Here is a 57,671-nt window from a genome sequence, read left to right as displayed (position 1 = left end):
TCCAGCAATATCTGGTCAAAAATTTGATTGATCTGCGCTTCTAAAAAATCTTCACGCCGCGCTAAAACCTTAAGCAATCGTGGCAAAGACTCCCCTAGTAAATCCCGCAAAATTCCCGCAACAATTTTCGCACTTTTCTCGTTTTTATCTGTTTTGATTTGTTCAATTGCTAATCGCAACAACCAAAGAATTGCTGATTGCACGCGTTCTGTTTGCAACAAACGCCGCGCCAGATTTTGCAATTCTTGCGGTGTCAAAAGTGACCCCATGATTGTCTTAGAAATATTCAAAGCCAAACGTTCCTGGTTGCGGGGAATCAATCCAGGGGTGAAGGGTACTCTTCGTCCAGCAATGTAAATTGCTCGGTAAGGACGGAACAACATTTTTATGGCTATATCATTTGTGAAATAGCCAATAATTCCACCCAGTACCGGGGGAGACACATAAAGCCAAAGATGAGACCAGTCCAAGGGAAGAATTAAAAAAGTTAAGAGGTTAGAGCTTAGAGTTAGAAGTTAACAGTAGAGATGCGATTAATCGCGTCTGTACAAGAGTTAGGAGTTAGGAATGATAAATTTCAAATGAGAATTTATCACTACTCATAATTCATAACTTTTAACTAATAACTCCTAACTTACTAAGCACTAGCACTCCCATCATACCGTTCGCAATGGGGTAGTGTGTGGCAACTGCAAAACCAACTTGATGAGCTAACTCTATTTGCTGTTTGCCGATGGGAAAGCGATCTAAGCTGGGACTGATGTAAGCATATTCTTCTTTTAAGCCTAAATAACTAGCAACTGGCACCACGAAACCGTCCAGATACAACTGCTGAAAGGCACGTAGCTGAGGATTACTCGGTCGATGAAAGTCTAAAATTGCGGCTTTAGCTCCCGGCTTCAAAACCCGGTATAACTCTTGGAGACTGCGAGAAATATCTTTAACATTTCTTAAACCATAGCCCATTGTTGCGGCATCAAATTGGTTATCGTCAAAGGGTAAATTGAGGACATCAGCTTCTACCCAGCTGATAGCAGGTTGGGGGTACTGCCAATGTGAGCGTTCTTTAGCCTTTTCTAGCAGGTTTTGGGAAAAATCTACTCCATACACCTGTCCTGTTGCTCCGATACGCCGTGCCAAACGCAAAGCTAAATCACCGCTACCGCAACACAAATCTAATGCAGTATCTCCTGGTTTAGCTGCACTCCATTTTACTGCCATTTCCTTCCAGATTCGATGCTGTCCCAGACTCAACCAATCGTTTAATTGGTCATAAACTGGAGCAATACGGTTAAAAATGGACTGAATTTCGTTAGTCATTGGTCAAGAAGTCATTTGTCATTGGTCAAGAAGTCATTTGTCATTTGCCAATGATAAAGGACAAATGACAAAGGACAAATGACAACTACACAGTGGTTTGATGGCGACTACTACTAGTAAGAGCGATCGCCACCAATTGCGCTGATAAATTAATTAGCACTAATTCATCTTCTCGCAAAGTGCAAGGTTGTTTCCACTGTAGGGATAATACACCTAAAAGTTGATTTCGATAGCTAATTGGGATCACTAAGTGTGCTTGCACACCCGTATTTTGGTAGTGAATCGCATCAACTAATTTAGTGTCTTTAAGTACATTTAAGGAAACTTGCATTTGCCCCGTGGCGATCGCTTCCCTGGTTAGTGGGTCAAGAGATAGCCAATTTTCTATTGTACCTGTATCGCTGTAAGTTCCTTGAGTTGCAACCAGAGTATTTCCATCTGTAAGTTGTAAAATACAGCCGTCTGCCCCAAAAGTTTCACTCACAGCCCTAGCAATGGGAGCGAGAGTTTCTTCTAAGCTAGAAGCGGCTTGAGTTACCTGTACCAAAACACTCAGCAGCGCCATTTGAGCATGAGCGCGGCGTAATTCTTCTGTACGTTGCTTAAGCAAGTCGTAGGTTTCGGCTGCTCTTTGCACCACTGCCTTCAGTTCCCCTGGGTCCCAAGGCTTGGTGATATATTTGTAGACTTGTCCGGCATTAATTGCTTCTACCAAGTCTTCTATATCAGTAAATCCAGTGAGAATTATTCTCACTGTATCGGGAAACTGAGGTACAGTCTTGCTGAGAAACTCAGTCCCTTTCATTTCTGGCATCCGTTGATCGGAGATAATCACCGCTACCTCCCCTTCTGCTGCCAAAACTTGTAGAGCGTTCACCCCACTATCAGCTTTCAGAACATTAAAATCGCGTCGAAATGTGCGATAAAGTAAATCGAGATTATCTGGCTCATCGTCAACTACCAGGATTTTCAGCTTTTTTGGTCGTTCGAGAGTCATAACTTGAGATTGGACTTTATCAATTTCGAGATTGGGTTTATCCATAAGATTTTCCTTTAAATATTCACTCTCTTGTTATATTCCATACCAAGTTTAGTTGAGAATAGCCGAAAATCGCCAAGGGTTTATACGGAGTTATTTTGCATATTTGAGAACGCTAATAGTGAGCGCTACAGAGGAAATTTGTCTGCCGAAATATCTGAATTAAAAAATGTTGCGCTAAAAAAAATAACTAAATCAGCGAAACTATGGCAGTTTCGATTGTGGATGAGGTGTAGGTCTGGGTATAGATTAGAATAAGACTTGCTCATGAGGTGTTAATTAACCTCTCAAGTTGAAGCTCGCACTCCGATTATGACTGATCTACCACCCAAAACTCAGAATCCCGAAGACAATGCTAACAATGATGTAGCACAAGAGTTACTCCGAAAGCTGAGGCAAAAACAAGGCAACTGGGTGGAGTGGGGAACCGCGATCGCCTCGTTGCTAAAAAGTGGTTACAACCCTCAAGAAATTTTTGAGGCGACTGGATTTGAGCCGATTCAACAAAATCAGGTGGTTGTTGGTTCTCAAGTTTACAATTCTTTAGAAAAGTTTGGAGTATCCGAAGAAACGCGATCGCACTATGCCGCACGCGGCAGCGATGTTTTATACGAGCTGCGTTTACTTACTCAAGAAGAACGCGCTGCGGCCGCCGAACTAATCTTCGTCCACAATGTTGATGCTGATGAGGCACGGGATATAGCCAAAGCACTTAAAGAGTTCTCCTATTTCCGCACTTTACCAGAAGGGTTTTCTGCTCATCCAGGAGATGCTGTTGCTCACCAAGTTTGGAAACTGGCACGCCAAAATGCAGATTTACAACAGCGATCGCGCCTAATCGCCAAAGGTTTGCGTTTTGCTCACACGCCAGGTGCAAGGCAAAAAATCGAACAACTACTGACTGATTTTACTACCGTTCCCCAGCGTCCAGCGCCAATTTTACCGTTTTACCGCCTGGAATTTGAAGAACAGTTACCTCGAATCTTGCCTGTAGTAGGAGAGTTGCCATTATCACGCCAAGACTTGCAAGCTGTGCCCATACTGACAGAAATTGAACCATTTCGCCTGGTTAAGTTTTCTGGAGAGCAAGCTTGGGTACCCTTACCAGGTTGGCAAGTACTATTGGCGGCAGAAGATCCAGTGGTGATTTTAGCGAATAGCGATCGCTTCCCCATCCAAACCCAAAGCCAAACAGGGCCAGTGGTAGTTGTCATAGATCGTGCCCAACGAGAATGGGATGCCTCCAGCTATTTTGTCGTTGAAAATGGTGGTGAATTAGATTTTCAATGGTTTGAAACTGAGCCAGAAATTCCTCTACTAGGACAAATTATTATCATTGTGCGTCCTAAGAAAATTTTGGATGAAGAATTAACTAAGGATTCATGGCAGATTGACGAATAAATTCAATTTTAGACGAGTTAACTGCGTAACACTCCCAAACCATAAGGTTTGGGAGCGTTGAAAATTAAACTAACTAAAGCAAAAACCTCAACACGGTTGAGTTAATGAAAAGAAAGGTGGAGTATTTTGTTAGTAATTTGGGATTAATAATCACCGAAAATATTCATATCTGCGGTTTGAGAATTAAATTCAATATCTATTTAAAATATATAATTTAATATGTCCGACTCTAAATTTACTGCTCCTGTGATTCAAGAATTACTCGACTCAGAATTATCTGAGCGATCGCTCATTCCTTCTTTGCAGGAGAAGATTCTCACAATCCGCAACAGTCTCCGCCCTGGACAGCAGCAAATGGCTGATTGGCAATCTGGCCCTTTGGCTATTTCAGCCGTTCCTGGTGCAGGCAAATCTACCGGAATGGCAGCGGCAGCAGCGATCGCGATCGCCCGTCAATATGAGCGTTCATCCTCCCGCCGTCAGTTGGTAGTCGTTACTTTTACTCGCTCCGCTGCTGCCAATATTAAAGCGAAGATTCGTAAATTTTTAAGAGATGATTTATCTCTACCTCAGACAGGATTTTTTGTCTATACCCTACACGGTCTAGCATTGAACATTGCCAACCGCCATTCTGATTTGTCAGGTTTGCAGTTAGAAAATGTCATATTAATTACACCAACCCAAAGTCACCGCTTTATCCGAACTGCTGTAGAACAATGGATTGTAAATAATCCAGATGTATATTTGCGGTTATTGGAAGGTCATCAATTTGATGGAGAAGAGACAGAAAGGTTGCGTCGTCAATCGGTGCTGCGGACAGAAGTATTACCAGAATTGGCTAATACGGTAATTCATGAAGCAAAAAGTTCTGGAATATCGCCAGAATTGTTGCGGGAGTGGAGTAAACAAACCACAGATGAATATGCAATTTTGAGTGTAGCAGCGGGATTGTACGAGCAATATCAAAACTTAATGCGATCGCGTGATTTTATCGATTACGACGATATGATTTTAGCCGCACTGCGCGTTTTAGAAAACGACAGTGCCCGTCACATCGAGCAAAACCAAATATTCGCCGTCTTTGAAGACGAAGCCCAAGATTCTAGCCCTCTTCAGACGCAACTATTAGAAATTTTGGCAAATAATCGGGAATATGAGGGGATGAATACAGACGCGATTCATCGCGCCTCTACGTACTCCCCACTCAATTTAGTCCGAGTTGGCGACCCTAACCAGGCGATTAACTCTACCTTTACTCCAGCCGATCCGATTTATTTTCGGCAATTTTGCGAAGAGTGCGATCGCATCGAACGATTGGCAACGATGGATCGAGCTGGTCGCAGTACTAGAATTATCATTGAAGCTGCTAACTTTGCTATCAAATGGATCAATAATCAGTGGTTAGCAACAACCAAAACTAACAACAAACAACAGATTCCTGACAACCGACAAGTACCATTTCGCTTGCAGACAATTCGCCCTGTGGAAGCTGGCGATCCGCAAGCTAACGCCAACCCCGCACCCGTAGGACAAGGATTAGAACTTTATACACCGCGTGACATTCATCACACCGTTGAATTGTTATCTCAAAGGGTAATTGAGTTATTTGGTGAAGACCCAACAAAAAATAGTGCAGCGATTTTAGTCCGAGAAAATCGTCAAGGACGATGGTTAGCAGAAGCTCTGACACCTCTGTGCAAAGAGCATAAAATTACACTTTATGATGTGGGAGAACGCGATCGCCGTTCCCATGTCCCCCAAGAGATTTTGGCATTATTGCAATTTTGCGATCGCCCCCACTCCCCCGATTACCTCAAAGCTGCCCTAGAAGCATTAGTACAGCGCCAATTAATTCCTACCCAAGACCTCAACGCCCTCGCTAGTCTGCCAGAAGAGTTTTTGTATCCTGGTCCTCTAGCAGCACCCCAGCCAGAAACAGTACAAAAAGCTGCAAAATTGTGTCGCAGCTTGCTCCGCGCTCGTTTGGAATTGCCTCTTTACCAGCTAATTTCCTTTCTCGCCTTGACTTTAAATTATGACCAAGCAGAATTGGCAACTGCTGATAAACTCGCAGAACGGGTAAACCAGCAGATAGCTGGCAATAGTTCGATGGGGGGAATGCTGTCAGCTTTAAGTGAAATCGTTAGTTCCGAACGGTTTGAACCAGTGGAAACCGAGGATTCGGAAGAACGTTATACCCGTCGCGGTCAACTGACGATTATCACTATGCATAAAGCTAAAGGGCTAGATTGGGACTATGTGTTTCTTCCCTTTCTCCACGAAAACTTGATTCCTGGAAGATTTTGGGTTCCTCCCCAAAGCCAATTTTTAGGCGATTTTACCTTATCAGAAGTAGCTCGCGCCCAAATTCGCGCTACTCTCCACGAAGAATCTATCATACCGGATGTTAGTCAGGCATGGGAGGTGGCAAAAAATTTGAAAACATCTGAAGAGTATCGTTTACTCTATGTTGCTATGACACGAGCAAAGCTTCTATTGTGGATGTCTGCGGCGCAGAAAGCCCCCTTTACTTGGAGTAAACCAGACAATTTACAAGAACAAGCGCCTTGTCCGGTGTTTCCAGCATTAAAACGCCAATTTCCTGAATGTGTGATGAATTTAGCGGCAATGAGCAAACAAGTATAAGGGATGGGATATTGGGCATTGGGCACACGATGCAGAGGGGCGGAGGGGCGGAGGGGCAGAGGGGCAGAGGAGCAGAGGGGAAAGATTTACTGCAACTTCTCCCCTGCTCCCTTGCTCCCTCACTCTTTAATAAAGAAACTGAATTGAGAGTGCAACGTCAAAGAAACTACGATCGCAATTGCGATATTATTCGTTCAATTTTTAACAATCTATTATGAAATCAATCACCCAAGCATCTGCCGTAATTAAAAGCACCTTCCAGTCACCCAGAGGAATTTTCTTGACGCTGGTGTTGACAAGCTTGCTATCTTATGGATTCGGACTTATTGAAAACACTTCTGCTGGTGCTATTCCTTACCCAGAAGGCACTCAAGTATCCCAATCCCAAGCAAACGAGTTACCGAAAGCGATCGCTAATAAAATTTTACGAGATGCGTCTAAGAATTCCGGCCTACGTAAACGGGAATTAGAGATTACCCAAGTCACATCGAAAACCTTTGGTAATCCCTGTGAGTTAAAATTTGGAGAAGTTTGTACTAGGGAATACAACCCCATTGAAGGCTGGGAAGTAGTTGTCAAAGTTCGTCAAGATTCGTGGACTTACCATGTAGATAAATCTGGAAAGCAAATAATTTTAGATCCCAAAGTCAGTACTTCACAAACATTGCCGAAGGCGATCGCAGATGCAATTTTGAGCGATGCCTCAAGCCGTTCTGGGGTGGTAATTACTGATTTAAAAATTACTCGAACTACACCAAAAACCTTTGGAAATCTCTGCCAATTCAACTTTGGCGAAGTCTGCACCCAGCAGTACGACCCGGTGGAAGGCTGGGAAGTGATTGTCAAGGTTAAAGAGCAATCTTGGACTTACCATGTGAATAAATCCACTTCGCAAATAATTCTAGATCCCAAAGCTAACGCCACTGAAAAAAGTTAAATAATCAATGGCTTTGGTTTTTTCCCATATCCTCATTCCGTGCTTTGACCATCAAAGCACGGATATAGTTATTTTTACCATTCGTATAAGCTTCGCGATCGCTCCGAAAACTTGCCGCCAAGTCGCGTTTTAGAACTTCGTAACGTCTCGCTTCTTCAGGATGCTTTCTCAAATAGTCGCAAAATAGCTTGCGCTCCCAAAATTCGCTGTCGATCTCGACTATGTGAATATGATGAGTACGTTGCTTTCCGTGTGGTGGCATTCCTTTGACAAAAAACATCCTGTCAGGACGCGGGTCTTCACGCCAATAAACGTATCCCAAAGATTCTAAAGCCAAAAAAGCAGATTTTGCATCTACCAAGGAACGCACTCCCACCATGATGTCAATAACTGGTTTGGCTGCCATTTCTGGTACTGCGGTACTACCAATATGTTCAATTTCTACAACTAAGTCATTGCCTAGTGCCTGCCAAATCCGCTCGGCTTCTTCCGCAAACAAAGTCGCCCAGCGTGGGTCATATTCAACTATATTGACCTCATCCATAAGTGAAGCTAAGTCGATCTACAGCGATCGCCGTTGGCTAAATCCTTTATTTAATTGCAGTTATAGCAATTTTAATAGTATATAATAATGGATCGTGTCGAATCAAAGCTAGACCATGCCTAAACTAAAGACTCGTAAAGCCGCGGCAAAACGATTCCGTGCCACCGGTAGCGGTAAAATCGTCCGTCGCAAAGCGTTCAAAAGCCACCTTTTAGAACACAAATCTTCTAACAAAAAGCGTGGTCTGCGTCAGAGTACGCTTGTACACGAACGCGATGAACTTAACGTTCGCTTGATGCTCCCATATTTGTAAGTATTTTAGGAAATAAGTTATGACTCGGGTAAAACGCGGTAATGTAGCTCGCAAACGCCGCAATAAAATTCTCAAACTAGCTAAAGGTTTTCGCGGTTCCCATTCAACTCTGTTTAGAACTGCCAACCAACAAGTGATGAAGGCGCTACGGAGTGCCTACCGCGATCGCAAAAAGAAGAAGCGCGATTTTCGTCGCCTCTGGATTACCCGCATCAACGCTGCTTCCAGGCAACACGGCTTGAGTTACAGCCAGTTGATCGGTAACTTGAAAAAAGCTGATATCCAACTAAATCGCAAGATGTTGGCGCAATTGGCAGTCCTCGATCCAGCTAGTTTTGGCAAAGTTGCTGAATTGGCAGTTCAAGCTAAAGGATAAAGGTGGTGAGGGATGTATAACAGATGTAACAAACGGCAAGCAATTACTCGGTTACATCTGGTATTATCCGCCACTATCTTTTGGATTTTTTGCTTTTCTCTAGTAGGGACGGGATTAACTGCATCTGCTGCCGAAATGTCAGAAATTCAGCAGCGGGGCTATTTAAATGTTGCCGTTAAAGATAACTTGCGTCCCTTGGGATTTAAGGATGACAACGGGAATTTGCAAGGCTTAGAAATTGACTTAGCCACGCGTTTGGCATTTGACTTGGTTGGTAAAGCCGAAGCTGTAAAATTTCAACCTGTAGCGAATCGCGATCGCCTCTCTGTAGTCTTAGACAAGAAAGTTGATTTTGCGATCGCTAGAGTCACAGCAACCGAGTCACGCGCCCGCATAGTTAGTTTCAGTGTTCCCTACTATTTGGATGGCACTGTATTAGTTACAAAAGATCCCTCTGTGCAGCAGTTGAGCGATCTGTCAAAACAAAAAATTGCCGTACTCAATAACTCCAGTACCATTGCTAAAGTGCGGTACTATCTACCAAACGCCGAGTTAGTAGGAGTGGATTCCTATAAAGAAGCGCGAGAGAGAATAGAAAATAATGCCGCCGTAGCCTTTGCCGCAGATGCTAGTGTTCTAAGCGGTTGGGTGCAGCAATATCCTCAATATCGGTTACTGCCAACTAAGTTATCAACTGAACCCTTATGTGTAGTAATGCCCAAGGGATTGCAGTACGATGAGTTTAGACGAAATGTGAATCAAGCGATCGCTCGTTATTTAGAAAAAGGTTGGCTCCAGCAACGCTCTCAATATTGGGGTTTACCGTAAATTGGTCATTAGTCATTGGTCATTGGTCATTAGTGAATAACAAAGGACAAAGGACAAATGACAAATGACAAATGACAAACTTTATAATATTTGTATTTGCAGTAATGGATAACAGTCTAGCCGTTGTTTATCTCTCAATTATGGTAGTTATACTCACAATTGTAGCCGTGAGTGTTTTTCGCCAGATTTTCAAAACTCGCAAGGTTGAAGGCTCTTTTGCCAGGTTGCGAAAGAAGTTAGAGAAAGAAAAGGGTACGACTCAAGAATATTATGAGTTAGCCAGTATTTATTCAGAAAAAAAAATGTATTCTCCAGCGATCGCGCTATTTCAAAAAGCTCTCAAAGCTGCCGAAGAAGAGGGAGAAGAAGATATCGCCCCCATTTACAATGGGCTGGGCTATGTTTATTTTATCCAAGAGCAATATGACTTAGCAATTCGTCAGTACAAAGAAGCTCTCAAGTCTAAACCAGACTACGTGACAGGATTGAATAATCTCGGTCACGCCTACGAGAAGAAAAAATTAACTACTCAGGCGTTACAAAGTTACGAAGAAGCACTCAAATTTGCTCCAAATAACTCTATTGCTAAACGTCGTGCTGAATCTTTACGCCGTTTGGTTTCTGCGTAAGAGAATGTCCAAGTAATTAAGCATAATACCCAACCCCACCCCGCCAAAGCTGTGCTTTAGCTCCCCTCCCCATTTGCGGGGTGGGGTTGGGGGTGGGGTTATTTTATTTATTATAATTAATTTCGCTTTAGCCTCTTAATTTATCGGTTTTCAATCTTAGGTTTGGAAATAGATAACTATAAGTCTTTTGTAAAAATGTAAAAGATGATTAAGCGGCTAAAGCGTTTTTTATGGCTAGCTATTGCCATCATTGTTGTCATTTCTTTCTCAATTGGATTAATGGAAACATTGACGGCTCAACAGCCGTCGATTTTTCATCCTCTCACTTCGCTAACTGAGGTAGAAATTAACACAGCTGTTTCGGTCATCCAAAGAGAAAAAAATTTGAGCGAAATGGCAGCTTTTTCACTTATTGCTTTACAAGAACCAGATAAAGAAGAAGTTCTAAATTTTACACCTGGTAAAATCTTTGGGCGAAAAGCTTTTTTGGTAATCTATGAACGTTCAGAAAACAAAACCTTTGAAGGAATTGTCGATCTCAAAAGCAAAACCTTAAGTTCTTGGAAAGAAATACCGTCTGTTCAACCTGCGATCGCAAATTCAGAATATGAACTAGCAACTCAGGTCGTTAAAGCCGATCCCCGATGGCAAAAAGCGATGCAAAGGCGGGGAATTACCGATTTTGATCAGGTCAAAATTAGTTGGTGGTCTTCAGGAATCCTCAGTCAGCAGGAAGAAGCAACAGGTAATCGTCTTTGTCGCGGCTTATCTTACTACAAAGGCAAAGGCTGGAACTATTACGGTAGTCCGATTGAAGGAGTCTTAGCAACAGTCAATTTGAACACAGGTAAAGTTGCCAGTTTTATTGATAGAGGAAACATCCCTTTCTCTAAAGAAAATTGGAATTATGATACCAAATCCTTGGGCAAATTACTTTCACCACTGAAAGTATTGAAGATTCTCCAACCCAATGGTAGAAGTTTCCAGATCGAAGACAATGAAATTAGCTGGCAAGGTTGGAAGTTCCGCTATTCAATGCATCCTCGTAATGGATTAATGCTCTACCAAGTGACCCACAAAGACGGGGAAAATATTCGACCAGTTTTATACCGCGCTAGCCTCTCAGAAATGGTAGTACCTTATGGCGATCCTAAGCCTACTTGGTCGTTCAGAAATGCCTTTGATGTTGGAGAATACAACTTAGGTCTACTAGCAAATACGATGGAATTAGGTAAAGAAATTCCCGAAAATGGCTTGTTGCTAAATGCTGTATTTGCTAATGAGCAGGGAGAACCTTATGAAATGCCAGGGGTTGTCGGTATCTACGAACGCGATCGCGGAATCCTGTGGAAACACTATGAGTATAATACTCAACGTAATGATGTCCGTCGCAGTCGAGAATTAGTGATGAAGATGACGGTAGCCATTGACAACTATGATTACAGCATCAATTGGATCTTTCACCAAGATGGGACTTTGGAAGTCCAAAATGAATTAACAGGTATCGTACTGGCGCAGGGAACGGCTGCTCAAAAGCAATCTGATGATGATTCTTATGGTCGGTTAATTGCTAAGAATATCTTTGGAGTAAATCATCAGCACTTTTTCAATTATCGCCTAGATTTCGATGTCGATGGTCAGGCTAATTCTGTGATGGAAATGAATGTGAAAGCTTTGCCGATGGATGAGAAAAATCCTTTAGGAAATGCGATCGCACTTGCAGAAACCCCACTAGCCAAAGAAACGGCTGCTGTGCGCGATTTGGATATGAAAAGCAGTCGGGAATGGATGATTGTTAGCGCAGACAAAAAGAATGCTCTCGGTGCTGCACCTGGATATATGCTGATGCCTGGTGGAAACTCGATCTTTTTCCCTGTGAAAGGTTCAAAAATCCGGGAAAGGGCAAAATTTGCGACTCATCATCTCTGGGTAACAAAATATAAACCTACTGAACTTTATGCTGGTGGCGATTATCCGAACCAAACTCAAGCTGGACAGGGTTTGCCAAAATATATTGCAGACGACGAAGCTTTGATGGGTAAAGATATCGTACTGTGGTACACAATGGGCGTAACTCATATTCCGCGATCGGAAGATTGGCCCGTGATGCCTGTTCACCGAGTTGGCTTTAAGCTAGTCCCTAGAGGATTCTTTAGCCGAAATCCTGCGATAAATTTGCCTGAGTAAAATATTTGTTGGCTCAAGTTTCCTGCCTTCAGGTTTTTTTCATGTCTAAAGGCGGTAACTTGAATGCTGATAAACTTATATAGTTCAAATACTGGCACTGGTTAAAATAGGATATCTAATGAACTTTCCAGAAATTAATATTCCCGGTGATGGAACACTGCACGCTCGTTTAATTACTTCCTTGGGTGAAATTGTAGTTCGTTTGGAAGAAGAGCGAACCCCCAACACCGTCAAAAATTTTGTCGGTCTAGCAACTGGAACAATCGATTGGAAAGACCCTAAAACTGGTCAATCTGGTAAGGGAACTCCAGCTTACGATGGAGTTCGCTTTCACCGGGTCATCCCTGATTTTATGATTCAGTGTGGCGATCCTCTGAGTCGTTATCTAGATACAGCCAACCGATGGGGTACTGGTGGCCCAGGATATCAATTTGAAGATGAGTTTCATCCTGAATTGAGACACACTGGTGCAGGTATCTTGTCGATGGCTAATGCCGGACGCGGTACTAATGGTTCGCAATGGTTCATTACAGAAGCACCAACACCTCACCTTGACAACAAACACAGTGTTTTTGGTGAAGTTGTCCAAGGTCTAGATATAGTCAACAAGATCGCTAATGTGCCTACAACTAGAGATCGTCCGAATCAAGAAGTGGTGTTACAAAAAGTAGAAATTTTTCGGCAGTAATTAACACCTCGGTTTGTAGTAAGCACTTTAGTGCTTAGAGGATGTTTTAAAAGTCCTTTCGTCGGTAGCAAAACGTTATCGATCCCCCCAACCCCCCTTAAAAAGGGGGGCTTTAATTCCGGTTCCCCCCTTTTTAAGGGGGGTTAGGGGGGATCTGAAAGTGTCTAAAGTCACAGTGAAATACTTTTCAAACACCTCTTAGACAATAAGGACTAAAGTCCTTACTACAAGCTTGTTTATCCATCAAGGTTTTGCAGTCCCATCGCAATCTTACTGTGTTTTTCAATTTGCCCCATCACTTGTTTTGCCCGTTGAATAACTACGGCTGGTAAACCCGCCAATCTCCCCGCTTCAATTCCATAAGACTTATCAGCACCTCCTGGTTGAACTTGGTGCAAAAAGATAATTTGGTCGGGTAATTCTTTCACCGTCACCTGATAATTAGCCACATTCGGGATAATGCTAGCCAGTTCATTTAACTCGTGGTAATGAGTGGCAAAAATTGTGCGCGAGCGAATATCCACTGCTATATATTCTGCCACCGCCCAAGCTATGGAAAGACCATCAAATGTCGCTGTACCGCGACCAATTTCATCTAATAGTACCAGTGACCTAGATGTAGCATGATTGAGAATATTTGCAGTTTCATTCATCTCCACCATGAAGGTAGATTGACCAGTTGCTAAATCATCTACTGCACCGACACGGGTAAAAATGCGATCGCATATTCCCAATCTAGCAAACCTCGCGGGAACAAAACTACCAATCTGCGCCATTAGCTGAATCAATCCCACCTGCCGCAAATAACAACTTTTGCCGCTGGCGTTTGGCCCAGTCAGAATAATTAAGTCAGGTGCGGGAAAACTCTTCTCCTTCTCCTCTGCGTCCTCTGCGCCAAGGCGGTTCGTTTCCTCACTTCCCAATTGCGTCGAATTCGGCACAAAGAACCCCGCAGGTAAAGACTGTTCCACCACTGGATGACGACCATCAACAATGTTTATCTCTCTTCCTGGCAATATTTCGGGACGACAATAACCTTGATGTACCGCCAATTCAGCCAAACCACACAACACATCCGCCGCCGCCACTGCACGAGATAAATTGCGAATTACTTCCGCCTCTTGTGCTACCTCTTCCCGCAACGCCGTAAAAATCTCATATTCCAACTGATTTAAATCATCTCGCGCCGTCAAAATTCGGGCTTCTCGTTCCTTCAAATCTGGGGTGATGTAACGTTCTTCATTGGTCAGGGTTTGCTTGCGGATATAGTTAGCGGGTACTTGGTCGGCTTTGGTGCGAGAAATACTGATGTAATAACCAAAGGTTTTGTTAAATCCTACCTTCAGCGTGGAAATTCCTGTCTTAGCTCTCTCATCAACTTCTAAGTTGGCAATCCATTGCTGGTCTGCTTCTACAGTCGCCTTTTTTTCATCCAAAAGGGGATTTACACTAGGGCGAATTAATCCGCCTTCTTTAATTAATATGGGTGGCGACTCTACAAGATGTGCGTGTAACTTTTGTGCCAATTCTTCCAACACACTTGGGACTTTCTGCAAAGCTTTGAGAAATGGAGAACGCGTCTCAACTACTAAATTGGATAATTCCGGTAAGCGTGAGAGGGAATCTGCCAAAGCTACTAAATCTCTAGCATTAGCTGTACCAGAACCCGCCCTTCCTGTGAGTCGTTCCAAATCATAAATTTGCCTTAACAAATGCCGCAAATCTTGACGCAGGGGCGTATTTTCCATCAATTCTTGGATGGTATCTTGCCGCGCCCGAATGCCTTTAATATCGAGTAGCGGTTGCAACAACCACCGCCGCAAAGCACGCCCACCCATTGCTGTACTAGTTTTATCTAACGCCCAAAGTAGGGAACCGTGAAAAGTGCCATCCCGGACGGTTTGGGTAATTTCCAGGTTACGACGGGTTTGATTGTCAACAATTAAGTAGTCGGTGACAGTGTAGCTGCGGAGTCTTTGGAGAGTGACAGGGTTTTCTTTTTGAGTATCTTCCAGGTATTCCAGAAGACCGCCAGCCGCACGGACGGCGAGGGGAAGACGATCGCAACCAAGTCCTTCGAGCGATCGCACCTTAAATTTCTGCAATAATCTAGGTCTAGCTTCACCTTGAGAAAAGGGAAGTTGCGATCGCAAACTATAGCAAAATGATGGTGGCAAACACTCAGGAAGATGTGGCGAAGTTTCTCCCGGACGCAGCAAACTACCCAAATCGGGCGCATTTGTCGGAACCAGCACCTCTGAAGGTTGCAAGCGCATTAATTCTTGGGTCAAATGTTCTAAATCGCTACCTTGAGTGGTGAGAAATTCACCTGTAGAGATGTCTGCATAGGCTAAACCCCAATGATTTGCGGCAATGACTACTGCTGCTAAGTAATTATTGCGACTGGATTTGAGCATTCCTTCTTCTAGCAAAGTACCGGGTGTAAGAATGCGCGTTACTTCTCGCCGCACTAATCTCCCAGCAGCTTCAGAAGCATCTTCCACTTGATCGCAAATTACCACTGCGTAGCCTTTTTCTACTAGCATCGTCGCGTAGCGTTCCCAAGCGTGATGCGGAACACCAGACATCGCCACCCGTCCTTGTTCCCCAGCTTGCTTACTAGTGAGAACTAATTCCAATTCTTGCGCTAGTTTTACAGCATCTTGGAAATAGCATTCAAAGAAATCTCCTACCCGATACAGCAATACCGCGTGAGGATATTTATCCTTCGTCTCGACATAATGCAAGTACATTTGACTTAGCTTACTGCGATCCACCTGTAGATGGTCAGAAATAAAAGTACTTGCATCGGGTTTGGTAGATGGAGTTTCGGAGTGAGAGGCGGTCATAGATGCTATCGAGTTATGCACAGAAATTCCACAAGATCCGATGATAACGTGATGTGAAAGTTGAATGGCGATCGCTCAAGGATATTTTACGAATGGCACGCTTGATAAGGGTAAATCCATTATCTATAAGGATGAAAGGGTGTAGGGTATCGGGTGTGGGGTGTAGGGAATGAAGAATAAGTAATCTCTGTTTCACCTCGTGAGCTTGAATGTTTATTAACACTACACCCTACCCCCTACCCCCAACAAGATAGCCCAGACGAGGTTTCACGTTATCAAGCGTGCCATTCGATATTTGACCTTTATCTGAAAAATGTTTGTTTTGATACAATGCAAAATTCCCGACTTCTTCATGAAGTCGGGAATCTGAACAACTTAACTCAAACAAAATTATTCCATATTCTAAATTAGCAACCCCAAATTAAAGATGATAAATGACCGAGGTTGCAAGTCAAAAAATATTACTCTTCTTCTTCCTCTTCTTCCTCTTCTTCTTCTCCGAACACTGCGTCTATAAGTTCTTGTGCGCGTTCGTCTGAAATATTCAAGGCTTCTTGAAGTTCAGAGATATAATCTTGCTCGCTTTCGGGTACTTCTTCGTCAATCCCTACTACTAAGATAGCTGTGATGTATGCAGCTTCGCGATAACCTCTATCGGGTAAGGATTCGATGGACTGGGCGATTAAATCTTCTGGTTCTTCTTCTTCGATCAAGCTGACAACTTTTTCGGTCAATTCTTCAAAGTCTTCTTCAGAGTAATCTTCAAATAAGTCAACCCGACCGAGAAATTCACTCAAAGCATATTCTTCTGTGGAAGAAATACCTTCACCATCAGCAGCGGCGGAAAACAACCCAAGAATTGCGATCGCAACTTCCGGTTCTATAGCAACTGAACTAACACTACGGCCTTTGGGCAACTTGCGTTTAGACATAATTATCCTCTAAAAGTTACGTGATATTTCAGGAAGTCATATTTTGCGGTTTATTATGATTCCTCGATTTATGATTCCCAAAAGAATGCAGAAATATACATTGGGATGAATCTTTTTTTCATAAAAAATACGCAGAGAATATATTGCTCTGCGTATAAAAACGGTTAAATTGCCTTAAGCGACCGAGGTTTTTATTACTTGTGTATGCTAAGTAGCTTAAAGGGATACGGTGTAAACACAAGTCTGAAATAGCTGATTAAGCAGGGTTAAGGTGGGGTAAAAAAATATTTGATACATCAATCATGGCTTTTCAAACATCCTCTAAGCTATGTGACGATAAGTATTAAACGGTAATCCAGTGCGCTGCTTGACATCAATCAATGATTTATACTCACCTCGTTGCTGCCTTTCGGCAACAATTTGCTCTGCGATCGCTCCATCTAATCCACAGGTAATCAATTCATCAGTTGAATATATATTTAATCGTTTCCAAGAACAATCAGCTTCTTTTTTGTAGTTGTAGCTAAAAGTAATCAGTGGTGTAATTCGATCTACTTGCTTTTCAGGAATTCCGGCTATTTCGATTAATTCTTCTATATGAGTGAAAACATATCCCTCATTCATCAATGATTCGATGTTATTTGCATAAACTATCGGTAGTCCTAAATAGTTAACTAGTTCATGTTTTGAGCATTCATTAATATCTACTTTCTTACGAGTATTCGCAACTAACTTAGCTAACTCTTGTTCTTCGGGAATTGGTAAATTCTTTGGATAAGTTTTGACTAAATAAGATTTCTTGAGATAGAAGGCAATGCCAATTTGAGCTATCCAGGGCGCAAATGCTAAACTATTTGCGGATAAAGCTAAAGCTAAAATAAAGATGCTAATCCCTAGAACAACCCAAGTTTTTGTCTTGGATTTATAACCTGCATAGACAATCGCAAATCCCCCAAATGTCGGAATTAATGATAACCACACCCAAGCAGGAGTTTGTTGAAACCAAGATTTAGATTGTGACATCATAAATCGACTGATAATTTTAATTTATAAAGATTTCAGAAGGTTTTGCCGCTTTTCTTCATACTCTTCTGCGGTAATTATCCCAGAATCAAAAAGAGTTTTTAAATCAGCTAGCGCACTGGTTGCATCTTTTGCAGATACTGCTCCACCTGTGCTTGCGATAACTTGATTATATTTTGTATTGAATTCGGTATCTGACATCAAAACTAGGACGAAGAACTCAACAAAGGCTATTAAAGATGGAATACAAGTCCAAAAAAACAATAAGTACAAAATACCTGCTACATTTTGTCCTAAATAAAATTTGTGAATTCCCAGCCACCCGCCAAAAAAGCAAAGTATAATTGCTGTAGATTTAGTCTTCATAGTATTTACTTCCTTAATTAACTCTAATAAATATCTATTGGCATATAATACAACCCAACTTTTTGACCTTCTTTGATTATTTCTGTGGTTTGTTAGTGAACTTTGCCGTCAAGAAATAAATAACGATTATACATACCTGAGATTCCATTAAAACTAAATATCCTTTAACTATGTAGTTTAAATCTAGGTTGGAATTGAAATAAAAAATCAGAGAACCAATTGCTAGATATGAAACTAAACGCAACTGATGAAGTTTAATTTTTAGTCTTTCGTTATTTAATTCGAACATTATTAAATAAAGTTATGTTGAGCAATAGTTGCTTATAAACAATCAAGCGGTGATTACAAATTTGTTGGGTAGAATCCACAATCTTTGGTGTTTATTACAACAACTAACTCAGCAATATTAACTAAAAATACGATATTTGTAACGAAAATCGTAGTAATAGTAACTAAATTTGTAAAGTTGTAACGAAAATTATGATATTTGTAACAAAAATCGTAGTGATGGTAACTAAACTCGTTATTTTAGGAACAATTTTGTCAGATTGTAACAAAAATTGTAGTGGTGGTAATTAAACACAGCTTCAGCCAAGCGATCGCTGTTGTGCCACTGTTAAACATCCTTAATTTCATCCTGGCATATCTTAACGAACTTAAGTGCGATCGCTAAGAGACTGAACCAGATAATCCAACTTCTCAAGAGATATCAAAGCTATAGCTTGTTAATCCCTAAAATAGCAAAAATCATTGACACGCTAAGTATATGCGCAATAAAATTATTATAGTGAACCTAATAATAGAGTTAATTAGAATACTTTTCCCAGAGAATAATAGACGAGCAATATTAAAATTAATTTGGATGAACAAATGAACGCCAAAATTATTGCTTTCTTAGGGATTACGGCAGCCTTTGTAAGCTTAGGAAGCCAAGTCTACGCTCAATCACCAGCATCAAACTCAAATCCCGCCGGACAATATCGATTAAGTGGTGATTATCTACTTGGAATCGATCGGAAAACAGCCCAAGATGACTTTAAAAGTTTTTTTGAGCAAACTAATCCCGCAACTCTTTCCAACAATAATAGAAGAGAAAATAAAACTCCAGCCCAAATTCGCTTTAACGAATCATTATCACAGCCAGACACTTCAGTTTTCTTAACACCGGCTCAGTCAGGTAGTGACAATGATGGATTGCAAGTACAGCTAGATATAGGGAGAGAATAAGCAGGCATAAAAGCTGACGTTGTAGTTTTAATTAATTATGCGTTGGCCAAAATTTTTGCTATAGTCTGTTAAGTTTAAATTAGTAAGGTCAACAAGTTCGTAGTAAGAACTTTAGTCTGGAAGTTTCTAAGCACTAAAGTGCTTACTACGAACTTTTCATTACTAGGTTAGACATTGTACTAGGCACAATTCTGAAATTATTCCACATCATTTTTACTCTGACTATTTTTACTTAAATCAAAACAGCTTTATTAGAAAATATCGTTCAGACAATCGCAGTTTTAACCGCTCGTACAGCCTCCTCTAGCAGAATAAAGTTTTGCACCTGACTCAATCCGCCTTCCTGAGTCGATAATTATGCAATCGTTTTGCAGTAAAATTAATCGTCAAGATAAGAGGAGGGCTTTGAGATGACTCGTGTCATCATTGTGCGCCACGGTCAAAGCGGTTATAACACCGAGCGGCGTATCCAAGGACGCACTGATGCGTCAACATTAACCGAAAAAGGTCGTAATGATGCAAGTCTTGTAGGCAAAGCCCTCAGCAATATCTTATTTAATACGATTTACAGCAGTCCCTTACAACGAGCGAAACACACAGCAGATATTATCCATAGTGAGTTAGCTACTCATGCTAAACAATCTGCTGTAGTTCAAGTTTCTGATTTGCTGCTAGAAATCGACCTACCTTTATGGGAAGCATTGCTGACTGCTGAAGTCAAGCAAAAATTTGCTGAAGACTACCGCACTTGGCATCAACACCCCGATGAACTGCGGATGCTGCTTAATGATGCACAAGGAACAAGAGAACATTTTCCCGTTCTTGCTTTATACGAACAAGCACGGCAGTTTTGGCAAGAAATCTTGTCCCAACATCAAGGCGAAACCATCCTCATCGTGGGACATAACGGAATCAATCGCGCTTTGATTAGCACAGCGTTAGGAATCCCTCCCAGTCGCTACCACTCAGTACAGCAATCTAACTGTGGCATCACCGTATTAAATTTTGCTGGAGGATTGGGCGAACCAGTCCAGCTAGAATCCTTAAATCAGACGCAACACACCGGAGAAACTCTACCCTCATTGCGACCAGATCATCAAGGAGTACGATTGTTACTAGTGCGTCACGGTGAAACCGACTGGAATCGCCAAACTAGGTTTCAAGGACAAATTGATGTCCCCCTCAACGACAACGGTAGACAACAGTCACAAAAAGCCAGCGAATTTCTTCAAGAAGTAGCAATTGATAATGCTTGCAGTAGCACAATGCTGCGCCCTAAAGAAACAGCAGAGATTATCTTAAAACAACATCCAAATGTAAAATTAGAATTGCAAGATGGTTTAAGAGAAATCAGTCATGGTCTCTGGGAAGGAAAATTAGAAACAGAGATAGAGCAAGAGTTTCCGGGAGAATTGCAGCGATGGCGGCTGATACCAACGCAAGTGCAAATGCCTGAAGGGGAGAATTTGCAACAGGTGTGGGAGCGCAGTGTTGCAGCTTGGCAATCAATTCTGCAAACAGCATCAAATAATCAATTCAAAACTGTATTAGTAGTAGCTCATGACGCTACTAACAAAACCTTGCTTTGTCACATTCTGGGTTTATCGCTGGAAAACTTCTGGAGTTTTCGTCAGGGTAATGGTGCAGTCAGTGTTATCGACTACCCTGCTGGCATCGATGGTTTACCAGTACTGCAAGCGATGAATATCACTTATCACTTTGGTGGAGGCGTACTAGATAAAACAGCAGCGGGAGCGTTGTGAGTGCTGAGTCAAGAGTGAGGAGTTAGAAGGAGTCAGGAGTGAGGAATAAAGTTAGAAGCGATGACTGAAGAACAAATAACTCATAAGTAGCTAGACGTAAATAAATTAAAGTTTGTAGTCAGGACTTTAGTCCTAATAATCCTTGCTTTGAGCGATGAATCGCTCACTACGAACTAGGATTTTACTTTATGTTTAATTATGCCTACCTACTTAACTCCTAACTCATAACTAAAAACTTTTATGACTGAACTGCTGCAAAAAGTACGAGTAATTGACCCTGTTTCTGAAATCGACGAACTCTTTGATGTACTGATTGCTGATGGTTATATCCGAGAAGTGGCTTCGCACATTTCTGACATCAGTTCCGATACTCAAATCAGAGATTGTCAGGGATTAGTTCTCGGCCCTGGGTTAGTGGATTTGTACAGCCACTCTGGTGAACCTGGCTTTGAAGAACGGGAAACCCTCTTGTCTTTCTTACAAGCTGCTGCTGCTGGCGGCTTTACTAAAGTAAGCATTTTACCCGATACATCCCCAGTTATTGATAACCCTGCGCTTGTGGCACAGTTGCAGCAGAAGAGGGCAGAGGGGCAGAGGGGCAGAGGAGCAGAGGGGCAGAGGAGCAGAGGGGCAGAGAAGAGTTTGTCTCCCTTGCTCCCCCGCTCCCCTGCACCTCTGCTTCATATCTGGGGTGCTATCACCGTAGATGTTGCTGGGAAGCAGATGACGGAATTGGCAGATTTAGCGTCTGCTGGAGTTGTGGGTTTTACTGATGGTAAGCCTTTAGAAAATTTGGCGCTGGTGCGGCGAGTGTTAGAGTATCTCCAACCGTTGGGTAAACCAGTAGCATTTTGGCCTAGCGATCGCCAGTTAACAGCGAATGGTGTAATGAGAGAAGGGACAAATGCTCTCCGTTTTGGTTTACCCCCAATACCCGCCAGCGCTGAAACAACTGCGATCGCAGCTATGCTTGAATTAGTTGCAACCATCGGCACACCAGTCCATATCATGCGTGTCTCTACAGCTCGCAGCGTAGAATTAATTGCTTCAGCGAAAGCGGCTGGTTTACCCATCACCGCCAGCACCACCTGGATGCACCTTTTACTTGATACTAAAGCAGTTAAGAGTTATCACACCAGCTTGCATTTAGACCCGCCTTTAGGTAATCCCAGTGATATGGCGGCATTGCGTGCAGGGGTACGTGCGGGTGTAATCGATGCGATCGCGATCGATCACACACCCTACAGCTACGAAGAAAAAGTCCAAGCCTTTGCCGAAGCGCCTCCAGGAGCAATTGGTTTAGAATTAGCACTACCTCTTTTATGGCAATATCTCGTTGAAACTGAGGAATTTACAGCTTTAGAATTATGGCGGGCATTGAGTACCAATCCAGCAGAGTGTTTGGGGCAAAAAGTAAGTGCGATCGTACCTCATCAACCAGCGGAACTTACTTTATTCGATCCCCAGCAAACTTGGAAAGTCGAACGGAAAAGTCTTTATACACTTTCACAAAATACACCTTGGTTAGGACAACAGTTGAAGGGTCATGTTGTGCAAACCTGGTGTTGAAAAAGCGTACTTAAAACTATGGAATATAACTAATCTTCTAAAAAATTAAGATAGATTCCCCTTAGAGGCTATTTATAAAGTAAATCGAAAGGTAACTAATCAAATGAAATGATAACGATAAGATACTTTTGAGACAGTGCATTTACGTAGCGTTCAATGACTCAAAAGGCTTATTCTACCGACCTGAAATTTAGCGATCGCTCTCCACTTTTCCCGATAAACTGGAATCAAAGCCTCTTGCTCAGGTGTTAGCGTGTAAATCATTTTTACTAATCAAGAATTTTTCCCTATTTGAACAATTTCTAAATGGGTAAGTCCTTTAAGTAATTATGTTTGCACACCAAACTCTTCTGGATCTACGCCCCAATTTACCCAGCTAATTGCTTCACGTGCTGAGTTGATATTTGGTGGAACTCGCAAGGCGTGAATAAACCCTGTACTGGGGCAAGTCATTTTTAATAAATAAATCGGCTCGATATCCACATTGTTATCAATTCTTAATAGTGTATATTCTTGCCAATTATCTAATTCAATAGCTTGTAGTTCTTGGCAAATTCTAGCGTAACCAATACCCTGAATTAGTACTCGCCGTAGTTCGGCATTTTTCTCTGACAAAAGCCATTCCGCTTGCCATTGTTCAGGGTGGATTTTACCATACTTTTCAGGTAAGGTTACATCGTGATAGAAGTAAAGGCTAAATCCATCGGCATACTCTATTGCGGGTTCACCTTCAGCGTGGAGGCGATTTTGATTGTCTAAGCGCAAGTGAAGGGGGCGATCGCATACTATACAAATATTTTTATAAGGTAAAACCCTACCACAATATTTGAATAAAGATTCAAGTGCTTGCCATATTTCTTGATTGTGAGAAAAGCTGAGGACAGAAAAATAAAAGTCCTTACAAATAAAGAAGCAACGAATCCATTCTATAGGTTGAATGAAGTCAGGCACTGAGTCCCACTCATCAGGATCACCGCCCATATAATCTGGGATCATGTAAAGACTGAAAGTTTCTTTTTGAAACTCGTCGAATTCCATTCCGAGTTTGCTACTCAGTTCGCGGCTGAATTGTGTATGAAAATCATGTTGATTTTCAAAGTCTTGCCGCAAATCACATATTTCGTCAATTAGTGTATAGCCTGACGGTATATCTAATTGATTCACACATTTTATTGCCCCATAAAGACTATCTACAAAAATAATTTCAGGATCTTCTTTGCCCATAGCTGCATAGACTAATTTCACCGCTTCCGCCGCTTTTTCACGATCAATCCGCTCAGTTGAAAGCGCGATCGCTCTCCACTTTTCCCGATAAACTGGAATCAAAGCCTCTTGCTCAGGCGTTAACTTTTCAATCAGCGACATAACGCCAACCTTCAGGCTCGTATTCTCGCTGAATTTTCACCATCCAGTCACCTTGGGGAATAGAAATAGCTTTATGCTCCTCATGGGCAAGCAATGCTGACTCTGAAAACACACGCAAACAGAGTGTGCTATCTTTCTCGTATAATTCGGCATTTCCCTCAGTAATGCGATGCTTATGCCCCGTAACTTCGCCTTCTGCCAAAGTTAAATGAGGTATTTTTTGTCCTTCAACCTGCTGCACAGGTAGTAAGATAACATCACCCTGACGAATTGGTTGCATGGTTTTGCTTTCCTGACATGGGTACAAATCCCACTTCGCTTTTGCTCTCAAGTTTGATTTAATTTTGGCACAAGCTCTATTAAGGTGGGGAATTGGGCATTGGGCATTGGTAAATTCAATAATTATTCTTCCCTTGTTCCCCCTACTTTCTGATCTCCCATTCCCCATACTCTATGCCCTATGTCCCATGCCCAATTCCTAAATTAAAAGATATTTTGAAAACTGTAGTCGCCAATTATGCGTTAGATAAGTTAAAGATTGAAATAGCTGGAAATTCAGACCCAGCGTATCCTCATTTATCCTCTGGGAGAGACTGGGCATTAAGTTCAGCGGATTTTCTCCCAAGCAGGCAGTTTATGTGAGGATTAAATCACCGCCCTAAGCGTGACCATTTATCTTGACAATTTGTAAAAGTTACCTCAATTTGACTGTTTAGCTTAGTAGCTCTTCTTTTTATTGAAATTTCCATGTCAACTCTCGTCATCGTCGAATCTCCAACCAAAGCTCGTACCATTCGCAACTACCTGCCAGCAGGCTATCGGGTGGAGGCGTCTATGGGTCATGTGCGTGACCTACCCCAGTCGGCTAGTGAAATTCCCGCTGCCGTCAAAGGGGAATCATGGGCACAGCTAGGGGTAAATGTGGACGCCGACTTTGAACCGGTATATGTTGTCCCGAAAGACAAAAAGAAAATTGTTACCCAGCTCAAAGATGCCCTCAAGGATGTAGATGAACTGATTCTGGCAACGGACGAAGACCGGGAAGGTGAAAGCATTAGTTGGCATTTATACCAACTACTGAAGCCAAAAGTTCCGACTAAGCGGATGGTGTTTCACGAAATTACTCAAGAGGCGATCAAAAAAGCTCTGAAAAATTGCCGTAATATTGATGAGCAGTTGGTTCGTGCCCAAGAAACCCGGCGGATTTTAGATCGATTGGTAGGCTATACCCTGTCTCCCCTGCTATGGAAAAAAATCGCCTGGGGATTATCTGCTGGGCGCGTACAATCTGTAGCTGTGCGACTTTTAGTCACTAGGGAACGCCAACGCCGCGCTTTCCATGAGGGTACATACTGGGATTTGAAAGCTAGTTTGTCAAAGGAAAAAACCCCCTTTGCTGCCCAGTTGGTAACATTGGGAGGAACCAAAATTGCTAATGGTAGTGATTTTGACGCCACAACTGGAGAAATTACCGCAGGTCGCAATGTCTTGTTGCTCAACGAAGAACAAGCTGTAGCGCTCAAGGAACGCCTAACTGGTAAAACCTGGAGTGTTACCGACATGGAAGAACGCCCAGTGACGCGCAAACCGTCGCCACCGTTCACCACCTCGACGTTGCAACAAGAATCTAACCGGAAACTGCGCCTTTCAGCCCGCGACACCATGCGGGTTGCCCAGAATTTGTACGAGCAAGGGTATATTACCTATATGCGGACAGATTCGGTGCATTTGTCAGATCAAGCGATCGCAGCTGCTCGGAGTTGTGTAGAAAAGCTTTACGGTCAACAATACCTCAGTCCCCAACCCCGGCAATACACCACCAAATCCAAAGGCGCACAAGAGGCGCACGAAGCAATTCGTCCAGCAGGTAGCAGCTTCCGCACCCCCCAAGAAACTGGTTTGGGCGGTCGAGAACTTGCCCTTTACGATTTGATTTGGAAGCGGACTGTTGCTTGTCAAATGGCTGATTCCCGGCAAACTCAAATTACCGTGCAATTGCAAGTCGAGGATGCTGGATTCCGTTCTTCAGGCAAACGGATTGAATTTCCAGGGTACTTACGTGCCTACGTCGAAGGCTCAGACGACCCAGAAGCAGCACTGGAAGACCAGGAAGTAATTTTGCCGAATCTGAAAGTGGGCGATCGTCCCAATTGTACAGAACTGGAAGCCGTTGGGCACGAAACCCAACCGCCAGCTAGATACACCGAAGCTTCTTTGGTGAAAACCTTAGAAAGCGAAGGTATCGGTCGTCCCAGTACCTACGCCAGCATCATTGGCACGATCATCGATAAGGGTTATGCTCATTTGGTGACTAACGCTCTCATTCCCACCTTCACCGCTTTTGCCGTCACCGACTTGCTGGAAAAACATTTTCCGGACATCGTCGATCCTAGTTTTACCTCGAAGATGGAGCAAACCCTCGATGATATTGCCACAGGTGAAGCAAAATGGCTGCCCTACTTGCAGAAATTCTATCTGGGAGAAAAAGGGCTAGAAACACTCGTAAAAGAACGGGAAAGTCAAATTGATGCCACCAAAGCTAGGACTGTAGAACTTGAGAATCTAGATGCCAAAGTCCGCATTGGTAAATATGGCCCTTATATTGAAGTCGAAAATGGTGAAGGAGTTGTCACCGCTTCAATTCCCAAAGACCTGACACCAGCTGACCTCAACCCCAAACAGGTAGAAGTATTGCTGCGGCAAAAAATCACAGGCCCTGACCAGGTAGGCCGCCATCCCGAAACTGGCGAACCAATTTATGTGAAAATTGGTGCTTACGGGCCTTATGTCCAATTGGGTGACAAAACCGACGAAAACCCCAAACCGAAACAAGCCTCCTTACTTAAAGGTGTCACCCCAGAAACCGTTACCCTGGAAATGGCTGTTGGTCTGTTGGCACTACCCCGGACATTAGGAGTTCATCCAGTTACTGGCGGCAAAATTCAAGCAAGTTTGGGACGCTTTGGCCCTTATGTCGTTCACGACCAGGGTAAGGAGGGGAAAGACTACCGCTCTCTGAAAGCTGCTGATAATGTATTGACAATTAGCTTAGAACGTGCATTAGAACTGTTATCCGAACCCAAAAAGGGACGCAGTTCTACCAACAGCAAGTCCAAGGCAGCCTTACGCGAATTGGGTACGCATCCAGAGGACGGGGAAACAATTAACATCTACGATGGCCCCTATGGTCCTTACATCAAGCATGGCAAAACTAATGTCAGTATCCCAGAAGGTCAAACGGTAGAAGATGTAACCCTAACGGCAGCGCTGAACTTGTTGGCAGCTAAGACATCGACCGGAAAATCGACTCGCAAAACGAGTAAATCAACGACTTCCAAATCTAAGTCAACTGCGAAATCATCAACAACCGCTGCCAAGAAAAAGGGTACAAAAGGCTAGTGGTAAGTCAGTTAATTTTGGATTTTAGATTTACGCTAGCGTAGCGTTAGCGACAAAGGAGTCTATTTTAGATTTATTTCGCCCATAACGGGCAAGGCATGAATCTCAAAATTCCCTTAATCCAAAATCTAAAATCTAAAATTCCTACTCAATAGTCTATCTAAAGTCCGATTTTTAACTCTTGACCCTTGATATCCATCCTTGATAGGATACAGTTCATTAGGTTCAAGTGTGATACTCTAAAAAGTAAGGGAAAACACAACGCTAAATTTTAGAAGTGGCTTATGTCCCAAATGCGGGATTGTGTATCAGCCCGATTGGAAGCCAGAGGTGCGAAAGTATGTTTTTTTCTGCGTACCTGTTAATCAAAAATTGAGGTAGTATCTCAGGAGCGGTCAGTTCATGGACTATATAGAAAAGGTGCTGGAAAAGCTTAAGGAATTAGCTCGTAGGCTAATTGAAAGCCTATTAGGGCCAGAGGCTGAACCGGAACCGGAACTGATTCCGATTCCTGTGAACGATCGCTCTCGGCGTCGCCACTAACCCCGCAGTGGTAAACTCGACGTTGCAATCCTTAAGTATTCTGGTACTGCACGGGCCAAACTTAAATTTGCTAGGACAACGAGAACCAGGAATTTATGGTTCGCTGACACTAGCTGAAATTAACCGCCTGTTAGAAGAAGAAGCATTCAAATTACAGGCGAAAGTTTTTTCTTTGCAGTCAAATCATGAAGGAATTTTGGTAGATACTATTCATGGCGCGTTAGGGCAACATCAGGGAATTCTAATTAATGCAGGAGCATACACCCATACAAGTGTGGCCTTGCGAGATGCGATCGCTGCTGTTAACTTGCCCACGGTGGAAGTACATCTGAGTAACATTTACCGCCGGGAAGAATTTCGCCATCATTCTTATATCGCCCCAGTTGCGATCGGGCAAATAAGTGGTTTTGGCGTTCAAAGTTACTTATTGGGCTTACAAGCTTTGATAGATCATTTAAGAGTTAGGAGTTAAGAGTTAAGAGTTATAAGTTAGGAATTAGTAATATTTCATTAACTCTTCACTCCACACTTTTGACTACAGAATTATGCGTTACTCTCCTATAAGTCGGTTTAAAGGAACTTTACTCGGAGCATTCTTGGGGGAAAGTTTAGCTTCTGGTGGTATACAGTTTGAGAGTTCCCTAGATTTAGGCAGAATGGCGGTTCTGGGTATCCAGAGTTTGATTGCCTTAGGTAGATTAGATTTAGATGATTGGATAGAGCGTCAGCAAGAAGAATCTCTTCATTTAGTAGCAACTGATGACATTTCGATAAAAATAATTATTGCCACATTACCAGTAGCCCTCTTTTTTCACGAAAATCCGATTAAACTACGACAAAACTTGCTGCGTGTGCTGAAAATCTGGGAGGACGATCCAGTAGTCAGGGATGGAACACTAGCAGTAGGATATGCGATCGCTCTTGCCCTAACTGAAAAACTTGACCCTCTAACTCTTATCCCACAGACAATTTCTTTTATCGGAGAAACACCGACATCAATACCAAAAAAATTATTAAGAGTTCAGAATTTATTAGAGCAAGGAGCCGGATTATCAACGACGGAACCTGAGTTTGCTAAGGAAGAAAAACTCAGTAACAGTATTGCTATGGCATTTTACTGCTTTTTGAGCACCTTGGAAGACTTTCGCCTGACAGTTTTACAGGCTACTCACGATCGCAATTCTCAACTGCAAGATGCTACGCTTCTAGTCTCACAGGCTACAGGTGCAATTACTGGTGCTTTGTCGGGAGCATATAACGGGACAGGTGGAATTCCCGTAAATTGGCAAGTCTTGCTCTTGCAAAGGAATTCTCCAGTATGGGGACTAACTAGCTTTTCCCAAGTGTTAGAATTGACCGATGCATTTGTGGGGGTGTGGTCAGGAGTGTATAATCTTACCTTAAACCCAAAAGAGTTAACAGAGGAGGGATGTGAGGTGGCTTTGCTTTCAGTTTACGCAGCTCCTCGTGTTATTCGGTCGCGTTAATCTTAAATTAACCAGATAAGGGGTTAAAGCTAGGCAAACTTCCGTCACAGTCGTATTAGTCTCATATACTAGAATTTTTCAGTAAACCCTTGGACTGATTCTGTAGCTAACTATTGTGGTAAATCAGCAGTAAAAAAGCCCTCGCCACCGACTTGCAGCCGCAGATCGAACTTTCCTGATGATTGTCTTTTTTGAACTATCAAAGTTGGCAATTGCAGGTAGAGATAATGAAAATGCATAAATTTTTGCAGTTCTTGAACCAGCAATTGACTCACTGGCGGCGACAGTACAAAACACTACGCCGTAAAGGAAAGTTAATGAGAAGTCCCAAAGGTAAAACCCATAGAAGGGAACTTCTAAGGACTATGCTCAAGAATGTATTCCTGTTTTTATCAAAAACCAATGAGAAAAGCGAACGCCGAAAACAAGAAAAAGCGCTAAGGTCAAAGGCAAAATCGGTCAAAATTAAGAGTAGTATTTGTACAGTCGGTTTAGATTGGGCATATAAACAGCGTTACTCGGTGATTTTGGCGATCGCTGTAGTGTCCCTCACAGGTATTATTGGTCATAAATTATACAATCAGACTCAACTCAAAATAGGACGTCCTGCGCCCCAAACGATTACAGCGCCTTACACAGCTAGCATCGAAGATCGGAAAAAAACCGAAGCCGAGCGCAAAGCCGTCAGCACAAGCTCCTTACAGGTGTTGATGCTTGATGCGCGAATCAACGAAAAAATCAACGAAAATTTGCAACAACTTCTAGATGATGGTAACGAAATTCGCGCTGTCGCTGGAGCTTTTCCTTTTTTCGATCCTGTAGTTTTATCCATCTCTACCCAACGTTACCTCCGCTCTTGTTCTAACTTGGAATGGCAAGCACTGCTATCGACTGTAGAAAATAGTAAAAATCAGCAGCAGAAGAGAATCGGACAAACCACCCCAGCTGCACCCAATCAGAAACGCCAGCCGCGCATCACATCCAAATCTGATTCCCAGAGTCTAGAAAAGACACAGCCAATAGATTTTTCTCAAAGCACTGATTTTACTCAAGCTGTAGCAGAACTAGAATCTTACCGCCTCACAACTCCTGAGAAAAGCTTATCCTTACTGATTGCCGAAATTTCCCAAACACGTCAAAGATACATCCAAGCCACTGCCAAACTTTTAAAATTAGAGACTGTTACCCCCGAAGCAGTATATGAAGAATCTCTACTTTTGGATTTATCAGATGTGGAATGGGAAAAAACCCAAATAGGAATCCATCAAAGTATAGAGCGGATTCTCACCCAAGGCATTCCACAAGGACTGCCAAAAAATATCTTGCAAGATGCGGTGAGTTTACAATTACAGACCTTTGTACCAGAATCCGCTGAAACTTTGGCAAAGAATCTGTTGTTAGCTGTACTCAAGCCGAATCTGCAAAAAGATGAAGAACAAACCAGACAAAACGCTCAAAAGGCTGCGGCTGGAGTGCCACCCGTGATGGTGAAGGTACGGCAGGGTGAGGTGATTGTCAAAAAAGGAGCGCAGATTACTGCATGGAACTTTGAGGTACTGGAGCATTATCATCTGATTCGTCGGGAGGTAAAGTGGCAGGAGTTGGTGAAGTTAGGAGGCGTGATTGCGATCGCTATTGGCATTTTTGTCTGGGTAGAACGCCATATCGATTACGAATTGCGACAACGCGATCGCCTATTAGTGTTATTGCTAACTCTGAGCGTGCCAGGAGTAATCGTCATCGGATTGCCCTATACCACCTGGAGCGCCCTTGGGTTATTGTTGGGAAGCTTTTACGGGCCGACTTTGGGGTTAACAGTTGTCGGCCTGCTGTGGCCGATATTAGGCATTAGTTTGGATATGAGCAAGGCTGCACTTTTAGCTGGTGTGGGGGGAGGAATATTAGGTAGTTACATCGCCCAACGATTGCGATCGCGTGAAGAGTTAGCATTATTAGGCGTTGCGATCGCCTTAACTCAAGGTGGCATTTACCTGTTTGTTAAAATTTTAATTGGTCAAGTATTTGGTTCAACCTGGTATATTGTCTTCCAAGAAGCGGGATTATTTGCTTTATCCGGCTTAGGCTGGAGTGTTATCGCCTTGGGTTTGAGTCCTTATCTAGAAAAAGTTTTTGATTTAGTTACCCCAATCCGCCTAGCAGAACTGGCGAACCCTAACCGCCCTTTATTAAAACGACTCGCTACTGAAACTCCGGGAACTTTTCAACATACCTTACTTGTAGCCACTCTTGCTGAAGCTGCTGCCAAAGAATTAGGATGCAATGTTGAACTAGTCAGGGCTGGGACACTATATCACGATATTGGCAAAATGCACGACCCTCTTGGCTTTATTGAAAATCAAATGGGCGGGCCGAATAAACACGATACTGAGATTAAAGATCCTTGGAAGAGTGCAGAAATTATCAAAAAGCACGTAACTGAAGGGTTGGTAATGGCGCGCAAACACCTTTTACCTACGGCGATTCAAGCTTTTATTCCAGAGCATCAGGGAACGATGCTAATTGCTTATTTCCATCACCAAGCCCAGCAAATGGCTCAAGAAGATCCAAGTTTAACTGTAGACGACGCAGATTTTCGCTACGATGGCCCAATTCCCCAATCACGGGAAACCGGAATTGTCATGTTAGCAGATTCTTGCGAAGCGGCGCTGCGATCGCTGCAAGCTTCGGCTAAATCTGTGGGAGAGAAGCAATCGCTTAAAGATGTTTCCAGCGAACAAGCTTTAGCAATGCTCAATAATATTTTGCGTGCCAAATGGCAAGAAAATCAACTCGTAGATTCAGGACTAACAAGAGAAGAAATGTCACAAATTGCCCAGATATTTGTGGATGTTTGGCAGCAATTTCATCACAAACGCATTGCTTATCCTAAGTTGAAGACTAATAGCGCTGCGCGGAATTCATAATTCTTATATAGCAAAGGTTTCGTTGATTTAGCTTGTATTTTTGATGTTCTTTTCTCTAAGTTTTGTGTTCTGAGCTAGTAGTTTGGGGTGCTGAACTCAAAATTTGATGTTCTCTTCTTGAAGTTTCGTGTTCTGAGCTAGTAGTTTGGTGTGCTGAACTCGAAGTTTCGTGTTCTCAACTCGAAGTTTGGTGTTCTCTTCTCGAAGTTTAATGTTCTCAACTCGAAGTTTGGTGTTCCTAACTCAAAGTTTGCTGTTCTGAACTCGAAGTTTAGTGTTCTGAACTCAAAGTTTGATATTCTGAGGTCGAAGTTTGATGTTCTGAGCTTGAAGTTTGATGTTCCAAGCTCGGAATTTGGTATTCTCTTCTCAAAGTTTGATGTTCTAAGCTCGAAGTTTGGTGTTCCGAGCTAGTAGTTTGGTGTTCTGAGCTTAAAATTTAGGGTTTTAAGCGAATTAAGCTTGGATGATAAAATCAAACGCCGAGAGATTTGGTGCAAAGTATAAACTAAACCAAGTATTGCTCTGTGCTTTACAGAAACTACTAAATTTTTAGGAGTCGCAACTTCACCTATTTGAGTGTTAATTTCATATCTAAAAATTAGCCAGTGGCAGATAATTTTAGTCCCAAACTTTCGGCTACCGCCGTTAGAAGAACTTTGAGCTAGCTGAAGCGCGATCGCTATCCAAAACCACGACTGAGCAAAAGTGTTACCCAGCATTATCTATTAAAAAGGCTTGTGGGGACTCACTTGCTATTTGGACACCACAAGTATTTCGGAATTTTTGCCAAACGCTGCTATTCGCGTTGCTCTTTTTTGATATAACTCCTAACTCCTCACTCCTCACTTTTAACTTTGATTGCTTGCACACCAGCCAAAATAAAATTAACAGCTGCTTGAGTATGCTGCTCAATCATTTCTGGACTTAGTAATTGCAAATCGGGTCTAGTATGCTTGATGTTTTCGTAAGCGTTGAAATATAAATTACAAACCCCAATAATATGCAGGGTAGTGAAAAATGGATCGATCTGACGGAAACAACCTTCCGCCATCCCCCGCTCTAAAATCTCGATCAGATACCTAAAATTTTCTTGCCAATTCCCCTGTTTGAAATACTTTCCCTGATTTTGGTTTGCTTCTTGGAACCAAAGCATCCCTCTGTGCGGGTGAGCAGCTTCATAAGCGATCGCTCCTTTGACTAGCACCTTCAATGCCTCCTCTGGTGGGAATTGATCCAAATTTAGCTCCTCAAACCCTTCGTGCATCTCCACCGCCGGACGTTGCAGAACAGCTTGATATAGTCCTTCCTTGCTCTGGAAGTAGTAGTAAATCATCGCTGTAGTCACACCTGCACCTCTAGCGATCGCCTCTGTTCGCGCGCCTTGAAGTCCATTTCTGGCAAACTCCGCTTCCGCCGCATCGAGAATCTGCTTTTTCGTCGCTTCTGCATCGCGCACCTGACGCGGCTTTTTAGCTGAGAATTTTGACTGCGTTGAACGACCCACGTTGCTCCACGATCATAACGAAAATATATTAACTAAAAAATTGCTTGCTAGTTGACATAGAAGATGAAATTTATTAAATTAATCTTTATTAACTAATTTTTTAGTTAATTGCATAATTCAGCAATGCAGAAGCCAAAGCCGAGCAAATGCGCGGCTGTATTGGTTCGTGCATTGCAGACAAGACTTTAATTATGCCAATTTGCATTCAAAATTAAGATGTCAAGCAGATGACACACAACTTTTAACTTTAAATATTGTGTAACGTCTTCCTAACCCATCTACTGAACTTTAAATAAACAACTTTTGAAGATTTTGGAGGAAAAATAAATGGAGCCAATTTTACCAGGTGCGCCTTGGTTAATCGCGCACAAATCTATATTGGGAGTGAATAAACCTAATAAAATCACATTAAATGGACAGGATTATGTTATTTGGCAAAACCAAAAAGGCGAAGTGTTTGCCCTTGATAACATCTGTCCGCACATGCAAGCACCTTTATCAGACGGCTGGGTTTGTCAAGAAAGAGATACTATTACTTGCCCTTTTCATGCACTAGAATTTGATGGACAAGGCAGACTACAGCAAGGAGATAAAAAAGACACTCAGCCAATTACCAAACCATTAGAGTTAATTATTAGCAATGATTGTATCTGGACTTATGCCGGATTTGAGCCAACATTGCCCATCCCAGATTTGCATCAGAAAATTGTTGATGAATATGAGTTCATCGGAGTAACCGGGGATAAAAGTATTCGGGGTGATTTTTTGACTAATCTGATGGTTAACTATGACTATAATCACCAAAATGGTACTCATAAAGAATTATTTAAAATTACATATTGTCATGTAAGCTCTTTTGAAGACAAAGGATACTATGCCACAGTCAAACAAGAACTGAAGAGAGCCAACAACACGCTAGGAGAAATTGTCAAAAATCCTATTTTGGGAATCTTACCTAAAACGCTTGCTAACACACTCGAATACGCTTTTCCTTCAACTACAGCTTTTTTTGCGAAAACGCCTATTGGTGATATTGCTCAAATTCATATTCTCTACCCTGAAACAGAAAAAATTACCAAGACATTTATTTTGATATATGCCAAAGTCGTTAATCCTTTGATGAAATTCTTGTTTCAAAACTCAGTTTTACAAGCAGCAGCCACAGTTATTGAACAGGATACAAATGCAGTTGAAAGTTTGTATCCTCGCCAAAAACCAAAAATTAGATTGCCAAATGAAGAGATTATGTTCTATGCAGAAAAACTCTACCGCGATTGGTAATTTGGGAAGTTAGAACAAGAGCGAAGTTGAGCAAACTAGTCAGTAGACCTCTTGCAAAAGTGCTTTTTGCAAGAGGGGGAAAAGGGTAAACGTTAAAGGGGAAGGGGACAATACAGAACCTTTTCCCCTTCCCCCCGCCCCTTCCACCTTTCCCTTTTCCCGACTTATGCCAAGAAGTCTAGTGGTTTACACAACTGCTAGAGAGTAGTATGCCGATATTGAAATGGAATGTCCCTTTTACCTTATATGGTCGAGGTCAAAATGCTATGGGTAAGTTAGTAGCTACAATTTTCTTAACTGAACTGTATTGGTTTATGAGCTACTAACGAATGCCATCATTATCAATGGCGCTGTAGCTGTCGCTGGGGAAAAGCCCCAACCAAGGGTCAGAACTAGGAGTTAAAAATAGTTGTCCGTATACTTGTTGATTGAGCGCTTCCACACTCCTTGTTTGCTTACCCTGCATAAACCATTGATGAATTTGGCTGTGCAGCATATATTCATTTCTGACTGTATCTAAAGCCATTGTGGCTTCAAAATTTTTCACTATTATCGGCAAATTATCTTCTTGAGTGTTGGCAGATTGAGACTTTTTAGCTTTGATTAGAGAGATGCTGTTTCGATCTAGTTTGACATCGGCGGCATAGAGTTGAGCAATTTTGTCCCAAACTTTCTGGTCAGTAATTTCAGCTAAGGCGTTTTGATTCCGTTCAGCATCAGACTGGAGAGCAGTTAGCATTGGCGTTTCAACTCTCATTTTAGAAACTGCTAAAGAGCTTGCTATTGCTGCTGTTGGTGGTTGAGTGGGATTGTTGGGAATTTCTACCATTTTAGGGGGAGCCTGGATACCCAGGCGGGATAAATCTGCAACCCATTGAGCTTGGATAGAATTTAAGCGATCGCTGTGGTATTTTCTTAAATAAGACTCGCGATCGCTTGGTGTAAGTTTACTGTAATTTTTTACTGCTAATTCAGCCTGCTGTAGCTGACGCAAAAATGCTTTGGGACTATATAATCCTGGAATAGCATCAATTGGACGACCCGATGCATCCAATACATAATGAATGCTATTGCCTGTAATCGTTCGCTCCAACTTGCGTCCGTCGCCAAAATCAATAGTTACTTTGGGTACAGGACGCACTGATTGCCAATGCAAAATGAAACGGTCTTGAAGCAGTTTAGAAATTTCAAGATTCGGATACAGCGCTACCCTAAAGAATCTACTATTAGCACAACTCAAATCTTGATCCAGCCTACCCAATAACCGCAGAGATAGAATGGGTTTACCACTGGTTCTAGCAGCAGCTTTGGCTTGTTCTATATCAGTGTACCAGTACAAACGAGAGGCGTAACAATCCCGTTGTTGACAAAGTTCGTCTAAAGCTACCCGAAGTGCAGGGGAAGGTAGAACTGCTCCTGAAGAAGCGGTATTTAATGTATTCGCATGGGATTTAAGAAATACTTGTAACCCTTTTGGGCCCTGTTTCCGAAGTACAGAAACTTCTTGAGATAGGTTAGAGGTTTCAGCTACAGGAGTTTGAGCATCAGCTATTTGCACAAAACCGAAGCTGACTAGGATGAGTGCGAAAGGATATTTGAAGGTTCTAAATTTCATATATTTTCAGATATTTTCAAGAAAAATAGCGGGTGTAAGTGGGGAGCATCCGGTTTTGGCAACAACGAACAGAAAGAATTTGGTTGACACTCTCAAAATTCTACTGTCAACCAGAAATTTTAATCCTAGCTTATCGCCTTTCTCATAGCTTATATAAAAGTGTTTTTTTATACAATATAAATATTAGTCCAAAAATATTTACGACAAATCACCCCGTCTAAATTGCACTGTTAAGCGGGGTGGTGGAGAGGCTGTAATTCTCTGTGAAATGGACTCTTTATTGGGGACTAGAGACGAAACCCAAGATTTACGTTAGTTTACTGGGTTGTGCTAAAAAGCGCGATCGCTTATTTATGAGATGCTATCGGTAGCTTAGTTTCTTAGCTCGACTTTATCCAAAATTAAGAACTCGCTTTCTTTATCCGGCAAAAACTCTAGCTTTTTGGCAAATACTTTTTCCACGTCACAGATTATCGATGAAGTTAAAAAAGTAAAAATATTGTCCTACAAAGGTTTCAGCTTAAGCGATCGCGTTGTGAAAAAAATAACTCTTTGCCCTTGTGGAATGAAACAGCCCTGTCTTAAAAAGGGGGGATTAAGGGAGTAATAATTCGATTAAAATCACAACATACCACTTTTCAAACAACCTCTTAGACTCCCCACTCCTTGACTTTTTTCCAAGGAAGCTTCACAGTAAATCGACTACCTTTACCTAACTGACTTTCGGCGTGGACAGTTCCACCATGCAACTCGACAATTTTTTGCACCATTACTAATCCTAAACCCGTGCCTGAAGAACGACGATCGGATGCAGTTTCAACTTGCACAAAAGGTTGAAATAATTTAAAAAGGTCATCGGAAAGCATCCCAATACCAGTATCTACCACGCTGATAAAGATATATTCATTGGTGGAACTTGGCTGGACTTCAATCCAGACTTCGCCTCCTTCTTTAGTAAACTTAATCGCGTTAGTTAATAAGTTGATAAATACTTGGCGAATGCGGCGTTCATCGACTTGGATGGGTTCGAGTTCTTCAGGGATTTGTGCCCTCAGCCGGATATTTTTCTGGAAGGCTAAATGTTTGACAAAACTCAAGCAGAAGTCACATATTTCCTGAATCGAAGTAGTAGCTAGTTGCAGTTCGATCTTGCTGGATTCGGTATCGGTAAAGTCAAGGATTTGGTTAATTAATTCTAGTAAGTTCTTCCCGCTAGATTCGAGCATATTTAAAGACTGACGCTGTTCTTCATTTACAGGGCCGTACACTTGCTCTTTGAGTACCTCTGTGATTCCCATAATTGAGTTTAAAGGAGTCCTCAGATCGTGGTTAATGTTTCTTAAAAAGGTGCTTCTAGCACGATTTGCGACTTCGGCGATTTCTTTAGCCTCACGTAGAGCGGATTCTGCACGTTTGCGATCGCCTACTTCTAAAGTTAGAGCGACAATTTCCGCGATCGCTCTAACGAAGTTTTGCTCGCTCTGTTCCCATTTCCGAGGAATATCAACTTGTTCGTACAATACTGTTCCCACCATTTGGCCTCCAACCCAAAGACTGGTATCAATTAGGGACACAATATTATTTGGTTCGAGCAATTTATCCGATAATTCTTGTACCCGTGGATCGGTACGAGTGTCAGAGACGACAATCGTACCAGAAGCCAATAGAGCTTTAAAGTAGATTAAATAATCTGCAAGGTTGCGTTCCAAACCTGCCGAATATTTCTGATTGCTACGTTCATAAAGACTTATGCATTGTAGCTTGGTGCGCTCGCTATTGAATAACCACACACTGACTCGTTCTACTTCTAAGGCATTGGCTGCTTTTTCTGCGATCGCTTTGAATGCTGTTTCTAAATTTCCTTCAAAAATCGCTTTGTGATTTGCCAATTCTGTAAGTACTTGATGATGCTGTCCCTGTTTTCGTTCGCTGTTAATGCGTTCTTCAACCTCGTGCTGTAATTCTTGAGTTCGCTGTTTAACTTGCAGTTCTAAATCCTCATTTTTACTAATCAGTGCAGTAAAGGTTTTGCGTAAATCCTGCGCCACTTCATTTAAAGATCCACCCAGCACCTCTAGTTCTTGAATCCCTTGTACTTTCACCACTGAGTTTTCGCTGTTGGTAAAATCAGTTAAATCTTTTGTCGCTTTGCTGAAGTGCAAAATTGGCACAGTAACCCACCTGGCGGTGACAATCCCCAATATAATAGCTAGTCCCAACGCTCCTAAACAAAGAAAAATTGTAGTTTTAATGTTGCGATTAATTTGTCCCATAAAGTCTGCTTCTGGGACAGCCACTATGATCAACCAATTGACATTTGGTTCGCCCTCGAAGGGTCTAACTTCTAAAAATTGCCGTTTGCCGTCTAAGGAAAAATCTAGTTGCTGTAAACCTGGAATTTGGTCAAAGTTACTAAATTTAGTTGCTAAGTATTTAGCGGTTGCTTGAGTCAAAGAATTGCCGCTTTGGGAAGCTGCTAATCTAATGGGTTTACCATTTTGTAAGCGGAATGGTTCTTCGTTGGTAGAACTTGCAACTAATAGCCCCGATGGCTCGATAATAAAAATTTGCCCAGACTTGCCAACTTTGATGTTTTGCAGCAAATCCCCAATTTGTGATAAGTGAGTGAGAGTGCTGTTGACTCCGAGTAGTTCGCCTTGGGAGTTATAAATGGGAAGAGAAGCACTAATTAAGAGTGTTGGTTCAGTGCGGGGTGTAAAAATCTGACTAAAGCTGAATTTTTTGGCGGTAACTGCTGTTTGATAATCAGGACGCGATCGCGCATCATAGTTTTTGATTACTTCTGGTGATTGAGTACGTTGACCTTGAGAGTCAATTATGTAGGTGTAGAGGTCGTACCCAGTTGACTTATCGGCTTTTCTGAGTAAAAATTGGCGATCGTTGAACTTCTCCAACGCTAAATATTCTTGCTCGTTGCTTGCAGTTATTGCCAATGCATCTGGAAAAATCTTTAACTGCTCGATTAAGTATGACTCCCAGTTTGCCAGATTTTCTATCTTCAGCAACCCCATGTTAATGAGATTTTGATTGCTGCCTAGTATCTGACGCGGCGTTACCAAGTAAGTTTGTAAATTCTGCTCGACTCGATTGCCAACTTCATGACGTAATTCACTAGCTACCTCATTGACTGCCTTTTGCCCGTTGTGGATTGATAAGTATGCAGTCAATCCCACAGCTAGCAAGATTTGCAGTACAAACAACGCTACCAAAATGCGACTTAGAGCTACGCCTTTAAACAGAGAAAAAACATTACCTTGCCCAGTATTTTTGTTCATCTGCCCACTCCCCCTTCCTGTCCTGTAGTACTGAGTACAACACCTCTAGTTTCCTGTCCTGTGGGCTTATGCATAGTTTGTACTCGGTCAGGTCAAGTGCCAATATACCACTTCTGCTAAAAGAACAAAACGTTACTTAACTGCACCTGTAGATTTTACCAACCAAAATAAAATATGACTAACGTCCATCACAAAGACAAAGACGCGATAAATCGCCGTCTCTACAAAGAACTGATGATTGTAGAGACGGCGATTCATCGCGTCTTCCCTTAATTGTAAATATGAAACAAATTGATGAAAACCTGAATCAATTCGTAGCTAGTTGAGATTTATGAGTTATAACTGGCATTTTTAAAGAAATCTAACTGTAGACAGATGAAATTTGAAACGCTACTGTTATCAGAAGCGTGTTTTTTAGCGTTGAGATTATCTTTTAATCTAGACGCTAAAGAAAAGGAGTTAATCACTTCAAGATTGCTCCTAATTTTACTGCATCCTGCCCACAGCAACTCCCAAGACATAGGTTTTATAACTCATGCTCAACGTATCCACTCACAATTCTCAACAAAATCAGCAATTAATTGACAATACTGACTGGAACGTTATTGAAACGGAGTTTAACCCGACGCAGTTACATCACAAAGAAACTGTTTTCACTCTTGGTAATGGGTTGTTAGGAGTGCGGGGTACATTTGAGGAAGGATATCCACAGGATTTTCCAGCCGTAATCATCCACGGTGTTTATGATGATGTGACAATTACTCATACCGAATTGGTAAACTGTCCCAACTGGCTGCCATTGGTGGTGAAAGTGGCTGGGGAACGTTTTAGTATGGACAGTGGTGAAATTCTCAACTACGAACGTCGGCTCGATTTACGCTTAGGTTTAGTTAGCCGTGATGTGCGGTGGCGTAGTCCTAATGGTCATACCTTAGATTTTCACTTCGAGCGTTTCACCAGTTTAGCAGACCAACACGTTTTGGCGATTCGCGCTCAAATTACATCGGTAGACTTTGAGGGTGAAATTACCGTTGAAGCCGGATTTGACAGCGAACCACATACCCAAGGCGTTAAACATTGGCGAACCTTAAACGAAGGTGGCATAAATCAGATTATCTGGTTAAACAGTACAACTCTTCACTCAAATATTCAACTTGGGATGGCAGCTAAGTTAGTGGTAGATGGTGATGAGACTGCATCCGTGAGCGTCGAAAATACTTCTAGTTCTCCCACTTTGACAACCACCTTAGAGTTATATCCCGGAAAAACGGTAACTGTAGAAAAAATTGTCACCCTGTTTACTTCACGAGAGACAGAAATTCCCATTGCTGCCGCCTTACAAAGACTCGCTGATGAACCGAGATATACTACCCTATTGGCAGCTCACATTGCAGCATGGGAGCAAGTGTGGCAAGACAGTGACATTATAATAGAAGGCGATCGCTTGGCTCAATTGAGCGTCCGTTACAATCTCTTCCAATTACTAGCTGTAACACCGCGTCACGATAGCCGGGTAAGCATTCCTCCCAAAACCCTCTCCGGTTTTGCCTATAGCGGACATATCTTTTGGGATACAGAAATATTCATCCTGCCTTTCCTCACCTTAACTCAACCAGCTCTAGCGCGTAACTTACTCACCTACCGCTACCACACCCTACCAGGAGCGAGACGCAAAGCTCAAGAAGCCGGTTATCAAGGAGCGATGTATGCTTGGGAAAGTGCTACTACTGGCGATGAAGTAACTCCGCGCTGGGTTCCGGCTCCCAACGGTGAATTAATCCGCATCTGGTGCGGTGACATTGAAGTGCATATCACCGCAGATATCGCTTATGCAATTTTGCACTACTGGCAGACTACCAACGATGATGACTGGATGCGGGATTATGGCGCGGAAATTATTCTTGATACGGCTGTTTTCTGGGAAAGTCGAGTGCAGTGGAACCAAGAGCGCCACAGCTATGACATCCTAGATGTAATTGGCCCAGATGAAAATCACGATCGCGTCGATAATAATGCCTTCACCAATCTCATGGTACAGTGGCATTTGCAGTCAGCTTTGGGACTGTGGGATTGGCTCAAACAAGCTTATCCTGAAACCTCAGCAGAACTAGTGCAAAAACTCAACTTAACCACAGAGCGTCTGCACCATTGGGCGGAAATTCAAGAGCGTCTATTTGTAAACGAAGATGCTCAAACTGGTTTAATTGAACAATTTGAAGGCTTTTTCCAGCTAGAAGACGTTAACCTGGCTGATTACGAACCGCGCAGCAAATCTCTGCAAGGTTTGTTGGGAATTGAAGCTACAAACCAAAAGCAGATTCTCAAACAGCCAGATGTGTTGATGCTTCTGTATTTACTGCGCGATCGCTACGACTATAACACCCTCGCCACCAACTGGGACTATTACAACCAACGCACCGACCACAGTTTTGGTTCTTCACTAGGCCCAGCCATTAACGCTATCTTAGCTTGCGACCTCAATCAACCAACCGAAGCTTACACACACTTTCTGCGATCGGCCTTGGTAGACTTAGAGGATGTGAGACTGAACGCCGCCGAAGGAATTCACGCCGCCAGTGCTGGAGGAGTATGGCAAGCAGTAGTTTTCGGGTTTGGCGGCATTCGGATGACTCAATTTGGCCCTGTTGCCTGTCCCAACCTACCACCCAACTGGACGCGTTTGAAGTTTCGTCTGCAATGGCGTAACGAGTGGTATGACTTTGACTTACAAGCCGAAACAGAAGTTAAAATTCCCGCCTTGGCAGATACACGCTCGAAAATTCTCTAATAGACTTCTTGCGTGAATCACAAGCCCTAACCCTAAATCCCTTTCCCAAACTTGGGAGAGGGACTTTGAAATTAGCTCCCCTTTTCCCAAATTGGGAGAAGGGGTTGGGGGATGAGGGCAATAAACACTGGTGTCGGAAAGTGAATTTTCTTTGATGTATAGATGTATTAACATCTTAAGTATGATTCCGTACAAAAAGTTTTTGTGCAGAAGATTTACGAGATGGGAACTCTAGCTAATAAGCTTAATTACAGTATCCCACCGAACACTGCTAATCATGTCCGATTTTGCTCATTCCACATTGGGCCAATCTTCTTCCCCTCGCTTAACTAGAAGCTTGAGTGCTGTTGAAAGTTGGGGCTTTGGTTTGACAGCTCATATTTCTTGGACAGCATTGGTTCCAGCAATTCATGCTGCTCTCGGTTCCCAAGCTATTTTTGTTTGGATACCTGCGGTGATTTTTGGAATGCTGCTCAACTATCAGGTAAAACGCTTAGGTTTGCATTTCATTAATGTAGCTGGAGGAACACCCAACTATGCTACCAAGCTACTGCAAAACTACCCAGGACTTGCTCGCTATGCAGCAATTGGATACCTCCTCAACTGGGTTTCTTACTTATCAGTGAATACAATCGTACTCAGAGATTTAATTAAAGTAAATTTAGAGACGCTGGGTATTACCTGTCCAGACATATTTCTGGATATTAGCTTTACACTGTTACCTTTTATCGTGGCGTTTAGTGGGACTCGCGCCCTGAGCATTTTACATTTGTTTTTTGTCATTCCAGCCTTTGCACTGCTAATGACCTTCTGTATCCAAGGTCTTGGCTGGTTAGCGTTTTCTCCCGTTAGTCCTGGGTTTTTTCCTAGCAGTTGGTCATCTTTGAGCTTCATGGATTGGGCAAAGTGGTTCTTTTTCGTCACTTATGCAACTTACAGTTGTGAAACGGCTTCTTCCTTTGTCGCCGATAGCCGCCATCCCACCCAGACGCTACGGTTTCTAAATGTTGGTGCCTGGATGATGCCACCCATATTTTTGGGAGGGTCTTGGGTAGTGATGCGGTTAGCAACAAATCCCAACCTTAAAGATAATGCTTTTCTGAATCTTGCGGCAGCTTCCCAGCCTTTTTGGGGAAGGTTCGCTGGTGTAAGTGTTTCTTTTTTGCTGGTAGCTGCTTGTCTTTTAGGTTCGGCAACGGTGGTTTCTAATTGCCCGCGAATTTTGTATCAACTGGCTTTAGATAAACACATTTCACCAGTATTTTCAGTTGTTTCACGTCGGGGTGTGTTTGTCCCAGCATTGACATTGACACTGATATTGTGCTTAATCTATCTGATTTGGGGAGATGTGGCGCGAATCGTCGCTGTTGGTAACATCGGTTGGTTTGTCTCCTTTATGTTACTGCATCTGGGGCTTTGGCTCCGGCGCGATCGCTCAGAAGTTTTGTTTCCTCGCATATCTTTGGCCATTCTGCTATTAGAAGTTGTAGTGCTGTTCGTGGGCGGATTTGCCTGGGGTTGGCTCAACTTGCTAATTGGGCTATTATTTCCCATTGGTGTTATGGGCATAGATGCGGTGATTCGCCGTATGAACTTCCCTGCTTTCCATCCTGATTGGTGGATGCGGCGATATCGCACGCGCCCTGTGGTAATCATTAAAGATTCAGTAATTCTTCAGGTGAGCATCCTGATTTTTTTACTGTGCAGCGCCGTGGCAGTTGGCTGGTTATTTGGCGTCAAACTTAATAAAGTGGCGACTGCGGGCGGTGAGAATATATTTGTGGTGCTACTGATGAGCGTGGCATTTGTGGGAGTAGCGATCGCTTGTTGGACAAGTTTACCGCAAGTGGTTGCGATCGCAGAAGCCCGTGAAGTTGCCGAACACTTGTTTACTGTCGCCCAGGATGGTATTTTAGTTGTAGATAATCAAGGCATTATCCAGCAAGCTAACCCAGCCACTGAATCGTTTTTTGGTGTCAACCCATCTGAATTACCAGGAAATCACCTCAACAAATGGCTACCTGCATTAGTCTACTATCCAGAGCAGTGGACAAAGCGTAGCGAACAAATTCTAATCGGTAATGGAAAAAACAGAACTCTGGAAGTTTCCATTTCAGATAGACCCCATCAGGATTTTCAGGAATATGTCGTGATTCTCCACGATATTACTCAGCGCAAACAAGCAGAGCAGATATTGCGATATTCAGAAGCACAATTGCGCCAAGAGGCAAAGCAGCTAGTATCTCAACTAGTGCATAGTGAAAAAATGTCCAGTTTGGGGCAGTTAGTAGCAGGCGTAGCGCATGAAATCAACAACCCAATCAATTTTATTTATGGCAATGTCGGCTATGCCAATCAATATATCCAAGACTTGTTGAGACTGCTGCAACTATACCAGCAAAACTATCCTAATCCAGTCACGGAAATTCAAAAACAAACAGAAGCAATCGACTTAGATTTTCTGATTGCAGACTTGCCCAACTTGCTAACTTCGATGACAGTTGGTGCGGAACGAATCACAGAAATTGTCTTATCTCTGCGAAACTTTTCCCGGTTAGATGACACAGAGATGAAAGCTGTGAATATCCATGAGGGTATAGATAATACGTTGATGATTCTGGAACATCGCCTCAAACCTAAATCTAACAATCAAACAATTGAAGTGATTAAAGAATACGGCGACCTGCCATTAGTAGAATGTTATGCTGGACAACTGAATCAAGTATTTATGAATCTTTTAGCAAATGCGATCGATGCTTTAGAAGAGGCAGTAGAAAATGGTGAGTGGGGAGTAGGGGAAAAAACGCTTCTTACTCCCCAGATAAGCATTCAGACTAAACTCACTAGTGAGAATCAGGTAGTTATTTGCATTGGCGACAATGGTATAGGCATTCCAGAAAAGGTACAAAAACAATTATTTGAACCATTTTTTACGACTAAACCAGTTAATAAAGGTACTGGGTTAGGTTTATCTATTAGTCATCAGATTATCACCCAAAAACATCAGGGAACATTGCAATGTATTTCTGCTCCTGGGAAGGGAACAGAATTTGTAATTGTAATTCCGCTAAATCAGCAAGCTATCTAAATTGTCAACGCCATCTGGCGTGGTTAAATTTTTAACCAAAATAAAATAAATAGGTACAGTTTTACGTAAAAGCGTAACGTTTTTAATACAGGATAATGCATTAACGATGCAAGCCGACACATTAACAAGGCGACCGACGCATTAACAATGCAGGGTATCGCCAAATTTAATTCGCTATGAATTAATGAAATTCTGTATTAAGCTGAATCTACTTTTGACATTAGAATAAGAGTCTGGCTATTACTCCGATTTTGGTAGTGAGAGAAAGGATTTGCTCATGGCAAGAGATAGAGCTTATTGCGAAGCAGAGCAGCGCATTGAAAAGGCACGGCAAGAGAGAGCAATAAAACTCAATCTCAGGAATATGGAACTCACTGAGATACCAAAAGCGATCGCATCCCTGACTCAGTTGCAAGTGCTTGACCTCGGCAGCCACGAACTGACTCAACTGCCAGAAGCGATCGCATCCCTGACTGGGTTGCAAAAGCTTGACCTCTCCAACAACCAACTGACCGAACTGCCAGAAGCGATCGCATCCCTGACTCGGTTGCAACAGCTTTACCTCTTCAACAACCAACTGACCAAACTGCCAGAAGCGATCGCATCCCTGACTCGGTTGCAAAATCTTTACCTCGACAATAACCAACTGACCGAACTGCCAGAAGCACTTGCATCCCTGACTCGGTTGCAACAGCTTTACCTCTTCAACAACCAACTGACCGAACTGCCAGAAGCAATCGCATCCCTGACTCGGTTGCAAAAGCTTGACCTCTCCAACAACCAATTGACCGAACTGCCAGAAGCGATCGCATCCCTGACTGGGTTGCAAGGGCTTTACCTCTCCAACAACCAACTGACCGAACTGCCAGAAGCACTTGCATCCCTGACTGGGTTGCAAGTGTTTAACCTCGACAATAACCAACTGACCGAACTGCCAGAAGCACTTGCATCCCTGACTGGGTTGCAAGTGCTTAACGTCCAGAACAACCAACTGACCGAACTGCCAGAAGCGATCGCATCCCTGACTGGGTTGCAAGTGTTTAACCTCGACAATAACCAACTGACCGAACTGCCAGAAGCACTTGCATCCCTGACTCAGTTGCACCAGCTTGATCTCTCCAACAACCAACTGACCGAACTGCCAGAAGCGATCGCATCCCTGACTGGATTGCAACAGCTTTACCTCGACAACAACCCTCTTAACCCTGACCTTGCAGCCGCTTACAAACAAGGCACAAAAGCTGTTTTGCAATACCTGCGGGCACAGGCACAAGAAAAGATAACTCTGAATGAAGCCAAACTGATTCTAGTTGGCGAGGGTGAAGTGGGCAAGAGTTGCCTGTTAGGAGCATTGCGGGGAGATGAATGGGTGGATGGTCGCCCCACAACTCACGGGATTGAAATTAAATCTGTAATCATCACCGATCCCGACAGTGGTACAGAGATATCACTCAATGGTTGGGATTTTGGCGGTCAACGGGTGTATCGACCGACGCACCAGTTGTTTTTCAGTGCGCCAGCCGTGTATCTAGTAATCTGGAAGCCACGGGAAGGTCCCCAGCAGGGCTTTGTCAAAGAGTGGATTACGCTGATCAAAAATCGAGAACCAGATGCAAAGGTGTTGGTCGTTGCAACTCACGGTGGTCCCGGACAGCGACAACCGGATATTGACAGACAAGAAATTCTCGATCAATTCGGCAAAGATACAGTAATTGATTTCTTCCATGTAGACAGCAAACCCAACCAAGATAGGACACATTGCACTGGGCTTGCAGAATTAAAAGAAGCTATTGCTCGTGTCGCTGCATCTCTTCCCGAAATGGGGCGTTCCGTTCCAGCAAAGTGGCAACGGGTGCGAAAAACCTTACAGACAAGTGACAAAGCCTATCTGCCATACGATGATGTTATTGCCATCTGCACTGAACAGGGAATCGATGAGGAGCAAGCAGAACTCTTCCTTCGCATCTCCCATATACTAGGGCATTTCATCCATTATCATAACGACTCAACACTACGCAATATCGTCATCCTCAAACCCGACTGGCTGGCAAAAGCGATCAGCTTCGTGCTAGATGATGAAACGACACGCAAACGCAACGGTTTAGTGGAATTTGAGCATCTCAGCCAGTTGTGGAGCCATCCGCCATTTGCAGGCGAAGAAGGCTACCCCTTAAAATTGCATCCAATCTTTCTGCGGCTGATGGAACGCTTTGATCTATCCTACAAAGTGGTATTCGATCCGTTAGAAACTAGCAATACCAGCCTGATTGCTCAACTTGTTCCCGACACACGCCCGGAGCCATTACCCAATTGGGGAGAGCAACCAGAAGCCGGAGATAGACAACAAGCGCAAATCTGCCGCATTGTAGACAGTCGCGGACAGTTTGCAGTAGCAGAAGGATTATTTTACCAGTTGATTGTTCGGTTGCACAAATACTCACTGGGACGGGCGAATTACGAAGACAGCATCCACTGGCAACGGGGCTTAATGCTTGACAATGACTACAACGGTCGGGCATTGCTGGAGTATGTTGGCAGTGATGTAAAAATTACAGTACGGGCAGCCTATCCCGAAAGGTTTCTGTCATATCTCACGGAAGAGATTAAATGGCTAGTCGAGAATTTCTGGGAAGGGTTGCGTTGTAATGTGATGGTTCCCTGCATTAAAACTTGCGGTATGAATGCCCCTGGAAACGGGCTGTTTGAGGTACAGAAACTAATTGAAAGCAAAAAGAAAAATCGCCATGAGTTCCCGTGTCCCATTTCCGGGTGTGGCGAATGGCAAAACATCGATCAATTGCTGAATAACGCACCAACTGCTCAACCCCCATCCCAAGAAATTGGCATTGAGCAGTTCCGATACATTGTGAAAGACGAGTTAAACGTCATCCGCCAAGATTTGGTTATGTACGATCGCCTAGATCAAGCACGCTTTCAGGTATTATCTCAGGAGCAACGCACCATTTTAAGCCAGGTCGATCAGCAGTTTGCAGAACTAATGCAGATGCTCACCGATGAAGCAAAAGATGGGCCGCGCCTGTTCAGCTTTAAGCCCATTGAACCAGGATTTTTCGATCGCCCCAAATGGATTAGTGCCAAATTTCAACTTACCCTCTGGTGCGAACACGCACGTCAGCCACTTCCAGCCTTAAATCCCAACGACAAGAAAAAGGGAGTCTATGAATTAGACTTGCCGCGTGAGTGGTTCACCAAGGCAGTCCCCTATCTCAGAATTTTGACCGGAACCCTGAGCCTAGTCTTACCTGTAGCAGGTTCGGCAACTAAATTTATACTGGATGATAGCACCTACAAAGCCATTGAAGAACAACTCGATTTGGGACAGAAAAGCATCGAGTCTACTTTGAAGGGAAGTGATATGGCTTTAACTGGAAAGTCCAAGAGCGATGCCTCGTTCTTGGAAGGCGATGCAATCCGCGCTCAAGGCTCGATTTTGCGAGAATTACACGCCTTATTGAAAGAAAAAGATCCTAGTTTTGGTGGTCTAGTGCGGGTGCAAAACAAACGCCGCGAATTTCTCTGGGTTCATCCTCAATTTGTAGATGAATATTAATTGACAACGGGTATTTGAGCTATTTCGTAATTTCTCATGATTATACAGGAAGCAGAGTAATGTTGAAGGTTTTTGCTGACCGTGGTGGTACATTCACAGATATTGTTGCTGTTACTAATAATCAAGCAATTATCGATGGAGTTTCAAAACATCCCGAACGTTTTTTAATTGTCTCTCTGCCTAATCAGCAATGGATTATAGTCTACAAACTACTTTCAGAAAACCCCGAACTATATCAAGATGCAGCTATCCAAGGTATTCGAGATATCATAGGTATTGCTAGCAACGATCGCATTCCTAATGAAGCGATAGAAGTGGTAAAAATGGGGACAACAGTAGCAACAAATGCACTGTTAGAAAGAAAAGGCGATCGCGTCGTTCTTTTCATAACCAAAGGGTTTAAAGATGCGCTACGAATTGGCTACCAAAACCGTCCTAACATCTTTGCCCGTCATATCATTTTACCAACCATGCTTTATGAGCAGGTGATTGAGATTGATGAACGTTATGATGCTCATGGCAATGAATTAATATCTGTAAATATTCAACAAGCCAAAAATGACTTACAAGCAGTTTACAATACAGGAATTCGGAGTTGTGCGATTGTTTTTATGCACAGCGATCGCTATCCTAAACACGAACAACAAATAGCCGAAATATCCCAAGGAATCGGCTTTACACAAATATCTGTATCTCATCAAGTTAGTTCGTTAATGAAATTAGTCAGTCGAGGAGATACAACAGTAGTCGATGCTTATTTAACTCCGATTCTACGCCGCTATGTCAACCAAGTAGCGAGTCAGTTACCTGGAGTAAAATTAATGTTTATGAAATCTGATGGCGGTTTAGTCGCAGCCGAACAATTTCAAGGCAAAGATAGTATTTTGAGTGGCCCGGCTGGGGGAATTGTCGGTGCAGTTCAAACTAGTAAAAGAGCAGGTTTTGAGTTAGTAATTACCTTTGATATGGGAGGGACAAGTACAGATGTCGCCCACTTTAAAGGAGAGTATGAACGACAATTAGATTCAGAAATTGCTGGGGCGCGGATGCGAGTTCCTGTATTAGCAATTAATACCATTGCTGCTGGTGGTGGTTCAGTTCTCTTTTTTGATGGTTCTAGTTATCGTGTCGGCCCTAAATCTGCTGGTTCAAATCCTGGCCCTGCTTGTTACCGACGCGGGGGGCCATTAGCGGTTACTGATGCCAATGTGATGTTAGGTAAAATCCACCCGCAATATTTTCCCTCGGTTTTTGGAATTGATGGTAATTTACCTTTAGATAAAGATACTGTTATTCAGCAATTTACACAATTAGCCCAAGACATTCAAGCCGCTACATTAAATCATTCTACTCCCGAACAAGTAGCGGCTGGATTTATTGCGATCGCAGTGGAAAATATGGCGAATGCAATAAAAAAAATTAGTCTGCAACGAGGTTATGATGTTACCCAATATGTGCTTTGTTGTTTTGGTGGTGCAGGTGGGCAAGTTGCTTGTTTAATTGCCGATATTTTGGGAATGAAAAAGATATTTCTACATCCTTACGCTGGTGTTCTCTCTGCTTATGGAATGGGATTAGCTGATGTCCGGGCGATTAGAGAAGGAGGAGTAGAACAGCCTTTAACCCAAGCATTAATTTCTAAATTAGAGCAGTTAATGAGATATTTAGAAACCCAAGCGAGAAGTGAAATAAATGAAGCACACAGTCAATTAGAAGTAATCCGAAAAGCTAACTTGAAATATGAGGGTACTAACTCTATCTTGACCGTTAATTTTGCCGATGAGGTAGTAGTGATGCGACAAGAATTTGAGACTGAGCATCAATCTCGCTATGGTTTCATTCAATTAGATAAAAATTTAATTGTTGAATCAGCCTCAGTGGAAGTAATTCAGAAAATGGATACTCCCGAAGAACCTTTAATTATTCGTACACGTTCTCTATATGAAACACCTGTATCTGTTGAGACAGTCAGGATGTTTACTGCTGATAAATGGCATAATACTCCTGTCTATCGACGGGAAGATTTACAACCAGAAAATAGTATTAATGGCCCTGCGATTATTATCGAAAAAATTAGCACGATTGTAGTTGAACCAAACTGGGAAGCAAGATTAACTGAACGTAATCATTTAATTTTGCAACGTTTTAGATAGAAATTTATGATTTAATTTAATTAACCGAAAATACTAAGTTTCAGAAAAATATTCGGAGATTTTCAATGTTAAATTTATCTTCTCTTCCTTCGGAAATTCACCAGCTTTGTCTAGATGGAAAGTTAAATACACCTAACTTAGAATAAAGATGTGCTAATATCGATCGCAGTGAAGTTGATGTCTGCGGTATAGTTTCCGCAATATCCCATGCTAATTCAAGTTTTTTATCTAGAGAGCCAAGTAGCTCTGCTGAAGGAGGATGGCTGGTGTTAATAGTTCCAGCCATGAACGGTTAGATGTTGAGGCTACGCTAACTGAAGTTAAAAGGCTCCAATTTGACCGCGCACATCGTGACGCCTCTGGATTGTTCTACATCGAAGGTGTGCGTAACTTTGTAAAGGTAATTGACAACGGTTTTGATATTTTAGCGATCGCATTTAGTGAGAAACTGCTCACAGCACCTTTAGCGCGGAAACTAGTTCGGCAATCTCGGCGTTCTGGTGTTCCTTGCATCAGGCTGACACCCGAACAGTTTCGACGTATTTCCCAAAGTGAACGTGCTTCTGGAGTTGGTGCAATTGTTCGTCAGCGATGGTTCAAGCTGCGTGATATCTCGCCAAAATCTGATTTGTGCTGGGTGGCTCTTGAAACTATTCGCTCACCAGGAAACCTTGGAACCTTGATTCGCACATCAGAAGCTGTTGGCGGTGCTGGGTTTATTTTTATCAAAGATAGCGTAGATCCCTTTGCTCCCGATGTTATTCGGGCATCTATGGGTTCGCTTTTTAACCAGAAGTTTGTACGCACAAGCTTTTCTGCGCTGCGTCACTGGGTACAGAACCACTGCTGTCCTGTTATTGGTGCTTCACCTGATGGGATGTCTGAATTTCATCAGTTTAATTATCCCAATTCTACTCTTCTTTTCCTGGGCGAGGAGCGCCAAGGTCTAACCCCAGAACAGCGAGACTTATGCCAGTATCTTGTTCGGATTCCGATGGTAGGTGCGGTTGACTCTCTCAATCTTGCTGTAGCAGGTAGCCTCTTAATGTATGAGGTTTATAGGTCGAGAACATAATGTGTGAAGTGACACCCAACATGAATCAATTTTTGTGTTGGGTTGCACTTTGTTTAACTCAACTTACATCAGCAAATGTTAAGTAACTCATTGAATTTAAACAAATACGAATTAAAAATGTACACAACATCTCAACCCGATCCTGTTCGCTTAGAAATATTTAAAAATCTCTATCAATTTATCGCCGAACAAATGGGAATTGTGTTACAAAACACAGCCACATCAGTAAATATCAAAGAAAGACTGGATTTCTCCTGCGCAATTTTTGATTCATCGGGATTATTAGTAGCGAATGCCCCTCATATCCCCGTACATTTAGGCTCAATGAGTGAAAGTGTCCGCAGTTTAATTAACGATAAAGGTAACACCCTAAAACCGGGAAACGTCTATTTATCTAATAACCCCTATAACGGCGGAACCCACCTTCCTGATGTCACTGCAATTACCCCTGTTTTTTTGGAAAGTAGTGAAAATACTCTATTCCCTACCCCCCTATTTTTCGTTGCTTCTCGCGGACATCAAGCAGATATTGGTGGAATTACTCCCGGTTCTATGCCTCCACACAGTACCACAGTAGAAGAAGAAGGAATTCTTTTTGATAATTTTCTTTTAGTTGAAGAGGGAAATTTTCGAGAAACCACAGTCAGACAGCACCTTGCAAATCATACTTATCCTGCTCGTAACCCCGATCAAAATATCGCTGATTTTAAAGCCCAACTTGCTGCAAATGAACGGGGAGTTCAAGAACTTTGTAAAATGGTTTTACAATACGGGATTGATACTGTTCAGGCTTATATGACATTTGTGCAAGCTAATGCTGAGGAGTCTGTTAGGCGTGCGATCGCAGTTCTCAAGGATGGCTCATTTACTTATAAAATGGATGATGGATCGCAAATTAAAGTTAAAGTAACAATTCACCCAAAAAATCGTAGTGCTACCATTGATTTTACTGGAACTTCTCTACAACTAAATAGTAATTTTAATGCTCCTAAAGCTGTAACTCAAGCAGCAGTCTTATATGTCTTCCGTACTTTAGTTGATGATAATATTCCTCTGAATGCTGGGTGTCTTAATCCTCTAGAAATTATTATCCCGGTTGGCTGTATGCTCAACCCAACCTATCCAGCCGCAGTAGTCGCAGGTAATGTAGAAACTTCTCAAACTATTGTGGATGCTTTATATGGTGCTTTGGGTGTTATGGCTGCTTCTCAAGGAACGATGAATAATTTTACCTTTGGTAATGAGAAATATCAATATTATGAAACTATCTGCGGCGGCTCTGGCGCAGGAATTGGTTTTGATGGTACTGATGGTGTTCATTCTCACATGACTAACTCTCGTTTGACCGATCCAGAAGTTTTAGAAACTCGTTATCCTGTACTTTTAGAAAGCTTTAGTCTTCGTCCCGATAGCGGTGGCAAAGGAAAATATTCGGGTGGTAATGGAGTTGTCCGCCGCATTCGATTTCTTGAACCGATGACAGCTAATATTCTCTCTGGTCATCGGGTTATTCCTCCCTTTGGATTAAATGATGGGGAGGCAGGAAAAGTAGGACGAAACTGGATACAACGTCAGAATGGAATTGAAGAGAATTTAGACAGCACAGCAACAGTAGAAGTGGAAACTGGGGATGTTTTTGTAATAGAAACTCCTGGCGGCGGTGGTTTTGGTAAATTCTCTTAAGAATCAAAAATTGCTATAAGCTGGCTTCAACTTCCCCAGAAAATTGAGCATGGCTGCAACCACAGCATCCGGTGACTCAATCAAGAAGCCGTGACCACCACGTTCGATGACTACAAGTTCAGCATTGGGAATACCTTGAGCAAGTTGTTGAGAAAACTTTAGCGGAGTAAGAATATCTTGTTTACCAACCATAACTAAGGTAGGACAATGAATTTCTTGGAGGCGGTCTATTGTGTCACTACTAAGGATGGCTTGGCTGTGATGATAGAGTGAATGAGTCGCAGGTGGGAAAGGATATCTGATAGCAAATTCAATCAGACCTTCGATCATGTCAGGAATTGAGTAGAAGGCATCTGTAAATATCCAGGGCAATATGACTTTTTCATAAAGTTTTAGGTCTACATTGCTAGGAAGTTCGCCCCAAGTCTCAATGATGCTGTTGAATAATGCATCACCTTTTGCCAAAGATGAAAGTAGCATCAGACTTTTTACCTTTTCAGGGCGTGCTAACACTAGCTCTTGAGCTATCTGACTACCCATTGAATGACCTGCTAAATGCACCCGATCGATGCCGATGCGATCGAGCAATGCTGCAACGTCACTAGCCATCTGCTTCAGACTATAGGGGCTTTCGGGAGCAGAACTTCTCCCCATACCTCGGTTATCCAAGCGAATGACTTGATACTGCGAAACCAGCGATGGCATAATCAGCGACCAATAGGCATGATCGCAAAGAAAGCCAGCTATTAATAGCAAAGGCTCACCCGTTCCCTTAATGTCGTAGAACAAATCAATCCCGTTAATCTGAACCTTGGGCATAGTAAATGATTCTGCTAAACCTTATTTTTAAGTAGAGATAGACAAAGCTAAACTCCTACGTTTTGAATTTCTCGTCCACCGGAATTTGATAGCCGTTGGCGAGGCGATTGGTCATATTGGCTGTGGCTGCGATCGCCATTAGTTCCCCGAACATAGTATCATTCATACCCTTGGCACGTGCTGCCGCTGTGTGCGAGGCGATGCAGTACTCACAGCCATTCGTCGCACTCACAGCAATATAAATCAGTTCGCGCATCAGTGGATCGATCTCACCAGGGCTAACCATCACTTCCTTTAATGCTTGCCACGTTCGTTGCAGGGTGGGAGGATGGTTAGCTATGGCTTTCCAAAAGTTATTGATGTAGTCATTCTGACGTGTAACGCGGATGTCGTCATACACTGCACGTACTTCGTCGCTGGCTTCTTCGTATTCAATCAGCTTAGTCATGTTTTACTTCCATATAGTTTCCCCAGCGAGTGGGAACCCCTAGATTGTAATACTGAGTTGCAATTAAAGATAGTAATATCATGTCCCCTTGGCGTCTATAGGTGAAAATTCTACATCATCTACAAACGACTTGGCATAGACTAGTATTTCTTGGACGTTCTAGTAGAACAGACTAAACAGGAAATTTACACTATCTTGTCAAAGAAATAGGTGGGGTAGTCCATGAAAAAATTCCTACAGCGTATTAAAGCATTATTCAAATGTATCCTCAAGAGGTCTGCATCCAATTCTCAGCAACCATCGCCTCTAATAAATACTCGATTAGAAACTTCTATTCCAACTGTTTCTCCCCGATGGGAATCTGCTTTGGTGCTTGTGTGTTCGCAATGTGCAAACGAGCAGTTAGGCTCAAGCGCTTCCGAAGATTTAGAGAATTGGTTGAAATCTCGTTTAAAGTTTGAAGGATTATGGGGTGATTTTCGGGTGGTTAGCACCAGTTGTTTAGGAGTTTGTCCCCGGATGGGCATTACTGTAGTGATTGTCAGTAATGGAAGTCACGGGAATAGTCCATGCTTAATTGTAAATCCTCGAAGCGATCGCGAACTTCTATATTCATACATCAAACAGAATATAGGCTGACTGCAAAACTTAGTTAAAGCTTCTAATTATTGAATATCAGACTGGATTCGATCTTGCACTATGTTTCAATCAAATGGCAAATAAAAAAGGGTGTGAATATTGGAATTCACCCCTTTTTCTAGGTTTTTAGAGACGTAAAGAATACTTATCCAACCCCTATTAATACCATTCTGGTCTCAAGAATTATTCTTTTATACGAGGTATATTTGGTCTTATAAAGGTAGCTGAGGAATTAGCGCTTCGAGCATTAGTGCTTGAAGAAGCAGTAGTTGGCGAACTGAGATTCAAGAAATCGATGAGTTTGAGAGTACGATTACGAATTTTCCAACGCCCATTTCTGTTAACGACTTGATCTTCATAAGTGCCATTAGCAACATCAATGCTAGTTTCCGAGCGTTTGTGAGTCGCATGTAGGTAAGAAGTCATCGTTGCTTGATTATTTTGAACTGAAATGTTTATTGTACCCATCAAGTGTTGAGTAGCCGTATAACCATTTCCTTGAAATACTGAATAGACAAAATCTGCCCAAGAATCTGTCCCATAATTTGTTTGAGTCGCCCCATCAGGAAAAATGGCGGTGAGGACTGAATCTTGAGTAAAACAATCCCGATAAATATTCTTTCCTTCTTGGAGATTTCCTCTACCAATAGCGTCAGTTCCTAGGGCGTAACAGGATGTTAATTTTTGAATTTCTAATTCTGCATTAGGTTGAGTTGCACTTGCTACCTCAAACTTACCTCCAACAAACAGCACAAGAGTAACTGCAAGCGCAATCAAAGTTATACGATTTAACAGGAACGAAATAGCCTTTGAAACTATTCCCCCATTTTCTCTTCTTTTTTCCACAAGATGACTCCCTTAATTATTTACGATTTTTGCATCTTGTACTTTACTACAAACTAAAGCTTGGGCTAATAATTTTAGCCCATCAAAACTATCTAATATGCTTGTAGACTTCACTAGTAATTGACTTTTATATCTGCTAGAAAATCTTTTTTCTAGTAAATGATAAAGCTAGTACATACAAGAGTTGATGTATACAATTAGTTATAACAGTTAATTAATAAGTTACAAGTGCTAATTGTGACTAACTTTGTATTGATTTGATTAAGTAATAAAGTCACTACTTACATACAGGACTTACGCAACTATCACCCTTGATAAACAGTAAATTTATCGAAAATTCACTTTACAAAAATTGTCAATGCAGATATCAAATAATTTAACTAAGGCATCATGTAAAAATAACTTGAACAATTTGCCGAATGGTTAGATGATCGGAATGTAACCGAATTAAAGGCTTATATGTCTGATAAGCAGGTAGTAGAAAGCATTCAAGACAAGTACGATTCG

45 protein-coding genes (1 of these 45 running past the window's edge) are annotated in these 57,671 nt (G+C 42.4%); 25 read left to right on the top strand and 20 right to left on the bottom strand.

Features of this window, described 5'->3' with window-relative positions:
- The 3 genes from AC1F2U_RS24375 to AC1F2U_RS24365 form a co-directional block, all read right to left on the bottom strand.
- On the bottom strand, positions 1 to 470 hold the beginning of the coding sequence (locus AC1F2U_RS24375) for a DUF445 domain-containing protein (RefSeq protein WP_480263428.1). The gene continues 766 nt to the left of window position 1, outside the view; the window shows 470 of its 1,236 coding nt (coding positions 1–470); its start codon is at positions 468 to 470; its stop codon lies beyond the left edge, outside the window.
- Between the two features lie 145 nt (positions 471 to 615).
- Entirely contained in the window at positions 616 to 1,320 is a 705-nt protein-coding gene (gene ubiE, locus AC1F2U_RS24370) for a bifunctional demethylmenaquinone methyltransferase/2-methoxy-6-polyprenyl-1,4-benzoquinol methylase UbiE (protein ID WP_480263427.1), read from the bottom strand.
- Between the two features lie 85 nt (positions 1,321 to 1,405).
- On the bottom strand, positions 1,406 to 2,362 hold the full coding sequence (locus tag AC1F2U_RS24365) for a response regulator (protein ID WP_480263426.1): 957 nt from the start codon (positions 2,360 to 2,362) through the stop codon (positions 1,406 to 1,408).
- Positions 2,363 to 2,671: 309 nt separating this feature from the next.
- Between AC1F2U_RS24365 and AC1F2U_RS24360 the strand changes: the two genes are divergently transcribed.
- From AC1F2U_RS24360 to AC1F2U_RS24350, 3 genes are all read left to right on the top strand, one after another.
- Positions 2,672 to 3,760: a RuBisCO accumulation factor 1 gene (locus AC1F2U_RS24360; protein WP_480263425.1), complete on the top strand. Its 1,089-nt coding sequence runs from the start codon at positions 2,672 to 2,674 to the stop codon at positions 3,758 to 3,760.
- A gap of 219 nt (positions 3,761 to 3,979) precedes the next feature.
- The gene (locus AC1F2U_RS24355; protein WP_480263424.1) at positions 3,980 to 6,406 is read left to right on the top strand and encodes an ATP-dependent helicase; all 2,427 of its coding nucleotides are present in this window, start codon (positions 3,980 to 3,982) and stop codon (positions 6,404 to 6,406) included.
- 214 nt (positions 6,407 to 6,620) lie between these two features.
- A complete protein-coding gene (locus AC1F2U_RS24350; RefSeq protein WP_480263423.1) occupies positions 6,621 to 7,343 on the top strand; it encodes a hypothetical protein in 723 nt (240 codons plus the stop codon).
- A gap of 4 nt (positions 7,344 to 7,347) precedes the next feature.
- On the opposite strand, the gene AC1F2U_RS24345 is transcribed toward AC1F2U_RS24350, so the two are convergent.
- A complete protein-coding gene (locus tag AC1F2U_RS24345; RefSeq protein WP_480263422.1) occupies positions 7,348 to 7,887 on the bottom strand; it encodes a GrpB family protein in 540 nt (179 codons plus the stop codon).
- A gap of 115 nt (positions 7,888 to 8,002) precedes the next feature.
- Between AC1F2U_RS24345 and rpmI the strand changes: the two genes are divergently transcribed.
- The 6 genes from rpmI to AC1F2U_RS24315 all read left to right on the top strand — a co-directional run bounded on the left by rpmI (position 8,003) and on the right by AC1F2U_RS24315 (position 12,908).
- On the top strand, positions 8,003 to 8,200 hold the full coding sequence (gene rpmI, locus AC1F2U_RS24340) for a 50S ribosomal protein L35 (RefSeq protein WP_292819649.1): 198 nt from the start codon (positions 8,003 to 8,005) through the stop codon (positions 8,198 to 8,200).
- A 19-nt stretch (positions 8,201 to 8,219) separates the two neighbouring features.
- Positions 8,220 to 8,576, top strand: a complete 357-nt coding sequence (gene rplT, locus AC1F2U_RS24335) for a 50S ribosomal protein L20 (protein ID WP_114084645.1) — start codon at positions 8,220 to 8,222, stop codon at positions 8,574 to 8,576.
- A 12-nt stretch (positions 8,577 to 8,588) separates the two neighbouring features.
- The gene (locus tag AC1F2U_RS24330) at positions 8,589 to 9,404 is read left to right on the top strand and encodes a transporter substrate-binding domain-containing protein (RefSeq protein ID WP_480263421.1); all 816 of its coding nucleotides are present in this window, start codon (positions 8,589 to 8,591) and stop codon (positions 9,402 to 9,404) included.
- Positions 9,405 to 9,508: 104 nt separating this feature from the next.
- Entirely contained in the window at positions 9,509 to 10,033 is a 525-nt protein-coding gene (locus AC1F2U_RS24325; protein WP_480263444.1) for a tetratricopeptide repeat protein, read from the top strand.
- Positions 10,034 to 10,237: 204 nt separating this feature from the next.
- Positions 10,238 to 12,220, top strand: coding sequence for a primary-amine oxidase (locus AC1F2U_RS24320; RefSeq protein ID WP_480263420.1), 1,983 nt, complete (start codon positions 10,238 to 10,240; stop codon positions 12,218 to 12,220).
- A 118-nt stretch (positions 12,221 to 12,338) separates the two neighbouring features.
- On the top strand, positions 12,339 to 12,908 hold the full coding sequence (locus tag AC1F2U_RS24315; RefSeq protein WP_292738596.1) for a peptidylprolyl isomerase: 570 nt from the start codon (positions 12,339 to 12,341) through the stop codon (positions 12,906 to 12,908).
- Positions 12,909 to 13,144: 236 nt separating this feature from the next.
- Here the strand turns inward: AC1F2U_RS24315 and mutS are convergent, their stop codons facing one another.
- The 5 genes from mutS to AC1F2U_RS24290 all read right to left on the bottom strand — a co-directional run bounded on the left by mutS (position 13,145) and on the right by AC1F2U_RS24290 (position 18,078).
- Entirely contained in the window at positions 13,145 to 15,757 is a 2,613-nt protein-coding gene (gene mutS, locus AC1F2U_RS24310; RefSeq protein WP_480263443.1) for a DNA mismatch repair protein MutS, read from the bottom strand.
- 13 nt (positions 15,758 to 15,770) lie between these two features.
- Positions 15,771 to 15,980, bottom strand: coding sequence for a hypothetical protein (locus tag AC1F2U_RS24305; protein ID WP_480263419.1), 210 nt, complete (start codon positions 15,978 to 15,980; stop codon positions 15,771 to 15,773).
- Between the two features lie 238 nt (positions 15,981 to 16,218).
- Entirely contained in the window at positions 16,219 to 16,689 is a 471-nt protein-coding gene (locus AC1F2U_RS24300) for a tellurite resistance TerB family protein (RefSeq protein ID WP_480263418.1), read from the bottom strand.
- Between the two features lie 321 nt (positions 16,690 to 17,010).
- Positions 17,011 to 17,715 carry a helix-hairpin-helix domain-containing protein gene (locus AC1F2U_RS24295; protein ID WP_480263417.1) on the bottom strand — a complete coding sequence of 235 codons (705 nt, stop codon included), beginning with the start codon at positions 17,713 to 17,715 and terminating at the stop codon, positions 17,011 to 17,013.
- A 21-nt stretch (positions 17,716 to 17,736) separates the two neighbouring features.
- Positions 17,737 to 18,078, bottom strand: coding sequence for an NINE protein (locus AC1F2U_RS24290; RefSeq protein WP_480263416.1), 342 nt, complete (start codon positions 18,076 to 18,078; stop codon positions 17,737 to 17,739).
- 870 nt (positions 18,079 to 18,948) lie between these two features.
- On the opposite strand from AC1F2U_RS24290, the gene AC1F2U_RS24285 reads away from it, so the two are divergent.
- The 3 genes from AC1F2U_RS24285 (at position 18,949) to AC1F2U_RS24275 (ending at position 22,637) form a co-directional block, all read left to right on the top strand.
- Positions 18,949 to 19,305: a hypothetical protein gene (locus AC1F2U_RS24285; RefSeq protein ID WP_480263415.1), complete on the top strand. Its 357-nt coding sequence runs from the start codon at positions 18,949 to 18,951 to the stop codon at positions 19,303 to 19,305.
- A gap of 410 nt (positions 19,306 to 19,715) precedes the next feature.
- Positions 19,716 to 21,068, top strand: coding sequence for a histidine phosphatase family protein (locus AC1F2U_RS24280; protein WP_480263414.1), 1,353 nt, complete (start codon positions 19,716 to 19,718; stop codon positions 21,066 to 21,068).
- Between the two features lie 240 nt (positions 21,069 to 21,308).
- Positions 21,309 to 22,637 carry a dihydroorotase gene (locus AC1F2U_RS24275; RefSeq protein WP_480263413.1) on the top strand — a complete coding sequence of 443 codons (1,329 nt, stop codon included), beginning with the start codon at positions 21,309 to 21,311 and terminating at the stop codon, positions 22,635 to 22,637.
- A 327-nt stretch (positions 22,638 to 22,964) separates the two neighbouring features.
- Here AC1F2U_RS24275 and AC1F2U_RS24270 read toward each other — a convergent pair whose 3' ends face one another.
- Together AC1F2U_RS24270 and AC1F2U_RS24265 are read right to left on the bottom strand one after the other, a co-directional pair.
- A complete protein-coding gene (locus AC1F2U_RS24270; RefSeq protein WP_480263412.1) occupies positions 22,965 to 24,002 on the bottom strand; it encodes a DUF6745 domain-containing protein in 1,038 nt (345 codons plus the stop codon).
- Positions 23,989 to 24,282 carry a hypothetical protein gene (locus AC1F2U_RS24265; protein ID WP_480263411.1) on the bottom strand — a complete coding sequence of 98 codons (294 nt, stop codon included), beginning with the start codon at positions 24,280 to 24,282 and terminating at the stop codon, positions 23,989 to 23,991. The genes AC1F2U_RS24270 and AC1F2U_RS24265 overlap by 14 nt, the downstream gene beginning before the upstream one ends.
- A 467-nt stretch (positions 24,283 to 24,749) precedes the next feature.
- Here AC1F2U_RS24265 and topA point away from each other — a divergent pair, with 467 nt between their 5' ends.
- From topA to AC1F2U_RS24245, 4 genes are all read left to right on the top strand, one after another.
- Positions 24,750 to 27,401: a type I DNA topoisomerase gene (gene topA / locus AC1F2U_RS24260; RefSeq protein WP_480263410.1), complete on the top strand. Its 2,652-nt coding sequence runs from the start codon at positions 24,750 to 24,752 to the stop codon at positions 27,399 to 27,401.
- 402 nt (positions 27,402 to 27,803) lie between these two features.
- Positions 27,804 to 27,944, top strand: a complete 141-nt coding sequence (locus AC1F2U_RS24255; RefSeq protein ID WP_012410890.1) for a hypothetical protein — start codon at positions 27,804 to 27,806, stop codon at positions 27,942 to 27,944.
- 22 nt (positions 27,945 to 27,966) lie between these two features.
- Positions 27,967 to 28,416 carry a type II 3-dehydroquinate dehydratase gene (aroQ, locus tag AC1F2U_RS24250; protein WP_480263409.1) on the top strand — a complete coding sequence of 150 codons (450 nt, stop codon included), beginning with the start codon at positions 27,967 to 27,969 and terminating at the stop codon, positions 28,414 to 28,416.
- Between the two features lie 73 nt (positions 28,417 to 28,489).
- A complete protein-coding gene (locus AC1F2U_RS24245; protein WP_480263408.1) occupies positions 28,490 to 29,431 on the top strand; it encodes an ADP-ribosylglycohydrolase family protein in 942 nt (313 codons plus the stop codon).
- Between the two features lie 110 nt (positions 29,432 to 29,541).
- Here AC1F2U_RS24245 and AC1F2U_RS24240 read toward each other — a convergent pair whose 3' ends face one another.
- The gene (locus AC1F2U_RS24240; protein WP_480263407.1) at positions 29,542 to 29,670 is read right to left on the bottom strand and encodes a hypothetical protein; all 129 of its coding nucleotides are present in this window, start codon (positions 29,668 to 29,670) and stop codon (positions 29,542 to 29,544) included.
- Between AC1F2U_RS24240 and AC1F2U_RS24235 the strand changes: the two genes are divergently transcribed.
- Entirely contained in the window at positions 29,659 to 32,355 is a 2,697-nt protein-coding gene (locus AC1F2U_RS24235) for an HD family phosphohydrolase (RefSeq protein WP_480263406.1), read from the top strand. The two genes, AC1F2U_RS24240 and AC1F2U_RS24235, sit on opposite strands and share 12 nt — an antisense overlap.
- Positions 32,356 to 32,765: 410 nt before the next feature.
- Here AC1F2U_RS24235 and AC1F2U_RS24230 read toward each other — a convergent pair whose 3' ends face one another.
- On the bottom strand, positions 32,766 to 33,077 hold the full coding sequence (locus AC1F2U_RS24230; RefSeq protein WP_480263405.1) for a hypothetical protein: 312 nt from the start codon (positions 33,075 to 33,077) through the stop codon (positions 32,766 to 32,768).
- 116 nt (positions 33,078 to 33,193) lie between these two features.
- Positions 33,194 to 33,862: a TetR/AcrR family transcriptional regulator gene (locus AC1F2U_RS24225; protein WP_480263404.1), complete on the bottom strand. Its 669-nt coding sequence runs from the start codon at positions 33,860 to 33,862 to the stop codon at positions 33,194 to 33,196.
- A 327-nt stretch (positions 33,863 to 34,189) separates the two neighbouring features.
- Between AC1F2U_RS24225 and AC1F2U_RS24220 the strand changes: the two genes are divergently transcribed.
- The gene (locus AC1F2U_RS24220) at positions 34,190 to 35,143 is read left to right on the top strand and encodes a Rieske 2Fe-2S domain-containing protein (RefSeq protein WP_480263403.1); all 954 of its coding nucleotides are present in this window, start codon (positions 34,190 to 34,192) and stop codon (positions 35,141 to 35,143) included.
- Between the two features lie 322 nt (positions 35,144 to 35,465).
- On the opposite strand, the gene AC1F2U_RS24215 is transcribed toward AC1F2U_RS24220, so the two are convergent.
- On the bottom strand, positions 35,466 to 36,758 hold the full coding sequence (locus tag AC1F2U_RS24215; protein ID WP_480263402.1) for a thioredoxin domain-containing protein: 1,293 nt from the start codon (positions 36,756 to 36,758) through the stop codon (positions 35,466 to 35,468).
- 650 nt (positions 36,759 to 37,408) lie between these two features.
- Complete coding sequence (locus AC1F2U_RS24210) at positions 37,409 to 40,054, bottom strand: sensor histidine kinase (RefSeq protein ID WP_480263401.1); 2,646 nt, start codon at positions 40,052 to 40,054, stop codon at positions 37,409 to 37,411.
- Positions 40,055 to 40,589: 535 nt separating this feature from the next.
- Here AC1F2U_RS24210 and AC1F2U_RS24205 point away from each other — a divergent pair.
- The 4 genes from AC1F2U_RS24205 (at position 40,590) to AC1F2U_RS24190 (ending at position 51,654) form a co-directional block, all read left to right on the top strand.
- A complete protein-coding gene (locus tag AC1F2U_RS24205; RefSeq protein ID WP_480263400.1) occupies positions 40,590 to 42,842 on the top strand; it encodes a glycoside hydrolase family 65 protein in 2,253 nt (750 codons plus the stop codon).
- Positions 42,843 to 43,119: 277 nt separating this feature from the next.
- Positions 43,120 to 45,930 (top strand): ATP-binding protein, encoded by a 2,811-nt coding sequence (locus AC1F2U_RS24200; RefSeq protein ID WP_480263399.1) that lies wholly within the window; start codon positions 43,120 to 43,122, stop codon positions 45,928 to 45,930.
- 277 nt (positions 45,931 to 46,207) lie between these two features.
- Positions 46,208 to 49,501: a leucine-rich repeat domain-containing protein gene (locus AC1F2U_RS24195; RefSeq protein WP_480263398.1), complete on the top strand. Its 3,294-nt coding sequence runs from the start codon at positions 46,208 to 46,210 to the stop codon at positions 49,499 to 49,501.
- Positions 49,502 to 49,560: 59 nt separating this feature from the next.
- Entirely contained in the window at positions 49,561 to 51,654 is a 2,094-nt protein-coding gene (locus AC1F2U_RS24190; RefSeq protein WP_480263397.1) for a hydantoinase/oxoprolinase family protein, read from the top strand.
- 97 nt (positions 51,655 to 51,751) lie between these two features.
- Here AC1F2U_RS24190 and AC1F2U_RS24185 read toward each other — a convergent pair whose 3' ends face one another.
- A complete protein-coding gene (locus AC1F2U_RS24185) occupies positions 51,752 to 51,940 on the bottom strand; it encodes a hypothetical protein (RefSeq protein ID WP_480263396.1) in 189 nt (62 codons plus the stop codon).
- On the opposite strand from AC1F2U_RS24185, the gene AC1F2U_RS24180 reads away from it, so the two are divergent.
- Entirely contained in the window at positions 51,914 to 52,729 is an 816-nt protein-coding gene (locus AC1F2U_RS24180; protein WP_480263395.1) for a TrmH family RNA methyltransferase, read from the top strand. The two genes, AC1F2U_RS24185 and AC1F2U_RS24180, sit on opposite strands and share 27 nt — an antisense overlap.
- Before the next feature lie 117 nt (positions 52,730 to 52,846).
- The gene (locus AC1F2U_RS24175; RefSeq protein WP_480263394.1) at positions 52,847 to 54,412 is read left to right on the top strand and encodes a hydantoinase B/oxoprolinase family protein; all 1,566 of its coding nucleotides are present in this window, start codon (positions 52,847 to 52,849) and stop codon (positions 54,410 to 54,412) included.
- A gap of 3 nt (positions 54,413 to 54,415) precedes the next feature.
- Here AC1F2U_RS24175 and AC1F2U_RS24170 read toward each other — a convergent pair whose 3' ends face one another.
- Both AC1F2U_RS24170 and AC1F2U_RS24165 read right to left on the bottom strand, forming a co-directional pair.
- Complete coding sequence (locus AC1F2U_RS24170; RefSeq protein WP_480263393.1) at positions 54,416 to 55,231, bottom strand: alpha/beta fold hydrolase; 816 nt, start codon at positions 55,229 to 55,231, stop codon at positions 54,416 to 54,418.
- 55 nt (positions 55,232 to 55,286) lie between these two features.
- Positions 55,287 to 55,679, bottom strand: a complete 393-nt coding sequence (locus AC1F2U_RS24165) for a carboxymuconolactone decarboxylase family protein (RefSeq protein ID WP_094350326.1) — start codon at positions 55,677 to 55,679, stop codon at positions 55,287 to 55,289.
- A 222-nt stretch (positions 55,680 to 55,901) separates the two neighbouring features.
- Here AC1F2U_RS24165 and AC1F2U_RS24160 point away from each other — a divergent pair, with 222 nt between their 5' ends.
- Positions 55,902 to 56,318: a hypothetical protein gene (locus AC1F2U_RS24160; RefSeq protein ID WP_480263392.1), complete on the top strand. Its 417-nt coding sequence runs from the start codon at positions 55,902 to 55,904 to the stop codon at positions 56,316 to 56,318.
- A gap of 183 nt (positions 56,319 to 56,501) precedes the next feature.
- On the opposite strand, the gene AC1F2U_RS24155 is transcribed toward AC1F2U_RS24160, so the two are convergent.
- Entirely contained in the window at positions 56,502 to 57,164 is a 663-nt protein-coding gene (locus AC1F2U_RS24155) for a nuclear transport factor 2 family protein (protein ID WP_334836026.1), read from the bottom strand.
- Between the last annotated feature and the right edge of the window lie 507 nt (positions 57,165 to 57,671).

Source organism: Nostoc sp. LEGE 12454 (assembly GCF_056620565.1).
Note: the sequence above shows the minus strand (reverse complement) of the source record. Positions and strands in the feature narration are given on the sequence as shown.

Coding starts and splice junctions, on each gene's coding strand:
- ubiE (WP_480263427.1), bottom strand. CDS start 1,320: ATGACTAACGAAATTCAGTCCATTTTTAACCGTATTGCTCCAGTTTAT.
- AC1F2U_RS24365 (WP_480263426.1), bottom strand. CDS start 2,362: ATGGATAAACCCAATCTCGAAATTGATAAAGTCCAATCTCAAGTTATG.
- AC1F2U_RS24360 (WP_480263425.1), top strand. CDS start 2,672: ATGACTGATCTACCACCCAAAACTCAGAATCCCGAAGACAATGCTAAC.
- AC1F2U_RS24355 (WP_480263424.1), top strand. CDS start 3,980: ATGTCCGACTCTAAATTTACTGCTCCTGTGATTCAAGAATTACTCGAC.
- AC1F2U_RS24350 (WP_480263423.1), top strand. CDS start 6,621: ATGAAATCAATCACCCAAGCATCTGCCGTAATTAAAAGCACCTTCCAG.
- AC1F2U_RS24345 (WP_480263422.1), bottom strand. CDS start 7,887: ATGGATGAGGTCAATATAGTTGAATATGACCCACGCTGGGCGACTTTG.
- rpmI (WP_292819649.1), top strand. CDS start 8,003: ATGCCTAAACTAAAGACTCGTAAAGCCGCGGCAAAACGATTCCGTGCC.
- rplT (WP_114084645.1), top strand. CDS start 8,220: ATGACTCGGGTAAAACGCGGTAATGTAGCTCGCAAACGCCGCAATAAA.
- AC1F2U_RS24330 (WP_480263421.1), top strand. CDS start 8,589: ATGTATAACAGATGTAACAAACGGCAAGCAATTACTCGGTTACATCTG.
- AC1F2U_RS24325 (WP_480263444.1), top strand. CDS start 9,509: ATGGATAACAGTCTAGCCGTTGTTTATCTCTCAATTATGGTAGTTATA.
- AC1F2U_RS24320 (WP_480263420.1), top strand. CDS start 10,238: ATGATTAAGCGGCTAAAGCGTTTTTTATGGCTAGCTATTGCCATCATT.
- AC1F2U_RS24315 (WP_292738596.1), top strand. CDS start 12,339: ATGAACTTTCCAGAAATTAATATTCCCGGTGATGGAACACTGCACGCT.
- mutS (WP_480263443.1), bottom strand. CDS start 15,757: ATGACCGCCTCTCACTCCGAAACTCCATCTACCAAACCCGATGCAAGT.
- AC1F2U_RS24300 (WP_480263418.1), bottom strand. CDS start 16,689: ATGTCTAAACGCAAGTTGCCCAAAGGCCGTAGTGTTAGTTCAGTTGCT.
- AC1F2U_RS24295 (WP_480263417.1), bottom strand. CDS start 17,715: ATGATGTCACAATCTAAATCTTGGTTTCAACAAACTCCTGCTTGGGTG.
- AC1F2U_RS24290 (WP_480263416.1), bottom strand. CDS start 18,078: ATGAAGACTAAATCTACAGCAATTATACTTTGCTTTTTTGGCGGGTGG.
- AC1F2U_RS24285 (WP_480263415.1), top strand. CDS start 18,949: ATGAACGCCAAAATTATTGCTTTCTTAGGGATTACGGCAGCCTTTGTA.
- AC1F2U_RS24280 (WP_480263414.1), top strand. CDS start 19,716: ATGACTCGTGTCATCATTGTGCGCCACGGTCAAAGCGGTTATAACACC.
- AC1F2U_RS24275 (WP_480263413.1), top strand. CDS start 21,309: ATGACTGAACTGCTGCAAAAAGTACGAGTAATTGACCCTGTTTCTGAA.
- AC1F2U_RS24270 (WP_480263412.1), bottom strand. CDS start 24,002: ATGTCGCTGATTGAAAAGTTAACGCCTGAGCAAGAGGCTTTGATTCCA.
- AC1F2U_RS24265 (WP_480263411.1), bottom strand. CDS start 24,282: ATGCAACCAATTCGTCAGGGTGATGTTATCTTACTACCTGTGCAGCAG.
- topA (WP_480263410.1), top strand. CDS start 24,750: ATGTCAACTCTCGTCATCGTCGAATCTCCAACCAAAGCTCGTACCATT.
- AC1F2U_RS24255 (WP_012410890.1), top strand. CDS start 27,804: ATGGACTATATAGAAAAGGTGCTGGAAAAGCTTAAGGAATTAGCTCGT.
- AC1F2U_RS24245 (WP_480263408.1), top strand. CDS start 28,490: ATGCGTTACTCTCCTATAAGTCGGTTTAAAGGAACTTTACTCGGAGCA.
- AC1F2U_RS24235 (WP_480263406.1), top strand. CDS start 29,659: ATGAAAATGCATAAATTTTTGCAGTTCTTGAACCAGCAATTGACTCAC.
- AC1F2U_RS24240 (WP_480263407.1), bottom strand. CDS start 29,670: ATGCATTTTCATTATCTCTACCTGCAATTGCCAACTTTGATAGTTCAA.
- AC1F2U_RS24230 (WP_480263405.1), bottom strand. CDS start 33,077: ATGCTGGGTAACACTTTTGCTCAGTCGTGGTTTTGGATAGCGATCGCG.
- AC1F2U_RS24220 (WP_480263403.1), top strand. CDS start 34,190: ATGGAGCCAATTTTACCAGGTGCGCCTTGGTTAATCGCGCACAAATCT.
- AC1F2U_RS24215 (WP_480263402.1), bottom strand. CDS start 36,758: ATGAAATTTAGAACCTTCAAATATCCTTTCGCACTCATCCTAGTCAGC.
- AC1F2U_RS24210 (WP_480263401.1), bottom strand. CDS start 40,054: ATGAACAAAAATACTGGGCAAGGTAATGTTTTTTCTCTGTTTAAAGGC.
- AC1F2U_RS24205 (WP_480263400.1), top strand. CDS start 40,590: ATGCTCAACGTATCCACTCACAATTCTCAACAAAATCAGCAATTAATT.
- AC1F2U_RS24200 (WP_480263399.1), top strand. CDS start 43,120: ATGTCCGATTTTGCTCATTCCACATTGGGCCAATCTTCTTCCCCTCGC.
- AC1F2U_RS24195 (WP_480263398.1), top strand. CDS start 46,208: ATGGCAAGAGATAGAGCTTATTGCGAAGCAGAGCAGCGCATTGAAAAG.
- AC1F2U_RS24190 (WP_480263397.1), top strand. CDS start 49,561: ATGTTGAAGGTTTTTGCTGACCGTGGTGGTACATTCACAGATATTGTT.
- AC1F2U_RS24180 (WP_480263395.1), top strand. CDS start 51,914: ATGGCTGGTGTTAATAGTTCCAGCCATGAACGGTTAGATGTTGAGGCT.
- AC1F2U_RS24185 (WP_480263396.1), bottom strand. CDS start 51,940: ATGGCTGGAACTATTAACACCAGCCATCCTCCTTCAGCAGAGCTACTT.
- AC1F2U_RS24175 (WP_480263394.1), top strand. CDS start 52,847: ATGTACACAACATCTCAACCCGATCCTGTTCGCTTAGAAATATTTAAA.
- AC1F2U_RS24170 (WP_480263393.1), bottom strand. CDS start 55,231: ATGCCCAAGGTTCAGATTAACGGGATTGATTTGTTCTACGACATTAAG.
- AC1F2U_RS24165 (WP_094350326.1), bottom strand. CDS start 55,679: ATGACTAAGCTGATTGAATACGAAGAAGCCAGCGACGAAGTACGTGCA.
- AC1F2U_RS24160 (WP_480263392.1), top strand. CDS start 55,902: ATGAAAAAATTCCTACAGCGTATTAAAGCATTATTCAAATGTATCCTC.